The sequence below is a fragment of the Streptomyces sp. UC4497 genome (assembly GCF_054871485.1).
Window position 1 is genome coordinate 1 of sequence record NZ_JBTYHB010000043.1, and the last position, 57,671, is coordinate 57,671.

Below are 57,671 nucleotides of genomic sequence, written 5' to 3' on the forward strand. Positions count from 1 at the left end.
GGGGGGGGGGGGCGCCCCCCCCCCCCCCCCCACACACCCCCCCCCCCCCCCCCCCCGCCCCCCCCCCGGGGGGGGGGGGGGGGGGGGGCCCCCCCCCCCCCCCCCCCCCCCGACAGCCTTGAGAGCTCCTACGAAGCCGAATCCGAAGCCGCCTTCGCATGCTCGGCCACCCGCTTGCGCGTCATGAACCAGCCGATCACCAGGCCCACCACGATCAGCGGCGAGCAGTACACCGACATCGCCGAGTCGCCGCCGCCGACGACCATCAGGACCACGACCGCGACCAGGAAGACGATGGTCAGCCAGCTCGTGAAGGGCGCACCCGGCAGCCGGAACGACGGGCGCTCCAGCTCACCGCGCAGGGACTTACGGCGCAGCACCATCTGGCAGACCATGATCATGACCCAGGTGCCGATCATCGTGATCGCGGAGAAGTTGATGACGATCGAGAACGCCCGCTCGGGCACGATGTAGTTGAGGATGATGCCCGCGATGTAGCAGGTGGCGGTCAGCAGCACGCCACCGTAGGGCACGCCCTTCTTGCTCATCTTCGTGGTGAACCCGGGCGCGGAGCCCGCGAGTCCCATCGAGCGCAGCACGCGACCGGTCGAGTAGAGGCCGGAGTTGCAGCTGGACAGGGCCGCCGTGAGGATCACGAAGTTCATGATGCCGCTGATGCCGGGCACGCCCAGCTTGCCGAGCAGCGTCACGAACGGCGACTCGCCGGCCTTGTACGCGCTCCACGGCAGCAGCAGGACGAGCAGCAGCACGGACCCGACGTAGAACAGCACGATGCGCCACGACACGGAGTTGATGGCGCGCGGGATGACCTTGCGCGGGTTCTCCGTCTCGCCGGAGGCGATGCCGACCATCTCGATGGCCGCGTACGCGAAGACGACGCCCTGGATCAGGACGATGGCCGGGAGCAGGCCGTTCGGCAGCATGCCGCCGTTGTCGGTGATCAGCTGCGGGCCCGTGCTGTGGCCGTCGACGGGGTGACGGCTCGCCAGCAGCCAGCAGCCGATGGCGAGGAACGCCAGGATCGCGGCGACCTTGATGATCGAGAACCAGAACTCGAACTCGCCGAACCAGCGCACCGAGATCAGGTTCGCGCCGAGCACCACGAGCAGCGCCACCAGGGCGAGCGACCACTGGGGGATGTCGCGGAAGGCGGCCCAGTACTGCAGATACATCGCCACCGCGGTGATCTCCGCGATGCCGCTGCATATCCAGTGCAGGAAGTAGACCCAGCCGGTCGTGTACGCGGCCTTCTCGCCGAGGAACTCACGCGAGTACGACACGAACGAGCCGGACGACGGCCGGTGCATCACCAGCTCGCCCATCGCGCGCGTGATGAAGAAGGCGAACAGGCCGGTGATGGCGAAGATGATCACCAAGGACGGGCCCGCCACGTTCAGCCGCTCTCCCGCTCCGAGGAAGAGGCCGGTGCCGATGGCGCCGCCGAAAGCGATCATCTGGACCTGACGATTGCGCAGGCCGGCCGCGTAACCCCCCTCACGGATGGCTCCAGCCGTGGCCTGGCCGCCCGTGGTCACACTGCTCTCGGTCGCAGCCTCAGGGGCGTGCGCGGGCCGAGCCTCGGACTCGGCTTGTGCTGTGTGCTCCATGGTTCTCCGACGTACGTGCAAAACGGCATGCCGCACACACGCACGCACCCGCGTTTGCGAACGCGGGCAGGCGTGTGCGACGTACCTGTTGGACAGGACTGATCCGCCGGATCCGGCGAATCACGAGATCGGAACGGATCCCGGTGGGGTGTGCCGCGGGCTCACCACGCGACGACACGCCACCTTAAACCGTTCACAGGGGCAACTAATCCACGAGCCCGGCCGGGAGCCCGACGAGTGAATCGGCGTACTGGGCACCGGACTCGGCGAGCACCTCGTCGAGAGTCTGCGCGGAACGAATCGGCGCGAACACCACCTTGCCCGCTTCTGTCCCGTTCTCCGCACGGACATATCCGTACACAGCAGGACGGGGAAGGCTGTTGTAGTGGAAGTGAGTTGAGAAGTAGTACGCGCCGGTGTCGTACAGCGCGACGAGATCGCCGGCCTCCAGTTCGGGCAGCTCACGGCCGCGCGCCACGAGGTCGCCCGCGAAGCAGCAGGGCCCGGCCACGTCCTGCACCAGCGGCGCGCTCGTCCGCGGCCGGCCCTCGGCGTCGTACGCGCCGACCCGCAGCGGCCACGACTCGGGCGCGAAGACGGTACGGGTCGCCACCTGCGCGCCCGCGTGCGTCACGGCGATCCGGCGGCCGCCGGAGGTCTTGGTGTACTCGACGTGGGCGGCGATGAACCCCTGCTTGGCGAGGAGCGAGCGGCCGAACTCGGTGACGAGGGTGTACCGCCCGTCGAAGAGCCCGGGGACGGTGCGGCGCAGGATGCTCGCGTACTCCTCGAAGCCGGGCGTGATGTCGTCCGACTCGAAGTTCACCGGCAGGCCGCCGCCGATGTCGAGGGTGTCGATCTGCTGCCGTCCGACATGCGCGTTGATCTTCTCGGCCAGGTCGTACGCGGCCCGTACGCCCTCGGCCATCAGCTCCAGGGCGACGCCCTGGGAGCCGGTGTGGGTGTGCAGGCGCGTCATCCACGGCCGCGCCTTGTACGCGCCGAGGACCCACTGCTCCGCGCCCTCGTCGCGCAGTGCGACGCCGAACTTGGAGGTGGCGGTCGCGGTGCTCATCGCACCGATCGAACCGCTGCCGACCTGCGGGTTCACCCGGAGCCCCACGGACGCGCAGCCCGCTCCGAACTCCTCGACGAGCTCGTCGATGCGGGCCAGCTCCTGCGGGTTGTCGGCGTTCACGGCGATGCCGCTCGCCAGCGCGTCGCGCAGCTCGCCGACGGTCTTGGCGGGCGAGTCGAAGACGATCCGCTCGGCGGGCACCCCGGCCGCGCGCGCGAGCGCCAGCTCACCGGGGCTCGCGACCTCCGCGCCGATGCCCTCCTCGTTCAGGAGCGCGAGCACGGGGACGAGCGAGGCGGCCTTCACCGCGAAGGTGTGCCGCGCCTCGACCCCCGCGAACGCCGCCTTGAGCGCACGCGCCGCCTCCCGGACCCCGGCCACGTCGAGCAGCCCGAGCACGGGGGCGTCGGGGCCTACGAGTCCCTGCTCGACGGCGGCGCGCAGGGCGGCGTCGCGGCGGGGGGCGGAGGCGGGGGGCTGCGGCGGCATGAGCTGCGGCATCGGGGGTGTCCTGCCTTCTGCTTGGTACGTGCTTCCACTGGTACGTGGTCGGGCACTCGTCACTTTGCAGCGCGGCGGGGTGGCGTGTCTGCGTGCGGCGGCACGAAGTACGGGGTGGGGGCGCTGTGGGTCGGCACAAGGGCGGGCGGACGGGCACGCGCGCGTAGTGCGTGCGCACGACGGTGGGTGGGCGGGCGTGGTGGCGAAGCACCATGCGGGCGATCGCGCGCGGGTTCACGGCAACGGGATCAGCCCGGCCCGCCGCAGTCCCAGCTCGACCACGAGCCGTACGTCGGGATCGCCGAGGTCGAAGCCGCCCAGCTCACGGGCCCTGCGCAGCCGGTACCGCAACGTATTCGCATGGATCCCCAGATACCGGGCGGTGGCCCCCGCGTCCCCGAAGAACGCCAGATGCGCGGCCACCGTGCGCGGCAGATCCGTCCCGTGCCGCTCGTCGTGCGCGAGGAGCGCCGCCACGGCGTCCCCGACCGAGGGCACCTGCGCGGCGACGGCGTCGGACACCCGCAGCGCGTCCAGGGCGAACCGCACGTCGTCGGCGCCCGCCACCTCGGGCTCGCCGCGCTCGCACAGCACCCGGAGTACTTCGCCGGCCCCGGCGCGGGACTCCGCGGCGTCCTTCAGCCCGCCGACGACGGGGCCCACGGCGACGAGGGGCTTGACCCCGGCGCCGCGCAGCACGGCGGCGAGGTCCTTGGCGAGCCGCTGGGCGGCGTCGGACCGGGGGTCGCTGAGCAACACGTCGAACCGATCGGCATCACTTCCGGCCCCGCCGACGTTTGCATTTCCAGCCCCTCCGGCGCTTGAGGAGCGGGGCCCGGGGCGGAGCCCCGAGACCGGGCCACGGAGTGCCGCCCCGTACGCCGGGGCCAAGCCTCCCTCCACCCGATACGCAAACGCCGGCAGGCCATACGCAGCAACCCGCAACGCCACCGCCCGCAATGCCCTCTCCCGCACCTCCGGCGCCACCGCCCCCACGACCACAGCCGCCAGCACGGCACACGGCTGCCCCGGATCGACGCCGAGCGCGGCGCCCGCCGCGCCCACATCGGGCGACGGATCCTCGAACAGCGCCCGCACCGCATGCCGACGCCGCCCCTCGGCCGACCGGGACCGCAGCCGGTGATGCAGCAGATGCGGCACGGCGATGGCGGCAGCCTGCCGCAACGCGTCCCGGGCCCCGCCCGGCAACGGCTCCCCATCGGCAGCCGCCCACAACGAACCAAGCACCTCCTCCCCCGCACGCACGGCAACAGCCAGCCGCTCGGGAAACCGCCCATCCGCGGCCCGATGCACCACATCCCCCGCCCACAACGCCGCGAGGAACCCGCTCTCGGCCAGCTCCTCGACCCGCCACCGCGGCACCCGCCGCCCGAGGATGGTCAGCCGCCGCAACGGGTCGGCGGTGTCGGCGGTGGGCGAGTAGGCCAGCACATTGGACTCGGGGTCCTCGATGGTGATCGCGCCCCCGACGAGCGCGGCGAGCGCGGAGGCGAGGGCGGGCAGATCGCCGAGCCCCACGTCGACGCCCGGTTCGGGCACCCGCGCCCCACCGGCCGCGAGCGCGGCCCGCAGCAGCCCGATCAGCTCGCCCCAGTCCACCCACGGGGCACGGGCGAGCAACGCGGTGGACACACCGTCGGCCACCTCACCGAGCAGCGGCGCCACACCTTCGGCTCCCCGCCGCACCACAAGCGCGGCAGCCCCGGCCCGATCGGCGGCACGCAACACCTCAGCAGCGGCGGGATCAGAGGTATCAACGCCCACGGCGATGAGCACCCGCCCCCGCTCCTGGAGGCTCTCCCCGGAGTCGAACACCCCGACCCCGCCCACGGCCACGTCCGTCCCGCACGGCGCCCGCACGACCTGCACGACGTCCCGCCCCACAACCCCGACGACCTGCGCCAACGTGGGGCCCGCGCCCGGAGCGGGATTCTCGGGCTGCGGCCTGCCGGACGCGGAAAACTCCATGCCCCCAGTCTCACCGATCACGTGCGGACCGCCGGATGTGACGAACAAGGCACCATAAAAGGGGCACTTGTGAGCAACAGCACCCGCCACCCCCGTCCAATCGATCTCCCCCGCCCATACGTTGGACGGATGTCCCCTCTTGCCCGGGTGAGCGAGGCGTACGGTCCGCGCTTCGCCGAATTCGCCTTCGAGCCCGCCTTCCTGGCCGCGGTCGACCAGCACGTGGCGGAGCTCCGCGAGCGCCTGGAGGCCGGCTCGGCCGACCTGCACCCACCGGCTCCCGACGCCGAGGTGCTCGCCGACTACTCACTCGGCTTCCTCGACGCGCTCACCGAGACCGGCTGGCTCGAGCCCGTGGGCCACGACTACGCGGTGTGCCGCCTCACCGCCATCAGCTGGCTGGTGAGACGGCACGACCTGCTCGACCTGGTCTAGGTCACGTAGGCCACGTAGGTCACTGGTTGTCGAACCGCTCCCGCTCCTGCACGGGCTGGTTCGTCAGGGCATCCTCACGCCCCGCCTGATAAGCACCGGCACCACCGGCGCCACCGGCACTCCCCTTGGCCTTGGCGGTCTCCTCCTCGGCCATGTTCAGCCACCGCTCCCAGCGCTGCCGCATCGGCCCGATGAGCCCACCGCCGACACCGACGATCAGGATCCCGGCCCCGGCCGCGAGACCGGCGATCAGCACCGGCTGCGTGACGGACGTGGCGATGCCCGCCTGCCCGAGCGCGGCGATGGCACCGAGGACCACGATGCAGGCCCACACGATGGTGCCGATGGTCTTCCCGTACGAAACACCGGACAGGGCATTGGTGACGATGTCCCGCACCAGGTTGGCGACGGCCATGGCCACCACGATCAGGACGACCGCGACGATGCCGCGCGGCAGCCAGGCGACGATGCCGTTGATCATGTCGGACACGGGGTTGTCGCCGAAGACACCGAAGCCGAGCTGGAGCACGATCAGCATCAGGGCGACGTAGACGACCTTGCAGAGGATCGCGGTCGTGTCGTACTTCGACCCTTCGAGCATCTTTGCCGAGCCGGCCCGTTCGGCGAGCTTCTCCGACCCGACCTTCCGAAGCCCCCGGTCGAGGAGCTTGGTGATCATCTTGGCGATGATCCACCCGATGACCATGACGACGACGAAGCCGAGAAACTTCGGTACGAACTCGGCGACCTTCGACCACGCGTCGTTCAGCCCTTGAGTGAAGTCGACAGCGAGTGTGCTGGGGGCGGTGTTCTGGAGCATGAGTGGCCCTCCACTCAGTGGGGCCGGACGCCACGCACGGCATCCGACGAGACGTGTCCCCCCTCGTTTCCTTTCGTCCCTCCGGCTTAACAGCCCCAGCCGCCCCCGGCCGCCCCACGTCCCCCATTGGCGTGACGCACGGCCACCCCCACACCCCGAACCCGATCCGCTACGCTGTTCACGCGCCTTCGTAGCTCAGGGGATAGAGCACCGCTCTCCTAAAGCGGGTGTCGCAGGTTCGAATCCTGCCGGGGGCACCAGTCCAGAAGGGGCCCACCTACGGTTTTCCGTAGGTGGGCCCCTTCTGACATCCAGACCCGACATCGTCGGCCTCAGTCACCGAAGGCCACCACACCCCTCCCCGAGCAGGAGACTCGTATGTCAGCCGTGGAGTGGCCGTCGCCTCGAGTACACGACCGAGGTCGAGGCACCCGGCCCCTGGGACCGGGCAGGCCCTCGCGTACGGAGCAACAAAGGCAGGCGCCTGACACAACGCGATAGAGCTTTCCCTACTTCATCAAGGCCCGCGCACGGCGCGGGCGAAGGTAGGAAGCTCGCCTGGCTGGGATGAGTCCCTAACAGCGCGACCGCACTCGTTTGCTCCGTCGATACGCTGCCCGAATGACTGACTTGACGGGCGATGACGGGCCTCTGACCGAAGCCGAGCTCGCACAGCTTCGCCTGCTGCTCCGTCGGTACTGCAACCACCAGCTTGACCAGTGGGAGAACCTGCGAACCGAGACCCCGCACGGCGACGTCTACGTGATGTTCAGTAACGCCTTGCCGCCAGGCGCCAATCGGGAGATGTTCCAGCAGTTCTAGAAGAAGCTCTCGGTGGACAGGCAGCTCATAGCGGTCGGTTCGAGCGGCGGGAGGTAGCTTGCCCGAAAGCTGGAGTTGTTGATCCGAGGAGGCCCCCCGTGGCGCAGAGTTTTGCAGGTCCACCGTTCGACCTTGATGACCTGATACCCGAGCTGGCGGCTCTCGGCCGGCGGACGACGCTGCTGTTGCCGAAGAGCGGGTCTCCCAGTTTCCAGGAGAGCTCTCTCGGCGGCCCCATGCTCTGGCCGGCTGACGAGCCTTGGCCCTCCTGCGGACAACCGGGACACTGGGCATGGCCCAACGAGAAGAGCCCGGCCGGGACGGTACCCATGGTGCCTGTGGTCCAGCTCTTCGCACGAGACGTACCCGAGCTTCAGTTCCCGGAAGGCATGGACGTACTCCAGCTGGTCTGGTGCCCGTTGATCCACCCTGAAGACGAGGCCTGCGCCGCACTGCCGAAGCTGTACTGGCGCAGCGAGACGCACGTGCTCGCCACCGGCGCGCTCCGGGACATCCCGGCCCCGCGGGAGGGTGAGTACGAAGAAGAGTTCATGCCCAGTCCGTGCACGGTGTCCCCCACCTCGGTGAAGGAGTACCCGAACTGGGACCTGCCGCAGGAGCTTCAACAGACCCTGCAACCGCGCATTGACGAGCTCGAAGAGCGCTTCGGTATGGAATACACGCGGTTGGCGTGTGCACTGCAGAACAAGGTCGGGGGGTATCCAGCCTGGAACCAGTCGCCCGACTGGCCAGTCTGCCGGCGCGGCCACCACATGGAGCACCTGCTCAGCGTCACCCCAGAAGAAGATCTCGACATGGTCATGGGTGACCTCGGAGGCATCTACGTCTTCCTCTGCCGCCAGTGTCCCGAACTCCCCTACGCGCACCGCTACGACTGTTAGAGAGCAGCCACGGAGCCGGCCAAAGCCGTGCCAGATATTGCGGGGAACCACGGGGACCAAGAGAAAAGATGCCAGCGGCCGATCTGCCGGGAGCACTGCTCGACCTCACCGTGGAAACCGTAAGCTTCCGTCCATGGTGACTGCGACTGTCCGTGAGTGGGACGACGAGCAAGGGTGGGGCGTTCTCGACTCCTCCGAGACCCCCGGCGGCTGCTTCGGCCACTACGCCGACATCCAGGCGACCGGCTTCCGCACCCTGTCGGCTGGACAGCAGGTCGACCTCACATGGGAAGCCCCTGGCTTCAAGCAGGACGGGTACGACTACCGCGCGGTGAGCATCGTGCCTCGAACTGCCTGACATCCACAGCCGACATCAACGGCAGCGTACGTCCACGATTCCGAGCAGCCCGCAATACCAACGCACTCGTCGCCGCAACGTGCAGTAGCTGACGGTTGATCGAACTTCTAAAGCGGGTGTCGCAGGTCCGAATCCTGCCGAGGAAGCGCGCCCACTCAGCACGCAGGCGAACCTCTCTCGGTGCAACCCCCGTACAGTCCGAATCGAGGCCCACGCCCGCTACTGAATGGGCTCAGAGGGGCGTGCGGGGTCGGCGTCGTCAGCGTCACTCGCCAGCTTCGGGCGTGCACGCGAGACCCCGGTGGCCAACAGGATCCCCGTCAACACAGCGGCAGAGGCCGCCGATCCCGCCGCCGCCACCCGAACCCCCTGCGGCACGTCATCCACTGCTCTCCGCGTTCCGTCGTCCATCACGCACACGGTGCGCAAGGTGAGGAACTGGACGTCATAGTCCACCGCCCCTTTCAACTGCTCCCTGCAGGGGTGGTTGTACGGAAACGGCGCCGAATCCGCCCCACCGTCCTGCGCCACCGCCACGGTCGACATCAGCCCCATGGCTCCCCATGAGTAGGCGGCCGTGGCCGTGGCCGCGCAGGCAAAGGCGGCGGCCACGACGGGACGCCGCCAGCCATGCCCGGACCAACGCGCGTCCCCTGGCAGAGCAACCCCGAGGCCTCGCAACAGGAAGAACATGACCAATGCGACGGCAGCGAGAAACACCACCGGTATGAGGAGGATCAAGACGACCCTTTCTCCAGGGCACCGCGATCACGATGATCAGCGTCGGCACACGAGGATGCCGCCCAGACAGTAAACCTCGAACGCCCCTGCCGGCAGCACCCGTCTCCTACGACCGTGATGCACATGCTGCGCGAGCACGACGAGCAAGCCGCCGCATGCACCGCGAGGCCAGTCGCCGCCAGGCGCCAGGCGCCAGTGCACCCAATGCCACGCCGCGTCGCACCGACTCACCCAACATGGGCAAGGGCAAGTAGGCAGCAAGGAACGAGATTTGGGGCCCACCCCTCTGCATTAGGGGCGGGCCCCTTCCCCCTGCGAGAGGAACCATCTGCATGTCGCTCGCCGAGACCTGGTACCGCTTCGCCGAGGAGCGCACACCGCGCAGGGCCGGTCGACGTGGCTCAACTGGACCCAGTACAGCCGGATATGAAGTGGCCACCTGACGCGTCACTCAGTATTTTGCCCCTATGACCGACAACCGAAGGGGCAATGCCGCGTAGGCGCCCATCAGCCCTACGGGGCGATCTCCCCGTCCGCTCCCTGAGGCGGCGAAGGTACCCGTTCATCGATCGTCTCTCAGGATCTTGCACCGCTGACCTGCGCCGACTTGAGCGAACCCGCTTCTGGCCCGAAGCCACGGAAGCAGCGTTCTGGCACTGGAAGGCGCTGGCCCACGCCCCGCTCGGACAATTGACAGACTCGCTCACAGGCCCTCATTGCGGCACCCCTGAGTGCGGATGCTCCGGCGCCAACTTCCGTGACCACCTGGAAGTCGTGCTTCATGCACTGCCCAGGAAGAGCTCCCGTGAGCTGCGAGCTCTGGTGCGGGCCCTCGACAAGAAGATTCTGGCGAGAGCCAAGGTCATCCCGGCTGAAAGCTCGGACATGCCATGGTGGCGAAGGCAGGCCTAGGAACGATGCACTCCGTGACGCTCCCGTGCCACAACGATCGAGGAGCCACGGAGAACAGCAGGAACCGACAGGGCAGTTACCTCGCGTCAGTCGAAGTGCTCCTCCCGCAGAACAGCCACCGAGCTGATCATGCGCCCCCTCTGGCACGGACCGGACAGGCCGACGTCATCCGACCTGGAGCCGCCCCGGGCCCAAGGGCCCGGCGTCCAGATGCGCGACAATGCGCGCGACCGTACCTGCGTTGTCCTCGAACAGATGCCCCTGCATACCCGCCGTCCGGGCCGCCTCGACGTTGACTGCGACATCGTCGATGAACAGGCAGTCCTCCGGCCGTACGGCCAAGCCGGCGCACGCGGCATCGAATGCGCGCAAGTCGGGCTTCTCGAGGCCGATTTCGTGCGAGTAGACGATCTTCTCCACCAGGTCGTCGAAGTGGTACAGCGTCGTCTCGCGCTCGCGGGCGCCGACGAAACTGTTGCTCAGGATTCCCAGCCTGCAGGTTCCCCGCAGCCCTCGCACGTAGTCGATGAGCTCGTCGTTCGGCGTCCCCAGGTACTCCGTCCAGAGGTCCGCCATGAAGGCTTCGGCCAGGGGGCCATCGAGCCCCAAGCGGGCCGACACCTGCTCGTGCACCTCTCGCTCGCTGATGCCCCCGACGCTCCCGGCCCGCCATACGTCGTGCATCCGCGAGTGGACGGTGCCCAGCGGCAAGTCCAGCCGCTCTTCCCACCGTTGCACCCACCCGGTCTCCGGCGTGATCTCCAGAACGCCGCCGATATCGAGAATGACGCAAGAAACGGTCACGCAAGTTCTCCTCTGGCTAGAGCTGCCGGAAGTAGACAGCCGCGGCAAAGCACTCCATGGCGTCCAAGGATGCGGCATCCCTGTGACCCGGTTGTGAAGATCCGTTGGGGTTGGCATACTCCTCCAGCCGCCCCCCAACGGCCAACGCCCGCTCAAGGGTTCGGTCGTCTTCACATTCCCCTGGGGGGATCTTGAAATTGCATGCTGTGTCGCGCGCGGCCGCTCTGACCGTGGCTGTCGTCGCGGCGACGTTCGCCGTGGGGGCTCCGGCGCACGCCGTCGACGTGGAGTCCGGGACGTTCGACGTCGTCAGTGAGGTGGGGGACCCGGTCGGTGGCGGGTATCCGTACTCGTACGTGGACGGCGCGAGGTCGGGGGACTCCATGTACGCCGGGTGGAACGACGAGCAGAACTCCGTGCACGTCATCGTGATCGCCGCGAACGGTGACCGGTGGGACCTCACCATGGGGGCTCCGGCCGGGGAGCAACTCGCCGTCGGGACGTACAGCGGGGCGAGCGACACGCCCTCCCTCGGCGGGGCCAAGTTGTCCGTGGACGGGACCTTCTACGGGTGCGAGTCCGAGGGGTCCTTCACCGTCGACCGGCTCGAACTCGGGCCCCGCGGCTACGTCGAGGCCCTCGACGCCGACTTCGCGCAGAACTGCAAGGGCACCGTTCCTGGGCTCACCGGGCAGGTCCACCTCACCAATCCGCCGCCGCCCGCCGAGCTGTCCCTCGGCGCGAGCATCGACGCCACCGGAGCCGTTTCCGCGGACGGCCGGACCACCGTGCACGGCACCGTCACCTGCTCCGAGCCCGTCGACGACGTCCTGGTGAACGGTCGGATCGAGCAGGTCGTCGGCAAGGACGCCCTGGCCACCGCCACGTACTACACGCACGTCGCCTGCACCCCGGGCGCACCCGTCGCCTGGTCCGCCGTGGGCACCGCAGGCGGCAGCGTCCCCTTCGCCAAGGGCAACGCCTCCGTCGGCTACAAGGCCCAGGCGACCGACCCCGTGTACGGGCACACGGTCGTGACCGACCCGGCCGCCACCGCCACGGTGTCGCTGCGCAAGGGCTGAGCGGACACACCGCGCTGCACAACACCCTTTTCGATCAAGTCACTTGGAGTTCCGTGAGATCCAGACGTGTCCTCACCCGTCTCACCACCGTCCTCGCCTCCGCCGCCCTCCTGTCCGGAGCGCTCGCCGTCGGCACCGCCGAGGCCTATGACGTCGAGTCCGGCAGCTTCTCCTTCAGCGGGGACGCCGGTGAGTACATCAGCGGCGGCCAGTCGTACGCCTACACCGAAGGCCTGACCACGCAGGGGTACATCACCAACGGCGTCCCGACCGGCGTCGGCGTGTTCGTTAACGGTGCGGACGGCAGCAGTTGGGCCCTGCACCTCGAAACGCCCGCGGGCGCCGTCCAGCCGCTGGCGCCAGGTACCTACACCGACGCGGCGGCCAACCCGGACGCGAGCCGACCCCGGGTCGAGCTGCGCGGCAACGGCCGGGACTGCCTCGCCGAGGGGTCCTTCACCGTCCAGGACGTGGACATCACGGCCCTCGGCTACGTGAAGAAGCTCGACGCCACCTTCGAGCAGCACTGCCCCGGCGCCACGGAGTCGCTGCGCGGCGAGGTCCACGTGACCAACCCGGAGCCGCCCGCCGAGACCGTGCTGGGGCTCGACGTCGCCCCCGACGCGGTCGCCGACCGGGTCAGCGGACGCGCCCTCGTGCACGGCACCGTCACCTGCACCGAACCCGTCGCCCTGGAGACCCACGGCACGGTGAGCCAGACGCTGAACGGCGTGACCACCCGCGGCACGTACAGCACCGAGGTCGACTGCGTGCCGGGCGAGCCCACGCCGTGGACCGCCTCGGCCGCGCCCAGCGGCGGCGTGCCCTTCCAGCGCGGCGACGCCACCGTGATCGCGAGCGCCGGCGGCAAGGACCCGTTCTACGGGCACACGATCACGGCGAGCGACAGCGGTCCGGTGCGGCTGGCGAACAAGTAGCCGCCACCGCCCCGCCTACCGCCACCGCCCCCGCCTACCGCCTCAGCGACCCCACCGTCCGCAGCACACGATCCGCCCGCTCCCGCAGCTCCGGATGCGCGAGCACCGTGTTGCGCAGGCCGCGGACCGGGCGGCGCCAGAGGCGGTGGGCGGCCGCGGCGGGGTGGGGGCGGGTCGCGAAGCCCTCGGCGACGCGGAGTTCGCGGGTCTTGAGCCAGTCCTTGTACTCCTTCTCGCCCCGACCCCAGTCCATGAGCCGGATGCCGTTCCGGCCCGCGGCCTCGACCATGCGCAGGTGCATGAGCAGGCCCGGCGAGTAGTAGGCGAACTCCGGGTCGTACGCGGTGAACCAGGCCGCGAAGACCGTCTTGGATGTCGGGCCGAAGTGGGCCGCGACCGGGCGGTCGCCCGCGTAGATGACCGAGAGGACGCCCGTGAAGTGGTCCTCGCGGACCTGGAAGAGATGGTCCGTCAGGTTCACGATCCACGGGCGGGCGAAGCGGTCCATGCGGCCCGTGCGGCGGTACTGGGCCGACTTCCAGCGCATCAGCTGGCGCAGGACGGCCGGGTCGCGCTCGTCGTAGACGAAGCGCATCTCCCCCACGTTCCGGGTCAGGCGGCGCTCCTTCTTGAGCGTCGTCTTGGCCTGACCCGGATACGTCGCCTTCAGCCACTCCTCGTACGTCTCATGGCTGCCGTCCTTCAGGTCGAGGACAGGAGAGGCGAAGGTTCCGGTGACGTAGCGGCCGAAGGGTCTCTGTTCCTCGACGAGGTGGTCGAACTCGAAGACCGACAGGCCGCAGGCGCGCAGGAGTTGGCGGGTGTCCCAGGTGACTCCCGGCCGGTGCACCAGGGCCTGGCAGTCGGACAGACCCATGCCGATGGCGCGGCCGATGCCCGCGGGCCCCTTCTCGTACGGGAAGAAGCCGACGGGTTCGGACCCCTCCCGCAGCACCGCCACGTGCGCGCGGCCCTTGAACCTGGCGACCCCCTCCGCGAACTCCGGTGCCAGGAAAGGATTCTGGAAGTCCGGGGACTGCTCCATCGTTTCGTGCCAGGCCGTACGCAGGGACGCGCTGAGCTCGTCGGCTCTGTACGTCGTGATGTTCAACGTCGGTTCGACCGCCCTTCACCGCGGGTGCATGGGCCGGCGCTCGGACCGGTAACCGGACAGGTGCGTTGATACGCGAGCATGCAGCTCATGGGCCCCCCTCTTCCCCCATGGGGCTCAAAGGTCGCGAAACAGTACGCACGCTGTCAAGAGTCCATCGGGGCAAGTCGGGCACTCAACAAGGGGATTTGGTCTAGTAGTTGATCCGGGCGTGTACGTGCATGTCGTGCCAGCCGTCCGTGTGCAGCGCCGAGCTGCGGCGGGTGCCCTCCAGTGGGTAGTCGGCCTTGAGCGCGACCTTGCACGAGGGCTCGTTGCGGGTGGAGTGCTGGAGGTCGAGGCGGTGGAAGCCCAGACCGAACGCCCAGTCCGTGAGTACGTTCAGGGCCCTGGGCGCCACTCCCGCACCACGGGCCTCGGGCATCACCCAGTAGGCGACCTCGGCGACCCCGTCCAGGAAGTTCAGCTCGCGCAGCGCCATCCGGCCGAGCGGGGCCCCGTCGGCGGCCCGCGCCACGATCCACTGGGCCGCCGTCTCCTCCCGCCAGCTCGTGTGCGTCCCCGCCACCCAGTCGCGGGCCTCGTCCACGGACTCCATGCTGCGGATGTGCCAGTAGCGCAGGGCCGGGTCCTGGAAGGCGTCATGGATGGCCTGGGCGTCGTCGAACTCCGGGGTGCGGAGGATGAGTTCACCGTCGGAGGAGTGGAGGGTCGGTTGGGAGGCCGACGCCAGGGTGCCCGGCTCGATGACGTGCTTGGTGTCGAAAGGCATGATCCGCATCATGGCCGGATGCGGTCGCGGCGCGCACCTGGATTGCCCGTCACCACCCGGGCTTCGCGGCGTCAGCCCTCAGTGCGCACCGGCGCCGTCTCCGGCAGCCGCCACACGCACAGCGCACTCGCGAGCCCCGCCAGCGCCATGTACCCGGCCAGGTACCACGGGCGATCGCCACCCGCGTCGACCAGCAGCGTCGCCACGAAGGGCGAAGTCCCCGCGAAGATCACGCCGTTGATCTCCCGGACGAAGACGAGCCCGCTGTAGCGGACCTCCGTCGGAAGCGACTCCGCGTAGAACGTGCCGGTGACCGCGAAGATCGAGTTCAGCATCAGGGCGAAGGCGACCGTGATCGCCAGGTAGATCAGCCACGGCTCGCGCGTGTCCACCAGCCAGAAGAAGGGATACGCGAAGAGCGTGATCGCCACCGCGCCGCCGATCATCACCGGCTTGCGCCCGACCCGGTCGGACAGCGCGCCCGCCAGAGGGATCGTGAGGATCGAGACCGCCGAGGCGATAGTGATGCCGAGGACGGAGGTGCCGGAGGAGAGGCCCAGCTGGTTGGTGAGGTAGCTGGGCAGATAGCCCTGGATCGCGTACGAGGCGATGGCCGTGGCGCAGCCGGAGCCGATGAGCAGGGCGATCGCCTTCGGGCGGGCCTTGATCGCGGCCAGGACCGGGAGCTTCTCGCGCTTCCCGCTGTCCCGGGCCTCCTCGAACTGCTCGGTCTCGGGCGCCGCGTTGCGGATCAGCAGCGCGATCACGACCACGAAGGCGCTGGCCAGGAACGGGATGCGCCAGCCCCAGCTCAGGAAGTCGTCCTCGGGCAGCGTCGAGACGGCGGCCACCGCGCCGGAGGCGATGACGACGCCGATGAACTCGCCCGCGCCGGGCAGCGAACCGTAGAACCCGCGCTTGCCGGCCTCGGCCGCCTCCGTCGACATGACGTACGCGCCACCGAGCTCCGCGCCGACGCCGAAGCCCTGCATCATCCGGCAGAGCACGAGGAGGATCGGGGCCCAGATGCCGATCGAGTGGTACGTCGGCAGGAAGCCGATGGCGAGGGTGCCGACGCCCATCAGGATCACGGTGAGGATCAGCACCGGCCGGCGGCCGATGCGGTCGCCGAGGTGGGCCAGGACCAGGCCGCCGATGGGCCGCACGGCGAAGCCGAGCCCGAAGGTCGCGAACGAAGCGAGGGTCGCCGCGAACGGTGAGACGTCCGGGAAGAAGACCTTGTTGAAGACCAGCGCGGCCGACGCGCCGAAGAGGAAGAAGTCGTACCACTCGAGGATCGACCCGACGACGCTCGCGGCGGCCGTGCGGCGCTGGCGGGTGCGCGCGCTCATCACCTTCGCGTCTCTCGGAGCGGACGGCTCCTTGTGGGTGGATGTGCTCGTCGTCGGGCTCATCTCACTCTCTTTCCGGGCTCGGTGGGCCGACTGACGACCCGTTGTTGCAACATATGCACGCCTGTTGCGCGAAGGCTGCTAATGTTCTTCATGGCCCCAGCGGGATGTCAATGGGATGTCATTGGAGGACGGCGAATGTCCGGTACGGCGGTCTGTCTCGGCGAGACGATGGCGCAGGTCACCCCCGCCGACGGCGAGGGGCTCGAGCGGAGCCGGGAGCTGCGGCTCGCGGTCGCCGGGGCCGAGTCGACCGTGGCGCAGTACCTCGCGGACCTCGGGCACGAGGCCGCGTGGGTGAGCCGGGTCGGGGACGATCCGTTCGGGCGGCGGATCGTCGCGGCGGTCGCCTCGCGCGGCGTGCGCGTGGACGGGGTGCTCGCCGACCCGGCCGCCCCCACCGGCGTGTACTTCAAGGATCCGGGCCCCGACGGCACCCGCGTGCACTACTACCGGGCGGGCTCGGCCGCGTCCCGGATGACACCGGCCGACGCGGACCGCGTGGACCTGACGGGCGTACGGCTGCTGCACCTCACCGGGATCACACCGGCCCTGTCGGACGGCTGCGCCGAGCTCGTGGACACCCTCATGAAGCGGGCGGCGGGCAGCGGGACGTTGGTGTCGTTTGACGTGAACTACCGTCCTGCACTGTGGAGTTCCCGTGACGTGGCGGGGGACGCGCTGCGTGCGCTCGCCCGTCGCGCCGATGTCGTACTCGTCGGGCGCGACGAGGCCGAGACGCTGTGGGGCACCGCCACCGCCGAAGACGTACGGGAGTACCTCGCGCCGCGCGGCATCCTCGTGGTGAAGGACGGGGACGTGGGGGCCACCGAATTCAGCGGCGAGGGAAGCGAGTTCGTGGCGGCGCCCGTCGTCGATGTCGTCGAGGCGGTCGGTGCCGGGGACGCCTTCGCCGCCGGGTATCTGAGCGGGCTGCTGCGCGGATCCGCGCCGGCCGAGCGGCTCGCGCTCGGGCACCGGTTGGCCGGGCGGACGCTGCGCAGCATCGAGGATTACGTTCCCGCCACCACACAGGAGCACTGAACCTCATGTCACAGACCGTCCGCCGCGCCATCGACATCCTCGAGTTCGTCGCCCGCCGCCCGCGCACCCAGACCGAGGTCGGCGAGCACCTCGGCGTGCACCGCTCGACCGCGCTGCGCATCCTGGAGTCCCTGACCGAGGGCGGCCTCGCGCGCCGGCTCCCCGACGGCCGTTACGCGGTCGGGCACCGGCTCGCCGGGCTCGCCCACCTCGCACTGGAACAGTTCGGGCTGAAGGACGTCGCGGGCGAACACCTGCGGCTGCTCGGCGAGCGCTGCGGGCACACCGTGCACCTCGCCGCCCTGGAGGGCGAGCGGATCGTGTACGTCGACAAGGTCGACCCCGTCGACGGGGTGCGCCTCTACTCGCAGATCGGCCGCCCGGTCACCCTGCACACCGCCGGAGTCGCCAAGGCGATCCTGGCGTACGTACCGCGCGAACGGGCCGACGCGCTGCTCGCCGACTGCGACTTCGCGCCGCACACCAGCACGACGATCACCTCCCCCGACGCCTACCGCAAGGCCCTCACCGAGGCCAGGACCCGCGGCTGGGCCGTCGACGACGGCGAGTACGAGGACTTCGTGAACTGCGTCGCCGTACCCGTACGGGACAGCAGTGGCGAGGTCGTCGCCGCCGCCTCCGTGACCGCGCTCAAGGCCAGGGCCGACCTGGGCGCCCTCGAATCCGACGTACTGCCCGACCTCATGACCACCGCCGACACGATCTCCAAGGAGCTGGGATGGCGTCCGTAGCCACAACATTCGATGAGCTGTTCGCCGGGGTGCCGGTGATGGCGATCCTGCGCGGCATGCCCGCCGACAAGTCCGTCGAACTCGCCGTACGAGCATGGGACTTGGGCATCGAGTGCGTCGAGGTTCCCGTGCAGACCGAGGAGGCGGCGGGAGTGCTGGCCGCCGTGGTCGCCGCGGGCCGGGAGCGCGGGAAGCCGGTCGGCGCGGGCACGGTCACCACGACCGAGCGGCTCGGGTGGGCGGTGGACGCGGGCGCCGCGTTCACGGTGGCCCCTGGGTTGAACGCGGAGGTGGCGCGGGCCAGCGTCACGGCCGGGCTGCCGCATCTGCCCGGCGTGGCCACCGCCACGGATGTGCAGGCCGCGCGGGGGCTCGGGTGCACGTGGCTGAAGGCGTTCCCGGCGAGTGTGCTCGGGGTGGAGTGGTTCCGGGCGATGCGGGGGCCGTTCCCGGAGGTGCCGTTCGTTGCCACGGGCGGGATGGATGCGGGGAACGCGGCCGCTTATTTGGCGGGTGGGGCGAAGGTCGTCGCCGTTGGTTCGGCGCTGGAGGATCCGGAGCAACTGGCCTTGCTAGCGGAACTGTTGCGGCCACAGGGGTGAACGTCGCGGGGCTCTGCCCCGGACCCCGCGAGTCTCGTCCCAGAGCGGGGCTTAAGACAGCTCAATCGCCGCCGAAGCCTAATTAGTAAGGATGCGCCATGAAGATCACCTCGCTCACCACCTACCTTGTTGCTCCCCGCTGGCTGTTTTTGAAGGTTGAGACCGATGAAGGGGTCACCGGGTGGGGGGAGCCCGTTGTCGAGGGGCGGGCGCACACTGTTGCGGCTGCTGTCGACGAGCTGAGTGACTACCTCGTCGGGCAGGATCCGCTGCGGATCGAGGATCACTGGCAGGTCATGACGAAGGGCGGGTTCTACCGGGGCGGGCCCGTGCTGTCGTCCGCCGTGTCCGGGATCGACCAGGCCCTGTGGGACATCAAGGGCAAGTTCCACGGCGTCCCGGTGCACGATCTGCTGGGCGGCGCCGTCCGGGACCGGATGCGGATGTACTCGTGGATCGGCGGCGACGACCCGAGCGAGGCCGCCGAGCACGCGGCGCAGCGCCTCGAACAGGGCTACCGGGCCGTGAAGATGAACGTCGGCGGCCGGATGCGGCACCTCGAGACCTCGCGCGAGATCGACGCGGTCGTCGAGCGGGTCGCCTCCGTACGGGACGTGCTGGGGCCGGACGGCGGCGTCGCCGTCGACTTCCACGGGCGTACGTCCCCGGCGCTGGCCAAGCAGCTCGCCCGCGCCCTCGAACCGTTGCGCCCGATGTTCATCGAGGAGCCGCTGCTCCCCGAACTCACGTCGCAGTACGGCGAGTTCACCGCTTCCACGTCCATTCCGGTCGCCACCGGTGAGCGGCTCTACTCCCGGTGGGACTTCGACCCGGTGCTGCGTTCCGGCATCGCGCTCGCGCAGCCGGACCTGTCGCACGCGGGCGGCATCTCGGAGACCCGGCGGATCGCCGCGCAGGCCGAGGTTCACGGGGTGGGCCTGGCCCCGCACTGTCCGCTCGGGCCGATCGCGCTCGCGGCGTGCCTCCAGGTCGACTTCGCGTCGCCGAACGCGTTCATCCAGGAGACCAGCCTCGGCATCCACTACAACGTGGGCTCCGACCTCGGCGACTACCTCGTCGACCCGTCCGTCTTCGCCTTCGACTCCACGGACGGCCACATGGCGCGGCTCACCGCGCCCGGCCTCGGCATCGAGGTGGACGAGCAGGCCGTGATCAAGGCGGCTGCCTCCGGCCACCGCTGGCACAACCCGGTGTGGCGCCACGCGGACGGTTCTTTCGCGGAGTGGTGATCACTCCTCGGGGGTGAGCCCGATTAAGCCCCGCCGGCGATTGAGGCGCGGGGTCCGGGGCAGAGCCCCGAGGCGTCAACCGCGGGTCACCGCAACTCCTCCGGGCACGGCGTCCCCCGAGGCAACTGGTACGGCGCCGCGAGGCGATACGTGCCGGGCTTCGGGGCCAACAGCTCCGTCCACGCGTCCCCCGCCTCGTCCTCCTCCGTCTCCACCAGGCACCCGTGCACATTCGCGTACCGCTTCGCGACGGAGTCGTCCGCCTCCCGTGCCCGCTTCGACGCCTCCGTCTCCTTCGGCGCCCCCAGGCTCTTGCCCTCGGCGTCGACGACCGACAGCCACGGCGAGTACGGGACGCGGATCAGCACACGCCCCGGCCGGGTCACCTCGATGGTCAGCTCGCCCTGCTCCGCCGCGTCGACGACCGCGTGCGGCTCGGCGAGCGGCGTCGGGTCGGTGACGGCGAACAGCTGCCAGTTGGCGTCGCCCCACACCTGCTTGAGGTACGGGAGCCCGCGCCGCACCAGCTCCCGCTCGCGCTCGGCGCCCTTGCCGTCCGGCGGGTCCTTGGGCAGCACCACGTAGTGCACGGCCCAACGCCGCAGCCACTCGCGGTAGTTCGCCGAGTTGAGGGTGTCGTCGTAGAAGAGCGGGTTGCGCTCCATGTCGGCCTGCCGGTTCCAGCCGCGCGCCAGGTTCACGTACGGGGCGAGCGCGGAGGCCTCGCGGTGCGAGCGGGCGGGCACCACCTCGACGCGGCCGTGCTCGGCCCTGACCTCCTGCAACTCGTTGACGAGCGGCGCCAGTTCGCGGGCCCAGGAGGCGGCCGGGGTCGTGCGCACGACGTCGTCGACCGACTTGAAGCCGATCCACGCGTTGAAGGCGACGAACGTGACCACGAGGACGTACCACTTGCGCGAGCGCTTCCGCGTGAACGGCAGCGCGGCGAGCAGCGCGACGCCCGCGAACAGCATCGGGAGCCGGGTGATGTTGGAGCCGATCTGCGAGCTGATCAGCCACACCAGGAGGACGGACAGGGTGTAGACGGCGGCCGTGATCCGGACCGTCACCCACTCCTTGGGCACGAGGACGTACGCGAGGACGCCGTACACCATCGGCAGCAGCGCCGACCAGAACGACATCGGCTGCGTACCGGAGAACGGGAACAGCCACGCCGAGAGCACGACGACGGCCGTCGGCGCGAGCCCGAGCGCGTACGCTCCGGGCCGCCGCTTCTGGAGGAACAGCGCCACGGCGACGAGTCCGACGAAGAGCCCCGCCACCGGTGAACAGGCGGTCGCGATGCCCGCGAGCGGCGCCGCCACGGCCGCCTTCGCCCAGCGCTTGTAGCGCCAGCGGTAGGGCCAGCAGAACACCGCGGCCGTCGCCGCGAGCCCGAACATCATGCCGAGGCCGAACGTGACCCGTCCCGACGCGGCGTTGCACAGGAGCGCGAAGACGCCGGCGAGCGCGGGCCACAGGGGCTTCGCCACCACCCGCGTACGGATCAGGATCATGGTCAGCAGCGCCGCGGAGAGCGTGCCCGCGCCCATCATCGTCGTGCGCACGCCGAACACGGACATCAGATACGGCGAGACCACGCTGTACGACACCGGGTGCATGCCGCCGTACCAGGCGAGGTTGTACGCGGAGTCGGGGTGCCGGCCGACGAACTCGGCCCAGGCGTCCTGCGCCGCGAGGTCCCCTCCGCTGTTCGCGAACGTGAAGAACCAGATGAGGTGGAGGAGTGCGGCGACCGCTGTGGCGAGGGTGACGGGGTGCCGGACGAAGCGCTTCAGGCGTGCGCCGACGTTCGTCCCGTCGGCGGTCGTAGGTCCCGTGGTCTGCTCGGGGACTCGTATCCGGGGGCGGTCCTCGCCCGTCCCGGGCTTCGCGTCGTCGGCGCGCGTCGGCCTCGCTGTGGCCACTCCCTACACTCCCGTTTACCCGTGTGCCGTTGTGAATGAACGGGTGGGCGTCCCCCGCCTGCCCGGTCTCGCGACGCTAGCACGGCGGGCGCGGACGGGCGCCGTGGGAGACCGACGGGCATCGGTCTCCCACGAGCGGGCCACGAGCGGACCGGGGACGGCCCTGGGGCGGTCCTGAGGCGGCCCTGGGGCGGTCCTTGGACGGCCCCCGGGGCGGTCAGCCGACGCGGGTCAGCTTCGCGCCGAATCCGGGCTCGGTGAGGCCCTTCTGGAGGGCCACCGGCACCTCCACGGCGCCGCCCTCACCGTCGCCGACCTCGAGCACGCCGACCGTCTCGCCCGCCTTGCCGGTGTGCGGCACGGACTTGCCGTCCTGGTCGGCGAGTTGCAGGTGCACGGTCTTGCCGGCCCAGCCGACGGCCTTGACGTCCTTCGTGACCGTGACCGGGGTGTGCCCGCCGAGCTGGTCGTCGACGTAGCCGACGACGTCGCCCTTCTTCAGGACCGTCGACGAGGTGACGGCGTCCTGGGCGGCGAGCATCGCGGTCTTGCTGACCGCGTTGACCGTGTCGATGATCGGCGCCTTGTGCTGGCCGAGGATCGCTCCGACGACCGTGACGGTCGAGCCGCCGGCGTCCTTGGTGGCGGCGAAGAGCAGGTTGCCGCCGGCCTTGGTGGTGGTGCCGGTCTTGATGCCGATGGCGCCGTCGTAGGGCACCAGGCGGTTGTAGTTGGTCCACTTCTTGCCGGACGGGTCCGTCCAGGTGGGCAACTTGGTGATGTCGGTCAACGCCGGAATCTGCACCAGCTCGTTCCCCAACTTCACCTGGTCCTCGGCGGTGGAGACGGTGCTCTCCTTGAGGCCGGAGGGGTCGGTGTAGGTGGTGTTCTTCATCCCCAGCTTCTTGGCGGTGGCGTTCATCTTCTTGACGAACGCCTCCTCGGAGCCGGCGTCCCAACGGGCCAGCAGACGCGCGATGTTGTTCGCGGACGGGATCATGACCGCCGCGAGCGCGTCCTTCTGGGAGATCTTGTCGCCCTCCTTGACGGTGTTGAGCGTCGACTCGTTCTGCCCGTCGGCGTCGTAGCCGCCCTCCTTCTCGGCGGTGGCGTCGACGGTGATCGAGGGGCCGTTGGCGCCCGCCTTCAGCGGGTGGTCCTTGAGCACGATGTACGCGGTCATGGACTTGGCGACGGAGCCGATCGGCACGGGGGTCTGCTTGCCGAAGTTGTCCATCGTGCCGATGCCCTGGACGTCCATCCACCCCTGGCCCTCGCCCGGCCACGGCAGCGACGCCTTGTCGCCGTCGAAGCTGTACGTGGCGTCGCTGGTGAGCGTGAGGGACGGCGTCGGCAGCGGACGAACGGCCTGGATGACCCCGAACACGATGACCAGCAGGATGACGAGCGGCGTCCACACCTTGACCCGTCGCACCGCGGTACGGACCCGGGTCTCCGGGGGCGGCGGGGTGTTGGTCAGCTCGGCGAGCAGGTCGAGCGGCGGCTTCGGCGGCAACGGCTGCTGGGTCGTCCGCTCGGCGGGTTCGACGGTGGGCTGCTCGGCCTCGGGCGGCAACTCCTTGCCCTCATCAAGCCCCTTGAGCGGCACGAACTTACTGCTCTTCGCAGTCCCGGCCGCCTTGAGCGTGGCGGTCGGCTGATCCACGGGCTGCGGCACGGCCTTGAACACGGCGGTGGGCTGGTCGACGGGCCGGTCAACCTTGGCGCCCGCGGCGCCGTCGGCCTTGGCGCCCGGCTTCCCTTCGACCTTGCCGTCGGACTTGGCGTCCGGCTTCGCGTCGGACTTGGCGTCGGACTTCGCGTCCGCGGTGCTGCCGGCCTTGGCGTCCGGCTTCCCGTCGACCTTGCCGTCGGACTTCGCGTCCGCGGTGCTGGCGGCCTCGGCGACCGGCTTCCCGCCGGCCTTGGCGGCCGCCTTGCTGTCGGCCTTGTCGGCCGGCTGGGCGTCGACCTCGGCGTCCGGAAGGGCGCCGGATGCAGCGGCTGCGTTGCTGCCGGCCTCGTCGGCAGGCTGGACGTCGGCCTTGGCACCGGCCTCGGCGGCAGGCTTCCCGCCGCCCTTGGCGCCGGACTTGGCGTCCGGCTGCGCGTCGTCCTGGGAGCCGGACTTGGCATCCGCCTCGCCGTCGCCGTGGGCATCGCCCTTGGCGGTCGGCTGGGCGTCGGCCTTTGTGGCCGACTTCCCGTCGACGCGGGGGTCGCCCTTGCTGGCCGACACGGGGCCGGACTTGCTGCCACCCTTGGCGGCCGGCTTGGCGTCCTCCGGGGCATCGGCCTTGGTGGCCGCGACCGGCTGCGCGTCGTCCTGAGCGCCGGACTTGGTGCCCGCCTTGCTGTCACCCTTGGCGGCCGACTTCCCGTCACCGCGAGGGTCGGACTTGGCGGCCGGCATGGGGCCGGACTTGCTGTCGCCCTCAGCGGCCGGCTTCGCGTCCGCCTTGGCGCCGTCCCGGCCGTCGCCCCGCGGGTCCGCCTGGGCGACCGGCTTGGCGCCGTCCCGGGCGGCGGACTCGGCATCCGCTTGAGCGTCCGTCTTGCCGCCGCCCGCATCCGCCTTGGCGTCCGACTCGCTGTCGCCCTCAGCGGCCGGCGTGGCGCCAGCCTTGGCGGCCGCCTTGCCGTCGCCGTGGGCATCGCCCTTAGCGGTCGACTGCGCGTCCGCCTGGGCATCGGCCTTGGCGTCCGTCGTGCCGCCGCCCTTAGTGGTCGACTTGGCGCCGTCCCCGGCGGCGGACTTGCCGACACCCTTGGCGCCGGGCTCGCTGCCGCCCTTGGCGGCCGAGGTGGCCGCCGTCTTACCGTCGCCGTCAGCAACCGACTTGGCGTCGCCCTGGGGAGCCGCTTGGGCGTCGCCCCGGGGGTCCGCCTGAGCGTCAGCCTTTGCACTCGCCTGGGCGGCGCCCTCAGTAGTCGACTTGGCGCCATCCCGGGCGGCGGGCTCACTGCCGCCCTCGGCGGCCGAGGCGGCCGCCGCCTTGCCGTCGCCCGTAGCGGCCGGCTTGGCGCCGTCCCGGCCTTCGCCCCGAGGGTCCGCCTGGGCAGCGCCCTCAGCGACCGACTTGGCACCATCCCCGACGGCGGACTTGCCGTCGCCCTTGGCGTCCGGCTCACCGCTGCCCGCGGCGGCCGAGGTGGCGTCCACCGTGGCCGTCGGCTTGCCGGTGGCCTTGGTCGCGCCCTTGCCGGTCGGCTTGTTGTCGCTCGTGGCGTCCGCCTTGTCGTCGTTCTCGGGGGCCGACTTCGCGTCGGAGGCCTTCGGGGCGGCGTCCGCACCGGAGTTGGCGCCACCAGTGGCCGGATCCGCCTCCCCGTCACCACCGCCCGGATTTGCAAGTGCAGACGACTCGGCGGAGCCCTCGTCGCCTGCCACCCAGGCCGCCACGGCCGCCCGCAGGCGGTCGTCGCCGGCGTCCGGATCGGGGGCCGAGGCGCCCGTATCCGGGTCCTCGCCCGCCGCGTCCCGGACCGAGAACACCGCCGTCTCCTGGTCCACGCCCCGCGACACCGCGAGACGCGGGTCCTCCGGAGCCGGGCCTCCCGACGCCTTGTGCTCTCCCGACTTGTCGGGGGTCCCCGCCACCGATGCCTCCTCGACCGAATGAACCACTCAACCACTTGTCGCCGGACAGACCAGCCCTGTCCGAACCATGTACCAGTGTCCTGTGTGGGGGCTTAACCCACGTGGTAGACGAGAACGACATACCTATAGGTTCCCGCCCAAACCCCCCACGCACTCTCGACAGACCAATGTGAGAGGGGTCACCCTGTCATTCATCCACGCGGGGAGGCATGGATGGGCAGGAGCCGCAGAACACTTCCGGAGGAGCTTCTGCTGCTCGCTCTGGACCCGGCCACGGGTACCACAGCGCAGCCGCAGTCGCTCGACCTAGGTCTGGCCGGAGCACAGCTAGTAGAGCTGGCGCTGGCCGGACGGATAGCCCCAGACGGGGATCGTATCGCCGTGGTGGCACCACGGCCGACCGGAGATCCGACTCTGGACTGCGCGTTGGAGTTGCTGCGAAGGCGTGGCGCTCCCGTACGGGCCGTCCACTGGATAGGCGGGCCACGCCTTGGCCTGCGACAGACCTACCTCTCGCACCTGGAGCGGTGCGGCATGGTGCATGCCGTGGCCGGACAGATGTGCGGGGTGCTGCCGACGACTCGCTACCAGGCGACGGAGTCGGCGGTCAGCCGGGAGATCAGGGCCCGGCTGGACAGCGCGATCCGCACCGGGGTCCCACCGGACCCACGGACCGCGGCGCTCGCCGCCCTGGCCCATGCGGTCGGACTCGGCAAGCACCTGTATCCGGGCAACGAGGGCAGGTCCTCACGCTCCCGGCTGCGGGACCTGATCAGGCACGACCCGATGGGCGGCCTCGTGGCGCACGCCGTGATGGACGTCCAGAACGGTGTGGCGGTACAGCCACGCCGCTCTCCGGCCCCCTCGGCCGGTCGGGGCGCACCGGAGCCCGCTCGCGGCGTTCCGATGCAGCCACGCCGCGGTTCCATGGCTCGGGCCGTGGCCCACTAGGCGAACCGCAGCATCAGCACCACCCGTAGCACCACACAGCACCACCCGTAGCACCACAGCGCCGCACCGTAGTCCCCAAGAACCGGTCCGGGAGCCGCTGTACCGCGCGGGGTGATGCGCCGGGCGTGAGGACGACGCCCCGGCACGTCACCCCGCGCGGTCGCGTTTGTGCTGCGTAGGAGGCACGTGCAACCCGCATGTGCGTTCCGCGCACATCCGCCGTTTCCCAGCGCAGGGCCGCCCCGGGGTGGCAATGTGCTGACCAGTAGACACGCAACGTATGCAGAACAAAGAAATGCACGTAGCCGGAGGTGCACGTCCGTGGCGTCCAACGTCAATCCCACCGTCAGGCGACGCCGGTTGGGCCAGGAGCTGCGCCGGCTCCGCGAACTCAAGGGCATGACCGCCGAAGAGGTCGCCGAGCGCCTGCTGGTGTCGCAGTCGAAGATCAGCCGCCTGGAGAACGGGCGGCGCAGCATCAGCCAGCGCGACGTACGCGACCTGTGCGGGGTGTACGAGGTCGAGGACCACCGGGTCATCGACTCGCTGATGCAAATGGCCAAGGATTCGCGCCAGCAAGGCTGGTGGCACTCCTTCGGCGACATTCCGTACAGCGTCTACATCGGCCTGGAGACCGACGCCGCTTCCTTGCGCGTGTACGAGTCCCAGTGCATCCCCGGGCTGCTTCAGACCCGCGGCTACGCGGAGGCGCTGATCCAGGGCGCGATGCCCGAGGCCTCGCTCACGGACGTCGAGAAGCGCGTCCAGGTCCGCATCCGCCGCCAGGAGCGGATCGAGGACGAGGCCAACTCGCTGCGCCTGTGGGTGGTCCTGGACGAGGCGGCGCTGCGCCGCACCGTCGGCGGGTCCGCGGTGATGCGCGAGCAGCTGGAGCACCTCGCGGAGGTGTCCGGGCTCCCCCATGTCACCGTGCAGGTGCTGCCGTTCGAGATGGGCGCGCATCCGGGGATCACGGGGCAGTACGCGATCCTGGAGTTCCCCGACGCGGCGGACTCCAGCGTCGTCTACATCGAGGGCGTCACCAGCGACCTCTACCTGGAGAAGACGCAGGACGTGCAGAAGTACAGCGTCATGTACGAGCATCTGCGCGCCCAGGCGCTGAATGTGGAACAGTCCCGGCAGTTCATCCTGGAAGCCGCGAAGCGCCACACTCGCTGAAGCAGAAAAAGGCCAACTCGCGTAACGGACCGCAGAGTTCAGGCCTCCGATCCAGGCCCCGCCCGTGGGAAAGCCCCGCACGGTACACCTTTCCCACGGGCTCATGGAAGACCCACCTGGAATATGCCATCCGGTCGAGTGAATGGCCCCACCGCCGCCCCCGGTCGGCGAGTAGCGTCGATCACGCCAACAACCGACATGGTGTTGGCGCAAAGCCGCAGCAGGTCCGCGGCTCAGCAAGGGATCAATGGCCAGACCGGAGCAGATCATGGCAATCACCAAGGGCGCACAGCCCACCTGGATCAAGTCCTCGTACTCCGCCGGGAACGGCGCGTGCGTGGAGATCAAGTCTCCCGCCGCCCACGCGGTGGACGTCCGCGACTCCAAGGACCCGCAGGGCCCGAACCTGGCGTTCGCGCCGGCTTCATGGAGCGCCTTCGTCACGGAGATGAGCCGGGTCGACAGCTGACCCCCCAGCCAACTCCGTGAGACAACCGAACACGCAAGACAGCACTACGCAATACAGCTACATGCACCACAGCACCACGCACCATCGCACCACTGACAGAGCCCTCTCGACTGGTCCGCCGTCCTGGCCGAGGGGGCTCGGCGCTGTCCGGAGCAGGAAAGACCGGGTCAGCGCAGCTGATCCACGTACGTATTGGTGCCCGGCACCGTCGGGATGAACGGGGCCACCAGTTCCACCCGGCCGAGGCCCGACGCCGCCACCGCCTCGCCGAGACCCGTGAAGTGGTCCTGCCAGCACTCGCGCGGGTCGGCCTGGAGGAACCAGAGCAGGGTGAGCCGGGTGTCGACGCCCTCGACCTGCTTCACGTACGTCATCTTGTCCCCCGGCAGCGGTGTCGGGCGGAAGACCGTGACCATCGCGGCGGGCGATCCGGCCACCCGCTCCGGCAGATGCTCGGTGCGCAGCCAGTCCAGCAACTCCGCGCGCTGATCGGGACCTTCGGCGTCGATCACCTCGACGACGAGCCCCTGGTACGGGTGGTCGAGCGCGTGGAAATCGCGCGGACCCGCGCCCCCGTCCCGGTACACCGTCGCCTCGTGGTCCTGGAACGCAGTGAAGACGTGCGTGCGGTCCTGGTGGACGCGGTCGTCCCGGTTGAGCCGCTTGTTGATGCCGACGGTCCACTTCATGTGGTCGGCGTAGCGGCCCTCGGTGATCCAGTACGTGGAGATGTAGCAGCCCGCCGTGACCGGCTCGGCGACGGCCGACTTCTCGGGGTAGCGCAGGAGTTGGAGGTCGCGGGTGGCGACCCAGCGGCGCCCGGAGTACATCCACGGCATGGCCATGGCGCCGGCGTAGTAGTGGTCGTCCTCGTACCAGCGGTTGTACGCGTGTTCATGGCCCGGGTGCGGTTCGACCATGGTGATCAGGGCGTGCCCGGGATGCACCCCGTACGGCCCGACGGCCGCCAGTTCCGCGTACGTCTCGCTGCGTGTGTCCTCCATGCCGCTCACACCTTCCATCTCCCGTTCGACGCCCATACTCTGACGCCCCGTCAGAAAGAAAGCCAGAGCCGGGAGGCGAACCGATGGTGAATGCGGAACTGCTTGCGGGGAAGACCGTGATCGTCTCCGGCGTGGGCGCGGGGCTCGGCCGCCAGGTGGTGGAGGCCGTGCTGCGCAACGGCGGGAACGCGGTGCTCGGGGCGCGCACCGAGGCCCATCTCGCTGCATGCGCAAAGGAGTTGGACCCGGAGGGCAAACGGACCGCGTACCGCTCGACCGACATCGCCGACGAGGCGCAGTGCGAGGCGCTCGCGGATCTGGCGCGCGAGCGGTTCGGTGGCGTGGACGCGGTCGTCCATGTCGCCGCCTGGGACAGCTACTTCGGCGGCCTGGAGGATGCCGACTTCGAGACCTGGAGCAAGGTCATCGATGTGAATCTGCTCGGCGCGCTGCGGATGACCCGCGCCTGCCTGCCCGCCCTCAAGGAGCGCGGCGGCTCGGTCGTCTTCATCGGGACGCAGTCGGCGATCGCGGCGCCCTCGCAGGTCCGGCAGGCGGCGTACGCGGCGTCGAAGGGCGCCCTGACGAGTGCCATGTACTCGCTGGCGCGGGAGGTCGGGCCGCACCGGGTCCGGGTGAACACCGTGCTGCCCGGCTGGATGTGGGGCCCGCCCGTGCAGGCCTACGTACAGATCACCGCGCAGACCGAGGGCGTGCCCGAGGAGGAGGTGCTCGGGCGGCTCACCGAGCGGATGGCGCTGCCGGACCTCGCGACGGACGGGGACGTGGCGGACGCGGCGGTGTTCCTCGCCTCCGACCGGGCGCGCGCGATCACCGGCCAGCAGCTCCTGGTGAACGCCGGAGAACTCATGCGGTAACCGACCCGCTCGGGGGATCTGCCGATACCGCAGGTCAACCGGCGTGAATGCCTCCCTCCCCGAGTTTCGCTTCGTTCTGAATTCTGTCCGGGGTTCATATCCATGACTGCAGAACCCTTGACCGGCCCCATGCGCGGAGGTTCAATCCCCCACGTCCCCAACACCCTTACCGGGGGCAACCGTTGTGCAGCGGAACCCCTGGAGGGGGCACATGAACAGTCTCGACTGGGTCGTGCTCATCGCCTACTTCGGCGTGATGGTCGCGATCGGCGTCTGGTCCCACAAGCGCGTCGACAACGTTTCCGACTTCTTCACCGCGGGCGGCAAGATGCCGTGGTGGCTCTCCGGCATCTCGCACCACATGTCCGGCTACAGCGCGGTGATGTTCACCGGGTACGCCGGTATCGCGTACACCTACGGCGTGACGTCCTTCGTCACCTGGTCCTTCCCGATCGCGCTCGGCATCGCCATCGGCGCCCGACTGTTCGCGCCGCGCATCAACCGGCTGCGCTCCAAGCTCCATGTGGCCTCCCCGCTGGAGTACTTGAAGAACCGCTACAACCTGCGCACCCAGCAGGCGCTCGCCTGGTCCGGGATGCTGCTGAAGATCGTCGACGTGGCCGCGAAGTGGGCGGCCATCGCCACCCTGCTGTCCGTGTTCACGGGCATATCCCTGAACCAGGGCATCCTGATCACCGGTGTCGTCACCGCGGTCTACTGCACCATCGGCGGCCTGTGGGCCGACGCGCTCACCGAACTCGGCCAGTTCATCATCCAGTTGCTGGCCGGTGTCGCGATGCTGGTCGCGGTCCTGATGGAGCTGGCGGACAAGAACATCGGCTTCCTCGAAGCGTGGAGCCGGCCCGAACTGGACGGCCACGACAAGCCGCTGGTCGGCCCGTACGGCACGGTCTTCCTGCTCGCCTTCCTCTTCATCAAGCTCTTCGAGTACAACGGCGGCATGCTCAACCAGGCCCAGCGCTACATGGCCACGAGCAGCGGCCACGAGGCCAAGCGGTCCGCCTACCTCTCCGCGGCGCTCTGGCTGATCTGGCCGCTCGTCCTCTTCTTCCCGATGTGGATGTCGCCGCTCCTGGTGGACGCGCAGAAGCCGGACGGCTCGGACAGTTACGGCCTGATGACCGAACAGCTGCTGCCGCACGGGCTGTTGGGCCTCGTCATCGTCGGCTTCTTCTCGCACACGATGGCCATGTGCTCCTCCGACGCCAACGCGATCGCGGCCGTCTTCACGCGGGACGTGGCGCCCGTGCTGTCCTCGAAGGCACGGCAGTGGAGCCCGCGCGCGGGTCTGTTGGCGGCCCGTCTGACGACGGTGATCTTCCTGGCCCTGTCCATGGCGGTCGCCACGCAGGTCAACTCGCCGACGTTCAAGGACATCATCACCGTCGTCATCAAGTGGGTGGCCGGACTGATGGGCCCGATCGCGATCCCGATGATGCTGGGGCTGCTGCGCCAGTTCCGCAGGTCCGGGCCGACGGCCGCGCTCACCAGCTGGGGCATGGGCCTGTTCGCCTTCTGGCTGGTGAACTACCCGATCCACTGGAGCGTCGAGGGCGGGGTACCGCTCGAGTACCAGGTGTCGATCCCGCTCGCCGTCTCCCTCGTGCTCTACATCGTCATCGGCTACATCAAGCCCGAGGACACCCCGGAACGCGACGCGATCATCGCGACCATCAACTCCGACGACGACGGGGCGGCGGCAGCCGCGGTGCCGGTACCGGCGGGCGCGGGCGACGACGTACTCGGTTCGAGGGTGAAGGACTGACCGAAGGACTAACCGAAGGACTAACCAGCGCTGGGCCGCACCTCCCGCGGTGCGGTCTAAGCCCGCGGATACCGCGCCAACCACCCCGCCGAAGCCGACGCAGGCCCGTGCAGCGCAGCGCCCTGCGTCATCTCCATCGCGAAGTCGTCCGCGAGCTCCAGGATCGTGGGCCGACCCTCAATCTCCGCCACCCACGCGGGCGGCAACGCCGTCTCCCCGTGCAGCGCCCCGAGCAGCCCCCCGCACAACGCGCCGACCTGGGCGGAAGGCCCGTCGTGGTGCACGGCGAGGCCGAGCCCGTGCCGGATGTCGTCGCTGACGAGCGCGCAGTACACGGCGGCCGCGAGCACCCCGGTCGCGTCCCCTTCGCCCACCAGCTCCCCGACCCGCGCCGCGGTCGGCATCCCCTGGCGTACGGCGCCGAGCGCGTGCTTGAGCGCGTCCGCGACGGGCGGGTGCCCGGGGCGCGCAGCGAGCAGGGCGAGCGCGCGCTGCACGGCGGCGTCGAGGGAGTCGCCGCGCGCGAGGGCGTGCACGAGGACCGCGTACGCGCCCGCCGACAGGTAGGCCTCCGCGGCGCCGTGCGTGTGCACGGCGCACTCGACGGAGAGCTGGAACACGAGCTGCGGCTCCCAGCCGACGAGGAGCCCGAACGGCGCGGAGCGGGTCGCCGCCTCGGCGCCGTCCGCGTCCAGGTTCTTGGGTCGGTCGAGCGTCCCCATGACGTCGTTGCCGAGCCCCAGCAGGCACGCCTGCGCCGCGCCGCGCCGCGAGTACAGCCACTCCTCGCGGGCCAGCCAGCCGTCCTCCTTGCGGCGCAGGTCAGGACCCCAGTCGCGCTGGGTGGCCAGCCACCGCAGATAGGCGCGGTGCACATCGGTCGGCGGGTGCCAGGCGCCGGTGTCGCGGCGGACCTGGGCGCGGATGAGCCCGTCGACGGTGAACAGGGTCAGCTGGGTGGCGGCCGTGATGGCGCCGGTCCGCCCGTACACGGGCACCAGCTGCTTGAGCCCTTCGTCCCCGTGCTCGGCGTGGATCCCGTCGAGGGTGAGGCCGTCGAGCGGGGCGCCGAGGGTGTCACCGAGTGCGCCGCCGAGCAGGGTCCCGCGCACTCTGCTGCGGAAGTCCTGCTGTTCTGCGCGGCCCCAGACGGCCGCCGCGTTGGGCGCTGCGCCCATGGGGGACTCCTCCTGTCACGACCCTCGACCCTTCGGCTTGCAGCACTGTAATCGACCGACGTCGACCAGGAATGTTCACGAAGTGATGGGATCGTGGACGCCTGCGCTCACGTGGAGTGCGGGCTGTTGCTCGTGGGATCCGCCTCGCCCAGATCGATGGTCTGCTCATCGGCGATGAAGGGCTCGTCCCAGACACGGCAGGCCATCGCGATGCGATGGATTCCCTCTCTGATCAGCTCGTCCTCGGACACCCCCAGGCGTCCGGACGCTTCTTTGATCAGCGCGACGTCCGCCTCGTCCACGTGGACACGTACAAGTCTCAGCGCCATGGCAGCTCAGCCGTACCAGGTCACATTGCAGATCACGACCCGGCCTCTGCCTCAGCCGTCTCCCGGATCGCCCGGATCTCGGCCATGGAGGCGCGCAGGTCTCCCTCTCCCGCGTCGACCAGCACCTCCAGCTCCCGCAGCCGGGCTGCCCGCGCGGGGTGTCGCTCGATCGCCACGAACACGGCCCAGGAGTGAACGAACGCTCGCAGAGGTGCCAGGCTCTGGGTCTGCTGCGCATTCGTCGTCGCCTCGAAGAGGTGTTGCGTGAGCGCCGGCACCCGGCTCGGCGCGATCCTCGCGACGGCTGCCCGCAGAGCGTCCGGCGTGAGCTCGGGCATGGGGATCAGCGGTCCGTACGGGCCGTCAGCCTGGACACTCACGATGACCTCCGGTGCGGATGGTGCGGTCCTCGTACGGTACCGGCGGGCACACGCCGTGGCAGGGCTTGTCACTTGTTGTGCCGCCCTTCCCCTACGCGACCGCGGCAGCGACCGTCGCCGCGCACCCCCGGCACATCCCCGGCGTCTCCGCCCTGAACGCCCGGTCGCAGCCGTCGCAGTTCTGGAGTGGGAGGCGGCGTGGGGCGGGCGGCCCCGGGAGGGGGTCGGCCGGGGGCTTCGGTGGGAGTTCGGGTGGCAGGAACGCCGTCAGTCGGTGGGCCATGAGGGCCGCGGGGAACCGGATCGGGGCGGTGGGCAGGCCCGCCGTCAGAGTCCGTTTTACGTCGCCGGGCGTCATGCCCCGCGCCAGCCAGGCCGCTGCCGCCGGGGCGAGTCGGTGTACGTCGCGTTCGGAGAGGAACAAGCGTGGGTCGTAGGTGCGCAGGCCGATGAGGAGGTCGACGGCGGCGGTGCGGGCCGGGCCCGGGTCGGGGTCCTGGGGGTCGGGCTGCGGCGCCCGGAGCGGTCGGCGCTGCGGGCGCGGGGCGCGGGGCTTCGCCTCGATGCGGGGCACCTCCGGCGGCACGTCCACGGCAGCCGGCTCCGGCGGCACCTGACCGCGCAGGTGCGGCGGCTTGTCGTACGAGACCGTGCGCGTGACGATCCGCCCGGACGGCAGCCGTTCCTTGGTCCGCTCCAGGTAGCCGTGCGCCTCCAGCTCCCGCAGCGCGGCGGCGACCCTGACCTCCCCTTCGGGGAACTTCGCGGCGAGGTCCTTGATGCCGACCTTCGACCCCTCGGGCAGCGACTGGATGTGCGTGGCCAGGCCGATCGCGGTGAGCGAGAGGTTCTCGTGCTGCGCCAGGTGATGCCCGACGACGGTGAATTCGGACATGTGACGCTCCCGGGAGCGGTGAAGACCGCGTGACGGCGTGGCCGAACGGCCTGAATGGGCGCGCTTGGGCGCGCTAATCTGTTGCCCAGACATCGGGAAGGTCTCGCTTCCTTGGTGGTTAGGCCCTCGTCCGGGATGCCAGTCCCGGCGGGGGCCGCTTTGCATATGCGGCAGAGAGTGCACCACGAACTCGCTTGTTCGCCAGTCGAGTTGGCGATCGTCACTCTCGCGGGTGACGCCCCTCCGGTGGCTTACGTCCGGAGGTGAGGTGGGGGGGTTGGTTTTTTCCCAACCCTTTCTTTGGGGGTTGGCGTACCGGATCACCGGATCACGCCAACTCGGGTTCCGGAGAGTCGAGTCCGTCCCCTGCCACCTTGTGCGGCACCCCGCCTCCCCTCCCCCTCCGCGACGCGGGCCCGCGGGTTCCGGTCCCCCGGGCAACCATCCGGCAGCCCCGCTCGTCGTACCCGACGATCCGCCCATCGGGCCGAGGAGGCCGTGCCGTGCTTCTGCCGTTTCTGCGTGCCCGGCGGCCCCGCCGTCGCATCGTCGCCTGGCTGGCCGGGCTGGTCGCCCTGGCGCTGGTCGCCGCGGCGCTGGTCGGGGTCGGGCTCTGGGTCACGTACGACGCACGGACCGGCGGCGGCAAGCCGCATCCCAAGGGGTCCGGCGGGACCGGCGGCTCCGTGGGCGAGGCCATGACGGACTTCGACGGCAACGGTCACGCGGACCTCGTCATGCCCGCCCCCTCGGCCGACGTCGCGGGCAAGCACGGCGCGGGGGCGATCGGCATCCAGTACGGCTCCCCGGCAGGACCCGGCATCGGCCGGCAGGAAGTACTCAGCCGCGCGATGCGGACTCCGATCGGTCAACTGGCCGCCGGAGTCGAGCACTTCGGCCGGGAATCCGCCGCCGCGGACCTCGACGGCGACGGCTACACCGACCTGCTGACCCGCGACGAGGCCCACGACCTCGTCCTGTGGGGCTCGGACTCGGGCCTGTTCACCGGGTCCCGGACGGACTTCGCGCACGCCGGGGTCGGGGACTTCGACGGGGACGGGCAGGCCGACGTGCTGGTGCGGGACAAGGGGCTGAGTGTGTTGTTCGGCCCGTTCGGGCGGGGCGGGAGCCCAGAGCGGCGCGCCGTCTACAGCAAGGACCGCCGCGCCGCCCTGGACGCCGGCATCTACGTCCACCTCGTCGTCGGGGACCTGACGGCGGACGGCCGCTCCGACGTCCTCGTCACGCACAGCCCGGAGCCCGGCGACTGGCGGTGGCGCCCGATGCGCGGGTTCATGACCGGCCGCGACGGCCGGGCCGAGACCGCGTACGAGTACCGGCACCTCCAGGGCGGCACCGACGGCGTCATCGCGGACTTCGACGGCGACGGGCACAACGACTTCGCCAGCCACCTCGTACGCGAGAACGACAGCACGGGCCTGCGCGACGACTACGACGCGGGCCGCATCGAGATCGCGTACGGCAGCAAAACCGGCAACTTCCTGCGCACCCAGGTCGTCCGCCACAAGGAACTCGGCATCGTCGGCCTCACCGGCGACGACGGCAGGCGCGGCACGGGCCCCCGCGACCAGGGCGACCGCCTCGGCGGCGCGCTCGCGGCAGGCGACGTCAACGGGGACGGCCGCGCCGACCTCGTGGCCTCCGCGCCCGGCACGGACGCGGGCGCCGCGCTCGACACCGGCGCCGTCTATCTGCTGATGGGCAGCGCGAAGGGGCTGCTCGAAGGCGGTACCACCGACGCCAGGGGCACCGGCGCACGCCCCCGCGCACTCGCCTACCGGCAGGGCCTCGACGGCGTCCCCGGGGTCGCCGAGTCGTACGACGGGTTCGGTTCGGCGCTGTGGCTCGGCGACATGGACGGCGACCACCGGGCGGACCTTGCGGTCGGCGCGTCCGGCGAGGACGGGCGATACCGCGACGCGGGAGCCGTGTGGCTGCTGCCGGGTACGCAGCTCGCCCTGGAGTACAGCGCGCCGGTGACGTCGTTCGGCCCGGCCACGCTGGGCATCCCCGAGCCCAGCCTGGCCGGAACCGAATTCGGCGCCGAGTTCGGCGCCGGGGCGCCGTAAGACCTACGGCTCCAACACCGGCAGCAGCTCCGGCAGGTGGCCGTCCGAGGACTGGGCCGCGGTCACCCGCTCCTCCGGGACCTCCCCGTAAAGCGTCGTGCGCGGCTTCGACGGGCGGCCCGCCGCGTCCGCGACCGCGATCAGGTCCTTGACCGACTTGTACGAGCCGTAGGAGGAGCCGGCCATCCGGGAGATGGTCTCCTCCATGAGTGTGCCGCCGAGGTCGTTCGCGCCCGAGCGCAGCATCTCGGCCGCGCCCTCCGTCCCGAGCTTCACCCAGCTGGTCTGGATGTTGGGGATGTGCGGGTGGAGGAGGACGCGCGCCATCGCCGTGACCGCCCGGTTGTCGCGGGTCGTCGGGCCGGGGCGCGCGATGCCCGCCAGGTAGACCGGCGCGTTGGTGTGGATGAAGGGGAGCGTCACGAACTCCGTGAAGCCGCCCGTCTCCTGCTGGATCCCCGCCAGTGTCCTCAAATGCCCCAGCCAGTGCCGCGGCTGGTCCACGTGCCCGTACATCATCGTCGAGGACGAGCGGATGCCCAGCTCGTGGGCGGTCTTGATGACCTCGATCCACGTCGCCGTCGGCAGCTTGCCCTTCGTGAGGATCCAGCGGACCTCGTCGTCGAGGATCTCGGCCGCTGTACCGGGGATGGAGTCGAGGCCCGCCTCCTTGGCCGCCGTGAGCCACTCGCGGATGGACATGCCGGTGCGCGAGGCCCCGTTGACGACCTCCATCGGCGAGAAGGCGTGGACGTGCATGCCGGGCACGCGCTCCTTGACCGCCTTCGCGATGTCGAAGTACGCCGTGCCGGGCAGGTCCGGGTGGATGCCGCCCTGCATGCAGACCTCAACAGCCCCTACGTCCCAGGCCTGTTGGGCCCGGTCCGCGACCTGGTCGAGGGAGAGCGTGTACGCGTCGGCGTCCGTGCGGCGCTGAGCGAAGGCGCAGAAGCGGCAGCCGGTGTAGCAGACGTTAGTGAAGTTGATGTTCCGCGTGACGATGTACGTGACGTCGTCGCCGACCACCGACTTGCGGATGTCGTCCGCGATGCCGCAGAGGGCGTCGAGGGCCGGGCCGTCCGCGTGCAGCAGGGCGAGCGCCTCGTCGTCCGTGAGCCTCGTCGGATCGTCGGCCGCGACCTTGAGCGCCTGCCGCACGTCGCCGTCGATGCGGGACGGCTCCATGCCGGGGGCCGCCTGCTCGCGCAGCGCCTCCCAGTCGCCGTACACGACGTCGAAGTCGTCGCGGCGGTCGGACGTACGGCCCTCGGTGTCGATGGTGCGGTGCAGGTCAGTGCGGCCCGACGACGCCACGTACCCCTCGTCGGGCTCCTGCCAGGGGCGGCCGATGACGGGCGCGTCCGCCACCGCAAGGCCGTCGGCGTCGGCCAGGGCGTTGACGTGCGGAAGCAGGCGCGGGTCCAGCCACGGCTCGCCGCGCGTCACGAACTCCGGGTAGACGCACAGCCGTTCACGCAGCTCGAAGCCGACCTCCGCGGACTGCGCCGCCAGCTCCTCCAGCTTCGGCCACGGCTTCTCGGGGTTCACATGGTCGATGGTCACCGGGGAAACGCCGCCCCAGTCGTCGATCCCGGCCGCGATGAGGCGCGCGTACTCGCCGTCGACGAGGTTCGGCGGGGCCTGGATGTTGCCCGCCGGGCCCATGATGTGGCGGGCGACGGCGACCGTCGCGACGAGGTCGTCGAGTTCGGCGTCCGGCATGCCGCGCATCGCCGTGTCCGGCTTGGCGCGGAAGTTCTGGATGATCAGCTCTTGGATGCCGTGGTACGAGCGGGCGACGCGGCGCAGCGCGAACAGCGAGTCGGCGCGCTCCTCGTACGTCTCCCCGATCCCGATCAACAGCCCGCTGGTGAAGGGCACCGACGAGCGGCCCGCGTCCTCCAACACCCGCAGCCGGACGGCCGGTTCCTTGTCCGGCGAGCCGTAGTGCGGCATGCCGGGCTCGGACCAGAGCCGCTCGGCGGTCGTCTCCAGCATCATGCCCATGGAGGGAGCCACCGGCTTGAGCCGCTGGAAGTCCGTCCACGACAGCACACCCGGGTTGAGGTGCGGCAGCAGCCCGGTCTCCTCCAGGATCCGGATCGATATGGCGCGCACGTACGCGATGGTGTCGTCGTACCCGTGCGCGTCGAGCCACTCGCGGGCCTCGGGCCACCGGTCCTCCGGCTTGTCGCCGAGGGTGATGAGGGCTTCCTTGCAGCCCAGTTCGGCACCCTTGCGCGCGATGTCGAGGACCTCGTCGGGCGACATGAACATTCCGTGTCCCTCGCGGCGCAGCTTGCCGGGGACGGTCACGAACGTGCAGTAGTGGCACTTGTCACGGCACAGCCGGGTGAGCGGGATGAACACGCTCTTGCTGTACGTGATGACACCCGGCCGGCCCGCCGCCTCCAGGCCCGCGTCGCGCACGCGGGCGGCGGACGTGGTGAGGTCGGCCAGGTCGTCGCCGCGCGCCTGCAACAGCACGGCGGCCTCCGTGACATCGAGCGCCACACCGTCTCTGGCCCGTTTCAGCGCGCGGCGCATCGCGTTGGCGGTGGGACGTTCTGCCTCGGGGGGCTGCGGTACGGCGTCCTGATCACTCATGAACCGAGCATACGAGCGCCATCCGGACATCACGAGGGCGCCCGGCCCTGCCCTTTCCCGACGCCCGCGTCCTCCCCTACGCCCCCGGCATGCCCTACGCTCCCGGCATGCTTCTGCGCGCACGACCCATGACCGTACTGGTGCTGCTGGGCGGACTGCTGCTCGGCGGCGTTCCGGCGACAGCATCCGCGTCCGCTCCTACAACCGCGACGACTTCGACAGCTGCTGCCGCGAACAGTCCACTGACGAAGTCCGCCTCCAAAACGAGCACACAGGCCACCAGCAAGACAGTCAGCAAATCGATCGGCAAGAAGAGCAAGAAGAAAAAGAAGAAGAGCAAGTCGTTCGGGGTGCTCGGCCTGCTCCTGCTCGTGCTGGTCGTCATCGTCGTGCTGCTCGTCCTCGTCCGGTTCCTCCGCGGCCGGAAGTCGTAGCCGTACGCAATCTGCCGCTCCCCTTCCCTTCCAGGGGAGTTCACGGCTCAATGCCAGGGTCACCCATGTCACATCCGACACCCTGGGGAGCCGCACCATGTGCACCGACGAGACGCCCGGCGACGAACACGGCATCGGCAGACGCGCGCTGCTCGTGACGGGGGCGGCGGGGGCGCTTACCCTCACCGGCATGAGCTTCGCCAGTGCGGCCGATGCGGCCGAGGGCTCGCAGTCCACCAAGACGCTCAAGGGCACCCTGCCGCCGGGCGCGCCCGACTACGTGTACCTCCCGGTCGAGGTGCCCTCAGGGGTACGCGAGATCAAGGTCTCCTACACGTACGAGAAGGCCACCGGGCTCCCGGCCGGCACCCAGAACAACGCCCTCGACATCGGCGTCTTCGACGAGCGCGGCACGGAGCTCGGCGGCAAGGGCTTCCGCGGCTGGTCCGGCGGCGCCCGCACCGAGTTCTTCGTCCGCGCCGACGACGCGACGCCCGGCTACATCCCGGGCCCGGTCCGTCCCGGCACCTGGAACATCGCGCTCGGCCCGTACACGGTGGCGCCGGAGGGTCTGCCGTACGAGGTCACGGTGACGCTGACGCACGGTGCGTCCGGCAAGACACCCCGCCCGACGTACCCGCCGGAGCGCGCCCGCGGCCGGGGCCGCGCCTGGTACCGCGGCGACTGCCACATCCACACCTGGTACTCGGACGGCCGCCGCACGCCGCAGGAGATCGGCGAACTGGCCCGCGCGGCAGGCCTGGACTTCATCAACACGTCCGACCACAACACGCACTCCTCCCACGCCCATTGGTCGGATGTGGCGGGCGACGACCTCCTCGTACTGATCGGCGAGGAGATCACCACCCGCAACGGCCACGTGGTCGCCCTCGGCACCGACCCCGGCACGTTCATCGACTGGCGCTACCGGGCCCGCGACAACCGCTGGGCGAAGTACGCGCAGCAGGTCCGCCGCGCGGGCGGCCTGGTCGTCCCCGCCCACCCGCACGCGACGTGCATCGGCTGCGGCTGGAAGTTCGGCTTCGGCGAGGCGGACGCGGTGGAGGTGTGGAACGGCCCGTACACGCCGGACGACGAGGTGTCCCTGGCGGACTGGGACAACACCCTTGTCTCCTACGCCCGTTCAAAGGGCCGCACGGGCTGGATCCCCGCGATGGGCAACAGCGACGCCCACCGCGACCCGGACCGCGTCGGCGGCCCCCAGACCGTGGTCCTGGCGGACGACCTGACCCGCGAGGCGATCCAGGCGGGCATCAAGGCGGGCCACTCGTACGTGGCGGAGTCCTCGTCGGTCGAACTCACCTTCACGGCAACCGGCGGCAAGGGCGAGGTGGCAGGCATCGGCGAACGCCTGCCCGTCGCCCCCGACACCCCGGTCACCATCACCCTGAAGGCCAAGGCCCCCACCGACTGCACCCTCCACCTCGTCACGGACCAGGGCACCCTGTTCACATCAGCACCCGGCGCCCCGTCGGCAACCTGGACGACAACCGCGTCCTACGCGTCATACGCCCGAGCAGAAATCCGCCACACCCCCACAACCCAGGGCCTCCCGGGCCCCCTGGCGGCCTTCACGAACCCGATCTTCCTGGGAGCGAACGCCTAACCTGGCGGCCGACACCCCCGGAACGAGCCGGAACGCGCCAGCACGCAAAGGACGAGGCATGACGACGCAGGGCCCCGCCGGTGACACCACCACCGGTTACGTACGCTTCCAGTCGCCGCACCGGAACCGGCGGGGCCACTTCACCGGCCTGTTCGGCCTCGTCAACAACCTGGCCCGGGACGGCCGGCTGACCGCCGAGCAGGAGTCCTTCCGCCGCGCCAACAACGACTGGTACGACGCCGCGTACCCGGATCCCTCCACCGTCGACCCCACGGTCTACGACCAGGAGGTCAACCCGGGCGCGGCGGCCTGGTTCAAGCCGTCGGCCACGCATCTGCTCGACCGGGTCCCCGGCTACCTGGAGATCCTGGCCGCGCACGGCGTCGACTGCCACCTGGTGCGCTCGGCCGATCCGGGCCGGGTGCTCTACGAGGACGACGTGCAGATCGTCGTGGTGCCGCACACCCGCGATGCGTCCTAAGGCCCTACGGCTCCTCCACCACCAGCACCGGCGTCTGACGGTTCAGGACCTCGCCGCGGAAGAACGCCGGGCTGCGGCGGCCCATCAGCAGCATGATGACCACGCCGACGAGCAGCAGGCCGACGCCGATCACGAAGACCGAGCCGACGCCGAGGACCGAGGAGCCGCTGCCGTACGCGGGGTTCCACATGTCGATGAGGGTCTTGATGAAGACCGCCGACAGGAGGACGCCGCCGAGCAGGGGGAAGAGGCCCTTGAAGGTGAAGTCGCGGGCCGAGCGGCGCAGTTCCGCCTTGAAGTACCAGGCGCAGGCGAAGGCCGTCAGGGCGTAGTAGAAGCAGATCATGAGGCCGAGCGCGTAGATCGTGTCGACGAGGACGTGCTCGGAGACCAGCGTCATGACCGTGTAGAAGACGGCCGTGGCGACGCCCGCCGTGATCGTCGCGCGGCCCGGCGTGCGGAACTTCGGGTGCACGCGCGCGTACGACGCCGGCAGCGCCTCGTACGTCGACATGGCGAGGACCGTGCGGGCGACCGGGATGAACGTCGTCTGGAGGCTCGCCGCGGCCGAGGCGAGGACGGCGAGGAACAGGAGGATGCCGAGCGTCGGGCCCATCACCGGGCCCGCGAGCGCCGCGAAGACGTTGTCGGACGTTTCCGGGTTGGCGAGGCCGAGGCCCTTGTCGCCCGAGCCGACGATCATCTGCGCCGCCACACCCGTCGCCAGGTACGAGCCGACCAGGACGACCATCGCGATGAGCGCGGCGCGCCCCGGCGTCTTGTCGCTGCCGATCGTCTCCTCGTTGGCGGTGAGGCAGGTGTCCCAGCCCCAGTACATGAAGATCGAGAGGGACAGGCCCGCCGTGAACGCGCCGAAGGACTGCACCGAGAACGGGTTCAGCCACGACCAGGAGAAGTCCACCGAGGTCCCCGCGAAGTCCGCGGACCCCGCCTTGGCCACCGCCATCACCACGAAGAGGGCGAGCACCACCAGCTGGAGTCCGACCAGCGTGTACTGCACGCCCTTCGTCGCGGTCATGCCGCGATAGCTGATCGCCGTCGCCGCCGCGATCAGGGCCAGGCACGTGAGGATGTGGACGGCCTTGTTGTCGTCGAGCGCCGCGATCGAGGCGTTGTTCGTGATCTCGCCCGCGAGCAGCCAGAAGTACGAGGTCGCGACCCCGGCGAGATTCGACAGGACGATGATCGTCGCGATCACCAGGCCCCAGCCGCACATCCACCCCACACGCGGCCCGAACGCCTTCACGGTCCAGGTGAAGGACGTGCCGCAGTCCGGCATGACCTTGTTGAGCTCCCGGTACGCGAAGGCCACGAGCAGCATCGGCAGGAATCCCGCGAGGAACACCGCGGGCATCTGGAGGCCGACCTCGCCGGCCGTGGAGCCGAGCGTGGAGGTCAGGCAGTAGACCGGCGCGACCGTGGAGACGCCGATGACGGCGCTGCCGAGCAGCCCGACGGAGTTCCCGCCGAGGCCCTTGCCCCCGCCGCCCCCGGTGGTGTCTGCGGCCCGCCCCGTCGAGGGCCCTGCGTCCAACTGAGTCATGAACAGGACGTTAAGTCCTGCGGTTTCCACATCTAGTTGGATCTGGTGGGGATTGTCACAGCCGCGGCGGCTGGTTATCCATGGGCAATTCGGGCGTGCAGCCCATCGTTCCCAGGGGCACGACTCAGCCTACCGGCAGATTGCAAGGCGTCGCGCCCGGCGTTCGATATTCGGTAATCGAAGCCGGGTCCGATTTCGCCCGATTCAAAATTTTCCCGTGCCGATTGCGTCACGCGCGTCCGGCCGGGCGGCCCCCGCCACGGAAACGGCCGACGGCGGTGGGCACCGCGTAGATCAGGGCGAGCGTCAGGAGCGCGAGGATCGCCATCAGCGCGGGCGTCCCGGGCGAGATGCAGAGGGCGAGCACGACCGCGGCCCCCAGGCCGACCCAGTACGCCAAGTACTCGCGGTCGTTGCCACCCCGCCGGTACAAAAGGACCGCCCTGGAGATCAGCACGACGACGGCGGCGCCGTCGATCAGCGCCGACACGTTGGGGAACTTCACCAGCGCGGCGAGCCCCGCGGGCACCAGCCACAGGAGACCGAGCAACGGACGCCCCGGCAGCCCGGGACCCCCGTCGTGCCGCGCGGCGGCGCCTCGCGGGGGCGGCCCCGACACCGGCCGCACCCCGTGGACCGCGGGCTGCCGCTGCCCGTACGAAGAGGACCAGGCATCGACCGTCGACTGCTGAGCGCTGCCGTGGAACCCGGCGTGGCCCCCGTGGGGCGCACCACCCGGCGGGGTCGAGTACGGCGTCGAGGGCGGAGCCGGGAACGGTGCCGGGGGCGGCGTCGAAGGCGGCGGCGGGGTCGCGGGGCCGTCTCCCGGCCCCCGCGTGGCCGCGTCGTGGAAGTCCCCGCCGCTCGGCCCGAACACGCCGCCCGCGTCCGGCTGCGTGGACCCGGGACCGGCCCCGGCCCCGTGCATCACCGTGTCGGCCCGCGCCTCCAGGTTCAGGAGCTGCCCCGACGTACGGGCGATCAGCGAGACGACCTGCGCGGGCAGCCACGTGTCGCTCGTGGCGTCGCGGGTGCGTGCCTGGGCGACGAGCTGCCCCGCGTCCGGCCGCCGCTCCGGCTCCGGGTCGAGGCAGTGCCGGATGAGGTCGCGCAGCTCCTCGACCACGCCCGGGAGCTGCGGGTCAAGGCTGCCCCGGTGCGGCTGGACGCCGGTGGCGGCGAAGGCGAGCGTGAGCCCGTAGCTGTAGACATCGGTCGCGGCGGTCACCTTCTCGCCGTACGCCTGCTCAGGCGACATGTACGCCGGGGTGCCGATCCGCGCCCCCGTCGAGGTGAGCCCCGCCGTGGTGAGACCCGCATCGAGCGCGGCGTGCACGATCCCGAAGTCGATGAGGCGCGGCCCGTCGGCCGACAGCAGCACGTTGGACGGCTTGAGGTCGCGGTGCACGAGCCGGTCGCGGTGCACATGCTCCAGGGTCTGCGCGAGATCGGCCGCGAGCCGCCACAACGATTCGGCGGGCAGCGGCCCGAACCGGTCCACCGACTCCTGGAGGGAGGGCCCCGACACGTACTCCGACGCGTACCAGGGGTGCCGCTCCTCCAGGCCGGTGTCGACGACCGGCACCGTCCCCGGCGCCCCGACCCGCCGCACGACGTCCGCCTCGCGCCGGAAGCGCTCACGGAAGCCCGGCTGCGCCGCCATGTCGGCGTGGATGAACTTCAGCGCGACGGAGCGGCCTCCCGCGTTGCGGGCCAGGTAGACCCGCCCCATGCCGCCCTCACCGATCCGCCCGAGCACCCGGTACGCACCGACCGTGCGCGGATCCTGCGCCTCCAGCGCCTGCATGGAACCCCCGGTTCCGCCGTAGTGACCATCCACAATTGCGCATCTTCACATGCACAGTTGTAGACACGCAGCAGAGCGGCCCGAGGGTTCCGTGGGGCTGGTGGTGCTGTCGTGGCCGACGGTGATCTCCCGGCCGAGCGCGCGCTATCCCGGCCAGACGATCGACTGCCACTCGCTGTACGCGTGCAGGGCGTACGAGCCGACGTCCCGGCCCACCCCGCTCTTCTTGAAGCCGCCGAACGGCGCCTCCATGTTCCGGCCGATGGTGTTCACGCCGACCCCGCCGGCCCGCAGCCGCCGCGCGACCCGGAAGGCGCGCGCGACATCGCCCGACCACACGTAGTCGATGAGGCCGTAGTCGGAGTCGTTCGCGAGCGCGATCGCCTCGTCCTCGTCGCCGTCGAAGGGGACCACGGCGACGACGGGCCCGAAGATCTCCTCGCGCACCACCCGCATGTCGTTGGTGCAGTCGGCGAGCAGGGTGGGGGCGACGTAGAACCCCTGGTCGAGACCGGCCGGACGCTCGCCACCGGCGACGACCGTCGCGCCCTCCTTCCGCCCCAACTCGACGTAGGACTCGACCCGTTCCCGATGTGCCGCCGAGATGACGGGCCCGACGACGGTCCCCTTCTCGCGCGGGTCGCCGACCTTCATGTAGCCGATGTACGCGGTGAGCCTGGCGACGAACTCGTCGTACACGGACCGGTGCACGATCGCCCGCGTCGGGGCCGTGCAGATCTGCCCGCTGTAGAAGGCGTACGTCGTCCCGATCCCGGCGACGGCCGAGTCCAGGTCGGCGTCGTCGAGGACGACCGCCGCGCCCTTGCCGCCCAGCTCCATCAACTGCCGCTTCATGGAACGGCCGCAGACCTCGCCGATGCGCTGACCGACGGCGGTGGAGCCGGTGAAGGACACCATGTCGACGTCCGGGGAGTCGACGGCGGCCTCTCCGACGCCGACCTCGGTCCCGCTGACGACGTTCACGACACCCGCCGGGACGCCCGCCTCCTCCAGGGCCGCCGCCATCCGGAACACGGACAGCGGATCCTGCGGCGCGGGCTTCACGACGACCGTGTTGCCCATGGCGAGCGCGGGAGCCACCTTGCCCGCCGGGTTGGCCCACGGGTTGTTGTAGGAGGTGATGCAGGTGACGACGCCGACCGGCTGGCGCACGGCGAGCGCGCCCGTCACGCCCGCCTTCCCCATCGGCCCGGCCTCGTTGATCTGCGGCGTCATCGCCTCCTCGACCGGTTCCAGGGCCCCTTTCGCGTACCGCCGGAACCGCGAGACGCCCACGGCGACCTGCATGCCGCGCGCGGTCCCGGTCGTCGCCCCGCTCTCCGCCTGCGCCAGCTCGGCGTTGGCGGCGAAGTCCCGCTGCATGAGGTCGGCGGCCCGGCCGAGGATCGCGGCCCGCTCCTCCGGCTTCGTACGCGACCAGGGCTCGAAGGCGTCGCGGGCCGCGCGCGCCGCGTCGTACACCTGCAGCCGCGAGGCCTCGGGGGCATGCCCGACGACGGACTCGCGCGCCGGATCGACGACGTCGTAGTGCCCGCCCGCGGGCTCGACCCACTCGCCCCCGATGAACAGCCTCTGCGCTTCGGTCACTTGGTACTCACCGTCCGGGTGTCGGCACCCGACCGCAGCACCTTCCCGGGCACGGCACCACTCACGACATCCCCACGCATGGCCTCAACACCATTGACCCACACGGCAGTTACTCCAATGGCCTTGGAGTCGAGCCGCGGACTGTCGCCGGGCAGATCGTGCACGAGAGTCGCCTTCCCGGCATCGATGGTCTCGGGATCGAACAGCACCAGGTCGGCGTGCCACCCCTCCTGGATCCGCCCCCGCTCCCGCAACCCGAACAGCTGCGCCGGATCATCGGTGAGCATCTTGACGGCCTCCTCCAACCCCAGCAGCTTCCGCCCCCGCAGACAGTCCCCGATGAACCGGGTCGTGTACGGCGCCCCGCACATCCGGTCCAGGTGCGCGCCCGCGTCGGACCCGCCGAGCATGACGTCCTCGTGGTTCCAGGTCTCGGCCCGCAGCGCCCAGGAGTCGGGGTCGTTGTCGGTCGGCATCGGCCACAGCACGGTCCGCAGCCCGTCATTGGCGCAGATCTCGACGAGACACTCGAAGGGCTCCTGCCCCCGCTCGGCGGCGATGTCGTTGACGACCCGCCCGGTCAGGCCCTCGTTGGCCTCCGAGTACGTGTCCCCGATGACGTAACGCCCAAAGTTCGCGAGCCGCCGGAAGACACCGGCCTCCTTGCTGTCCGCGCGCCGCAGCATCTCGCCACGCACGTCGGGATCCCGCAGCTTGGCGATACGTTCATCGACGGGCAGCGCGAGAATCTCCCCCCACCCGGGTATCAGATTGAGCGCGCAGAACGTCCCGAGGGACATGTTCATCGGCGTCAGGATCGGCATGGTCAGCGCGACGATCCGCCCACCCGACTTCCGGGCCCGCTCGCTCGCCTCCAGTTGCCGCGGCACGCGCTCGGGCACGGCGGCGTCGATGGTGAGGACGTTCCAGTTGAGCGGCCGCCCGGCGGCCGCGGTCATGTCGACGAACAACTCGATCTCGTCGTCACTGAACTGGTCGAGACACCCGGCCACGATGGCCTCGATCTGCGTCCCCTCGTGCTCACCGACCGCCTTGCTGAGCGCGATCATCTCGGCGGGCTTCGCGTGCCGGGAGGCGACGGGCTCGCCGTCCCCGTCGGAGTGCGAGGACGACTGGGTGGTGGAGAGCCCCCAGGCCCCGGCGTCCATGGCGTCCTTCAACAGCGCGACCATCCGGTCGAGTTGCTCAGGAGTCGGCTGCCCACCGACGGCATCGGCCCCCATCACATACCGCCGCAGGGCGCAGTGCCCCACCATGAACCCGGCATTGACGGCGATCCGCCCGTCGAGCGCCCCCAGATAATCCCCGAACGAATTCCACGTCCACGGCGCCCCCTCCTCCAGGGCGACCAGCGACATCCCCTCCACGCGGGACATCATCCGCCGGGTGTAGTCGGCGTCCCCGGGCTGCTCGGGATTCAACGGGGCAAGCGTGAAACCACAGTTGCCGCCGGCGACCGTCGTCACGCCATGGTTCAACGAGGGCGTGGCATACGGATCCCAGAACAACTGGGCGTCGTAATGCGTGTGCGGATCGACGAACCCGGGCGCGAGCACGAGCCCCGAGGCGTCCTCGGCACTCCGCGCCTCCTCGGCGACCTTTCCGGACTCGGCAACAACGGCGATCCGCCCGTCCCGAATCCCGACATCAGCAACAAACCCGGGCGCCCCGGTCCCGTCGACAACGGTGGCGCCCTTGATGAGGTGGTCGAGCATACGACGACGTCTCCCTTCGGATGGCGGTCATTTCGTTAGGAGGGCGGAGCGTTCCGCACAATCAATCCCGGCAAATCCAGCCCCGCCGGCGATTGAGGCGCGGGGTCCGGGGCAGAGCCCCGCGACGTCAACCACGGCAAGGCCGAGGGCCCCGACCTCCGTCCGGGAGGGGAAGCCGGGGCCGGTCCGAGAGGCCTACGCGGCCGACCTGAACCTGGTCGTCCGGTGCACCGGATCCGTATCGATCTTCGGAATCACGTGCTCCCCGATCAGCTTGATCGAATTGAGCGTGTCCTCATGCGACACCCCGATCGGCAACCCGAACGACAACTGGTCCGCCCCCGCCTGCTCCCACCTCTTGCACTGCTGCAACACCTCGTCCGGGTCACCGCAGATCATCAGCTCCTCGGCGATGAGCAGCTCGATGATCTCCTCGGAGTAGTCCGGAAGCAGCTCAGGCCACTCCGGTATCCCCTCCGGCCGAGGAAACGTGTCGTGGTACCGGAACAGCAGCGACTGCAGGTAGTTGAGCCCGCCGCCCACGGCGATCTGCACCGCCTTCTCGTGCGTCTCGGCACAGATCGCCGTGGACGTCACCATGACGTTGTCGTTGACGAAGTCACCGATGGGGTCCGGGTCCTGGATGGCGGTCTTGTACTGCTCGAGCACCCACTCCATGTCGGAGACCTTCTGCACGCTGAAACCCAGCACGCCGAGCCCCTTCTTGGCCGCCATGGCGTACGACGGCGGGGACCCGGCGGCGTACCACATGGCGGGGTGCGACTTCCCGTACGGCTTGGGCAGGATCTTGCGGGGCGGCAGCTCCCAGTGCTTGCCCTTGAACCCGACGTACTCGTCCTGGAGCCACATCTTCGGGAACTCGCGGATGGTCTCTTCCCAGATCTCCTTGGTGTAGTTCATGTCGGTGACCCCCGGCATGAACCCAAGAATCTCGTGGGAGCCGGCGCCGCGCCCGCTGCCGAACTCGAAGCGCCCCTCGCTGAGGTGGTCGAGCATGGCGACCTTCTCGGCGACCTTCACCGGGTGGTTGACCGGCGCCAGCGGATTGAAGATGCCGGAGCCCAGGTGAATGCGCTCGGTCGCATGAGCCAGGTACCCGAGAAACACATCGTTCGCGGAAAGGTGCGAGTACTCCTCCAGGAAGTGGTGCTCGGACGCCCAGGCGTACTTGAAGCCGGACTTGTCCGCCTGGATGACGTACTCGGTCTCGTTCATGAGCGCGCGGTGCTCGGCCGTCGGGTCGGTCAGCGCCTTCTTGCCCAAGTATCCCTGTACAAAGAGCCCGAATTCCAAGGAGGTTCACCGTCCTCGTCAGTTTCTGACGCATCGTCAGATTGGTTGGATCGACTGTTCCACCGGACCCGCCCACCGTCAATACCTGACGCATCGTCAGCTACCGACGGGCTGGGGGCTCACAGCACACTGACACCCGCCAACCACCCGCCGTCCACGACGAACGGCTGCCCGGTGATGTACGCCGAGTCCTCCTCGGCGGTGAGGAAGAGCGCGAGCCGCGCGACCTCCTCCGGCTTCCCGACCCGGCCGAGCGGCACGAGCTTGCGGTACAGGTCGTCGAGCGCCTGGGCCGCCTCCTCGGTGTTGGCCTCGGGGTCGAGCTGGGACGGATTGCTCATGGCGGTGTCGATGGCGCCGGGGCAGACGGCGTTGACGCGGATCCTCTGCGCGGCCAGCTCCAGCGCGGCGACCCGTGTGAGCCCCACGATGGCGTGCTTGGTGGCGGTGTACGCGCCGACGTACGCCATGCCCGTCACGCCCGTGTACGAGGAGGTGTTGACGATGGACCCGCCGCCCGCCGCGCCGATCTCGGGCGCGACGGTCTTGATCCCGAGAAAGGCCCCCACCTGATTGACCTGAATGATCTGCTGAAACTCATCGAGCGGCGTCGAGACCAGCTCGTTGAACCGCAGGATCCCCGCGTTGTTGACGAGCCCGTCGATCTTTCCGAAGGCGGCCTTCGCCGAGCCGACGGCGGCGACCCAGTCCTCCTCCTTGCTCACGTCCAGGTGCACGTAGACGGCATTGCCGTTGCCGAGGTCCTTGGCGACGGCCTCGCCCTGATCGTCGAGGACGTCGGCGACGACGATCTTCGCCCCTTCCGAGGCGAAGAGCCGTGCCTCCTGCTCCCCCTGTCCGCGCGCCGCACCGGTGATGAGGACCACGCGTCCGTCGAGCTTGCCCATGCGTCAAACCCCTTACGTTGTCGGTCAGTTGACGTAGTTCAGGTGACGTCGTTCAGGTGCGGAGCGGTATCGGCGGCGAAGGCCGCCATCTGGTCGGTGAGTTCCTCGCGCGTCCGGCTGCGGAAGCGGATCTGGATCTGCCGCACGCCCATCGCGGCGTAGGCGCGCAGCGACTCGGCGATCGCCTCGCCCGAGCCGGTCAGGGTGCGCCGCCCGACGTCCCACGTCGGCTCGCCCATGTACAGCGGCTCGGTGATCGCGCCCACGGTGATCGGCGCCTCGATCCCGGCATCGGCGCGCAGCCGCCGCAGCTTCTCGATCTGCTGCGGGAGCCGGTCCCTCGGGTCGCCCTGCGGCAGCCACCCGTCGCCCTTGAGCGCGGCGCGGCGCACGGCGGGGGCGGAGGAGCCGCCGACCCAGATCGGCACGTGCCGCTGGGCGGGCCTGGGCCGCTGCCCGAGCCCCTCGAACTTCCACAACTCCCCCTCGTGCACGGGGAATTCCTCCGGCCCCAGAGCAGCCCTCAACGCGTCCACACTCTCGTCGAGCACAGCCCCACGCCGGGCGAAGTCGACACCGAGCGCCTCGAACTCCTCCTGTACGTGCCCGGCCCCGACGCCCAGGACGAGCCGCCCGCCGCTGAGGTGGTCGAGGGTCGCGTACTGCTTGGCCGAGACGAGCGGATGCCGCAGGCCGACGACGGCGACGTGGCTGAGCAGCCGCACGCGCTCGGTGACGCCGGCCAGGAAGGCGAGCGTGGCGACGGGGTCGTACCAGGTCGTCGACATGGCGTCGGCGAGCCGGCGCGGGATGGCGACGTGGTCGCAGCTCGCGATGTAGTCGAACCCGCTCCGGTCGGCGACGCGGGCGACCTCGGCGAGATCCTCCGCCCCCGCGCCGGCCTCCCAGGGTTCGGCGTAAATGGCGCTCTGGGACTGAATCGGGAGCTGCATCCCGTAGGCAAGCGAAGCCATGAGAACCCCTGCCACTAGGTTTCCTGACGGTCCGTCATATTTTCGGACGCCACACATCCTCACGCCTGACGCCCCGTCAGACAAGACCCCGACACCACCCGCCCACAGTCCCCCACGCCACGGGGCTCCGCCCCGGCCCCCGCTGCTCAATCGCCGCAGGGGCTCAATAGACCAACCCCCGCCAGCACCTGAGCCGCAGGCAAATCAAGCCCCTCCGGCGATTGAGGCGCGGGGTCCGGGCAGAGCCCCGATCTTTTCCAGCCCACCAGCGATCGAGACACAGACCCCGAAGCAGAGCCCCAAATCAACCCCTGCCGGCGATCGAGACGCAGACCCCGGAACAGAGCCCCAAATCAAGCCCCGCCGGCGATTGAGGCGCGGGGTCCTGGCAGAGCCCCGATCTTTTCCAGCCCACCGACGATCGAGACGCAGACCCCGGAACAGAGCCCCAAATCAAGCCCCGCCGGCGATTGAGGCGCGGGGCCCGGGGCGGAGCCCCGCGACCGCAACCCCGCCTCCGGGCACCGACCACCCGGCCCCGGCCCCCGGCCCCCGCCACCCCACACCCGCCCCGCCCGATCAGGGCCTCCAGCACCCATCCCGCCCCAGACCGAGCAGGTCAATCGCATTGCCCCGCACCAGCCGGTCCACCACATCCGGCGCCAGATGCCCCATCTGCGCCTCACCGACCTCCTTCGACTTGGGCCACGTCGAGTCCGAGTGCGGGTAGTCCGTCTCGTACAGCACGTTCCCGACCCCGATGGAATCGAGGTTCTTCAGCCCGAACGCGTCGTCGAAGAAGCAGCCGAAGACGTGGTCGGCGAAGTACTCCGACGGCGGCTTGCGCACCTTGTCGGCGACGCCGCCCCAGCCCCGGTTCTCCTCCCAGACCACATCCGCCCGCTCGAGGATGTACGGGATCCACCCGATCTGCCCCTCGGCGTACATGATCTTCAACTCCGGGAACCGCTCGAACTTGCCGCTCATCAGCCAGTCCACCATCGAGAAACAGCAGTTGGCGAAGGTGATCGTCGACCCCACGGCCGGCGGCGCGTCCGGCGACGTCGACGGCATCTTGCTGCTGGACCCGATGTGCATGGCGATGACGGTCCCGGTCTCGGCGCACGCCGCGAGGAACGGATCCCACTCGTCCGTGTGGATGGACGGCAGCCCGAGATGCGGCGGAATCTCCGAGAACGCCACCGCCCGCACCCCACGCGCCGCATTGCGCCGCACCTCCGCCGCCGCCAACTCGGCGTCCCACAGCGGCACAAGGGTCAGCGGTATGAGCCGCCCCTGCGCCTCGGGCCCGCACCACTCCTCCACCATCCAGTCGTTGTACGCCCGGACGCCGAGCAGCCCGAGCTCCCGGTCCTTGGCCTCGGTGAACGTCTGCCCGCAAAAGCGCGGGAACGTGGGGAAGCACAGCGCGGACTGGACGTGGTTGACGTCCATGTCGGCGAGCCGCTCCGGCACGCTGAACGACCCGGGCCGCATCTGCTCGTACGTGATGACTTCCAGCTTGATCTCGTCCCGGTCGTACCCGACGGCGGTGTCGAGCCTGGTCAGCGGCCGGTGCAGGTCCTCGTACACCCACCAGTCGCCGATCGGCCCCTCGTCGCCGGGCTCGCCCATGACCGGCGCGAACTTCCCGCCCAGGAAGGTCATTTCCTTCAGAGGGGCGCGGACGATACGGGGCCCGGTGTCGCGGAACTTCTTCGGCAGCCGGTCGGACCAGACGTTCGGCGGCTCCACCGTGTGGTCGTCGACGGAGATGATGCGCGGGAAGTCGGCTGATTCCAGGGGGTTTTGAGCGTTTCGAGTGCTTTCTGTCTCCGTGGTCTCCATGCGCTCACGGTAGCGCTGATCTGACGACCCGTCAGCTAGTGGGGACGCAGTGCTTGCCGACAGCCCACGCGTGAGGTCTCTGTGATGGGTGCCCTCCATGGCTGACGTTTCCGCCAGGAACAAGGCAAACTGACGAGAGTTGTCTTTGATGTGCGCGCGACACGGCGCGCCGGTTGGACGGCGCGGCAGAATGATGTGCGGACGTGGCAGCAGGGAGCAGTGAAGATGGCCGGTGGACCGCGGGTACCGGAGCAGCGGCGTGCCGCCCCGCCCGAGGACCCCTCGGACGCGGCCCCGGCCGCCGGCGCCGACCTGCGCTTCAGCGTGCTCGGTCCAGTGCGGGCCTGGCGCGGCGGAGACTCCCTGGCCACCGGCTCCCCGCAGCAGCGCGCGCTCCTCGCCGCCCTCCTGCTGCGCCAGGGGCGCACGGCGACGGCGGCCGAACTCATCGACTCCGTATGGGGTGATGAGCCCCCGTCGCAGGCGCTGGCCGCGATCCGCACGTACGCCTCGCGGCTGCGCAAGATCCTCGGCCCCGGCGTCCTGGAGACCGAGGCGGGCGGCTACGCGCTGCGGATGGCGCGGCCCGACGCCCTCGACCTGGCGGCGGCCGAGGATCTTGCGGCGCAGGCCGACCGGGCGCGGCAGTCCGCGGACCTGTGCCGGGCGCGGACGCTGATGAACGAGGCACTCGACCTCTGGGACGGCGAGCCGCTGGCCCACGTACCGGGTCCGCACGCGGAGACGGAGCGCGCCCGCCTCGACGAATGGCGCCTCCAACTCCTCGAAACACGCCTGGACATGGACCTGGAGCAGGGCTGCCACGCGGAGGCGATCTCGGCCCTCACCGCCCTCACGGCAGACCACCCCCTGCGCGAGCGCCTGCGCGAACTGCTGATGCTCGCGCTCTACCGCTCGGGCCGCCAGGCGGAGGCCCTCGCCGTCTACACGGACACCCGCCGCCTCCTCGCCGACGAGCTGGGGGTGGATCCGCGCCCCGGCCTCTCGGAGCTCCAGCAGCGCATCCTCCAGGCGGACCCGTCCCTTTCGGAGCCCTCGGCGCAGCCGCCGGAGCCCGCCCAGACACCGCAGCGCCCGGCCCAACTTCCGGCCACAGTGCCGGACTTCACAGGCCGAGCCTCCTTCGTGACGGAACTCAGCGAGACGCTCGCCGCCGCGTCATCCGAATCGGGCACCGGCTCCGTCATGGCGGTCTCCGCGGTGGCGGGCATCGGCGGCGTCGGCAAGACCACCCTCGCCGTGCACGTGGCACACGCGGCGCGGGCCGCGTTCCCCGACGGCCAGCTCTACGTGGACCTCCAGGGCACGAGCCCGCGCTGCGCCGAACCCGAGACGGTCCTCGGCTCCTTCCTCCGCGCGCTCGGCGTCCCGGAGTCGGCAGTCCCGGAGTCCCTGGAGGAGCGCTCGGCCCTGTTCCGCTCGACCCTCGACGGCCGCCGGACCCTGGTCCTCCTCGACAACGCGCGGGACGCGGCGCAGGTCAGACCGCTGCTGCCCGGCACGGCGGGCTGCGCGGCGCTGATCACAGGCCGCGTCCGGATGGTCGACCTGGTCGGCGCGCACCTGGTGGACCTGGACGTCATGTCCCCCGACGAGGCGCTGCTCCTCTTCACCCGCATCGTCGGCGAGGAACGCGTGACGTCGGAGCGCAAGGCGGCCCTGGACGTCGTCGCGGCCTGCGGCTTCCTCCCCCTGGCGATCCGCATCGCGGCCTCCCGCCTCGCGGCCCGCCGCACGTGGACGGTCTCGGTCCTCGCCGCGAAGCTCGCGGACGAGCGCCGCCGCCTCGACGAACTCCAGGCCGGCGACCTCGCGGTCAAGGCCACCTTCGAACTCGGCTACGGGCAACTGGAGTCGGCCCAGTCCCGCGCCTTCCGCCTCCTCGGCCTCGCCGACGGCCCCGACATCTCCCTCGCGGCGGCGTCCGCGGTCCTCGACCTCGACATCGAGTCGACGGAGGACGTCCTGGAGTCCCTGGTCGACACCTCCCTCCTGGAATCCGCCGCCCCCGGCCGCTACCGCTACCACGACCTCGTACGCCTCTACGCGCGTGCGTGCGCGGAACGGGACGAGACGAGCACGGACCGGGACGCGGCACTCTCCCGCCTGCTGGACTTCTACCTGGCGACGGCGGCAGGGGTGTACTCGATCGAGCGCCCCGGGGACCGGCTGGTGGACCACCTGGCGCCGACCGTCCACGCGGGGCTCTCCTTCGACGACCGGCAGACGGGCCGGGACTGGCTCTACAACGAGGCGGTTCCGCTCCTCGCCTGCGCCCGGCAGGCGACCGGGAAGAGCACCCTGCGCCGAGGCATCGACCTCTTGTGGGCGGCGGTCGATCTGGCCGAGTCGGGGGCCAACGCGAAGGAGTACGAGGCGACGGCCGCCCTGCTGCACGAGGCCTCCCGGGAGATGGCCGACGTCCGCGGCGAGGGCAGGGCCTGCGTGGTGCTGAGCAACGCACGGCTGTTCTCCGGCGCCTTCGACCGTTCCGAACAGGAGGCGCACCAGGCGCTCGCCCTCGCCGAGACCCACGACGATCCGCTGGCCCGCTGCTGGGCGGCGAACATCCTGGGGAACATCGCCTTCTACCAAAGCCGCCACAACGACGCCGAGGTCTACTTCAACCGGGCCATAGAGGAGTTCACGGCGTGCGGGGACCTGGCCGGCTCGGCCAGCCCCCTGTGCAATCTGTCCCGGATCCATCTGGCCACCGGCCGCGCGGACTCCGCGGTCACCCTCGCCCGGCAGGGCACGGAGATCTACGAGCGCCTCGGCCACTCCCTCCGGGTCGCGAACGGCCGCTACGCACTCGGGCTCGCGCTCGGCAGCACGGGCCAACACGCGGACGCCACCGAGCAGTTGGAGCAGGCGCTCGCCATCTTCCGGGACAGCCGCCAGCGGCTCTGGGAGGGCATGTCACTGTGCCGGCTGGCCGAGGTGGACCTGAACGCCCGCCGGCCGACGCGCGCCGCGAGCAACGCCGAATCGGCGCTGACGATGCTGCGCGGCATCGGCGGAGCGTGGCGCCGGGGCAACGTACTCACCGTCCTCGGCAAGGCCCTCAGGGACCTCGGCCAATCGGGCCGCGCCGAGGTCTGCTGGCGCGAGGCCCTCGACATCTACGAGGAACTGGGCTCGCCGGAGGCCGTTGACGTACGGTCACTGCTGGCGCCGGCCACGGCGCCGTAGCGAGCCTTCGGAACGGCCCCTCGGGACGTTCATCGTTCGTTTATCGCGAGGGTGCAGTCTCAATGTTGCCGGGCCGTCGCGTCGGGGGGCAGACGGACCGCCGGACGGGCCGCTTCACCTGAAGTCCGGGTGAGCGCCCGCGGTCCAACCGGCCGCCCACGGGGGAGCGGCCGGTTGGGCTCGTCCCAGTCCAGCACGCCCACAGGGGAGGCATCACCATGAGCACAGAACAGGACCCGGTCGTCGAACCGACCAACACCCACGTCACAGGTGGTGAGGACGGCGAGGACATCCAGCCGCTGAACACCCACGTGACCAGCAAGCCGGCCGCCCTCGCGACGGACGACGGCGAGCTCAAGCCGGACAACACCCACGTGACGTCCGAGCCCAACTAGACCACCATCCCGACGGGGATCGGCCGCGGCGGACCGGAGGGGGAACCGCCGCGGCCGAGGTGTGCGTTCCAGCTCCGCTGGCAAATCCAGCCCCGCCGGCGTTTGAGGCGCGGGGCCCGGGGCAGAGCCCCGCGACCGCAACCACCTCGCGCCGAAACCCTCAGTCGAGCTTGCGCGCCACTTCCGTCGCCCAGTACGTAAGAATCGCACTCGCACCGGCCCGCTTGATCCCCAGCAGCGACTCCATGATCGACTTGTCCCGCTCGATCCACCCCCGCTGCGCCGCCGCCTCGATCATCGCGTACTCACCACTGATCTGGTACGCGGCCACCGGCACGTCCGACGCCTCCGCGACCTTCGCCAGGATGTCGAGGTACGGCCCCGCCGGCTTCACCATCACCATGTCGGCGCCCTCTTCGAGGTCGAGCGCCAACTCCCGCAGGGACTCCCGGACGTTGGCCGAGTCCTGCTGGTACGTCTTGCGGTCACCCTTGAGCGAGGAGCCGACGGCCTCACGGAAGGGGCCGTAGAAGG

Annotated in this window: 47 protein-coding genes and 1 tRNA gene (1 of these 48 running past the window's edge); 22 read left to right on the plus strand and 26 right to left on the minus strand. The window is 70.3% G+C overall.

The window, feature by feature from the left end; all coding sequences use genetic code 11:
- Positions 1-128: 128 nt before the first annotated feature.
- The 3 genes from ACYSUO_RS36590 to ACYSUO_RS36600 all read right to left on the minus strand — a co-directional run bounded on the left by ACYSUO_RS36590 (position 129) and on the right by ACYSUO_RS36600 (position 5,196).
- Positions 129-1,628, minus strand: a complete 1,500-nt coding sequence (locus tag ACYSUO_RS36590) for an amino acid permease (protein ID WP_461780516.1) — start codon at positions 1,626-1,628, stop codon at positions 129-131.
- A gap of 205 nt (positions 1,629-1,833) precedes the next feature.
- Positions 1,834-3,207 (minus strand): type III PLP-dependent enzyme domain-containing protein, encoded by a 1,374-nt coding sequence (locus ACYSUO_RS36595; RefSeq protein WP_461780517.1) that lies wholly within the window; start codon positions 3,205-3,207, stop codon positions 1,834-1,836.
- Between the two features lie 234 nt (positions 3,208-3,441).
- Positions 3,442-5,196 carry a PucR family transcriptional regulator gene (locus ACYSUO_RS36600; protein ID WP_461780518.1) on the minus strand — a complete coding sequence of 585 codons (1,755 nt, stop codon included), beginning with the start codon at positions 5,194-5,196 and terminating at the stop codon, positions 3,442-3,444.
- 129 nt (positions 5,197-5,325) lie between these two features.
- Between ACYSUO_RS36600 and ACYSUO_RS36605 the strand changes: the two genes are divergently transcribed.
- Positions 5,326-5,631 carry a DUF6401 family natural product biosynthesis protein gene (locus tag ACYSUO_RS36605; RefSeq protein ID WP_461780519.1) on the plus strand — a complete coding sequence of 102 codons (306 nt, stop codon included), beginning with the start codon at positions 5,326-5,328 and terminating at the stop codon, positions 5,629-5,631.
- 19 nt (positions 5,632-5,650) lie between these two features.
- Here ACYSUO_RS36605 and ACYSUO_RS36610 read toward each other — a convergent pair whose 3' ends face one another.
- Positions 5,651-6,451 carry a mechanosensitive ion channel family protein gene (locus ACYSUO_RS36610; RefSeq protein WP_461780520.1) on the minus strand — a complete coding sequence of 267 codons (801 nt, stop codon included), beginning with the start codon at positions 6,449-6,451 and terminating at the stop codon, positions 5,651-5,653.
- 184 nt (positions 6,452-6,635) lie between these two features.
- Between ACYSUO_RS36610 and ACYSUO_RS36615 the strand changes: the two genes are divergently transcribed.
- The 4 genes from ACYSUO_RS36615 (at position 6,636) to ACYSUO_RS36630 (ending at position 8,533) form a co-directional block, all read left to right on the plus strand.
- Positions 6,636-6,711 (plus strand) — tRNA-Arg (locus tag ACYSUO_RS36615).
- A gap of 361 nt (positions 6,712-7,072) precedes the next feature.
- Entirely contained in the window at positions 7,073-7,273 is a 201-nt protein-coding gene (locus ACYSUO_RS36620; RefSeq protein ID WP_461780521.1) for a hypothetical protein, read from the plus strand.
- A 98-nt stretch (positions 7,274-7,371) separates the two neighbouring features.
- The gene (locus ACYSUO_RS36625) at positions 7,372-8,175 is read left to right on the plus strand and encodes a DUF1963 domain-containing protein (RefSeq protein WP_461780522.1); all 804 of its coding nucleotides are present in this window, start codon (positions 7,372-7,374) and stop codon (positions 8,173-8,175) included.
- Between the two features lie 133 nt (positions 8,176-8,308).
- Complete coding sequence (locus ACYSUO_RS36630) at positions 8,309-8,533, plus strand: cold shock domain-containing protein (protein ID WP_461780523.1); 225 nt, start codon at positions 8,309-8,311, stop codon at positions 8,531-8,533.
- Between the two features lie 219 nt (positions 8,534-8,752).
- Here the strand turns inward: ACYSUO_RS36630 and ACYSUO_RS36635 are convergent, their stop codons facing one another.
- Together ACYSUO_RS36635 and ACYSUO_RS36640 are read right to left on the minus strand one after the other, a co-directional pair.
- Positions 8,753-9,274: a hypothetical protein gene (locus ACYSUO_RS36635; RefSeq protein ID WP_461780524.1), complete on the minus strand. Its 522-nt coding sequence runs from the start codon at positions 9,272-9,274 to the stop codon at positions 8,753-8,755.
- 1,077 nt (positions 9,275-10,351) lie between these two features.
- Positions 10,352-10,990 carry an HAD family hydrolase gene (locus ACYSUO_RS36640; protein ID WP_461780525.1) on the minus strand — a complete coding sequence of 213 codons (639 nt, stop codon included), beginning with the start codon at positions 10,988-10,990 and terminating at the stop codon, positions 10,352-10,354.
- Positions 10,991-11,196: 206 nt separating this feature from the next.
- Between ACYSUO_RS36640 and ACYSUO_RS36645 the strand changes: the two genes are divergently transcribed.
- Together ACYSUO_RS36645 and ACYSUO_RS36650 are read left to right on the plus strand one after the other, a co-directional pair.
- Positions 11,197-12,072, plus strand: a complete 876-nt coding sequence (locus ACYSUO_RS36645) for a hypothetical protein (RefSeq protein WP_461780526.1) — start codon at positions 11,197-11,199, stop codon at positions 12,070-12,072.
- Positions 12,073-12,125: 53 nt separating this feature from the next.
- On the plus strand, positions 12,126-13,010 hold the full coding sequence (locus ACYSUO_RS36650) for a hypothetical protein (protein WP_461780527.1): 885 nt from the start codon (positions 12,126-12,128) through the stop codon (positions 13,008-13,010).
- A gap of 34 nt (positions 13,011-13,044) precedes the next feature.
- On the opposite strand, the gene ACYSUO_RS36655 is transcribed toward ACYSUO_RS36650, so the two are convergent.
- The 3 genes from ACYSUO_RS36655 to ACYSUO_RS36665 all read right to left on the minus strand — a co-directional run bounded on the left by ACYSUO_RS36655 (position 13,045) and on the right by ACYSUO_RS36665 (position 16,308).
- The gene (locus tag ACYSUO_RS36655; protein ID WP_461780528.1) at positions 13,045-14,121 is read right to left on the minus strand and encodes a GNAT family N-acetyltransferase; all 1,077 of its coding nucleotides are present in this window, start codon (positions 14,119-14,121) and stop codon (positions 13,045-13,047) included.
- A 193-nt stretch (positions 14,122-14,314) separates the two neighbouring features.
- Positions 14,315-14,893: a GNAT family N-acetyltransferase gene (locus ACYSUO_RS36660; RefSeq protein ID WP_461780529.1), complete on the minus strand. Its 579-nt coding sequence runs from the start codon at positions 14,891-14,893 to the stop codon at positions 14,315-14,317.
- Positions 14,894-14,964: 71 nt separating this feature from the next.
- The gene (locus ACYSUO_RS36665) at positions 14,965-16,308 is read right to left on the minus strand and encodes an MFS transporter (protein WP_461780530.1); all 1,344 of its coding nucleotides are present in this window, start codon (positions 16,306-16,308) and stop codon (positions 14,965-14,967) included.
- Between the two features lie 135 nt (positions 16,309-16,443).
- Between ACYSUO_RS36665 and ACYSUO_RS36670 the strand changes: the two genes are divergently transcribed.
- From ACYSUO_RS36670 to dgoD, 4 genes are all read left to right on the plus strand, one after another.
- Complete coding sequence (locus ACYSUO_RS36670; RefSeq protein ID WP_461780531.1) at positions 16,444-17,349, plus strand: sugar kinase; 906 nt, start codon at positions 16,444-16,446, stop codon at positions 17,347-17,349.
- Positions 17,350-17,354: 5 nt separating this feature from the next.
- Positions 17,355-18,101, plus strand: a complete 747-nt coding sequence (locus tag ACYSUO_RS36675) for an IclR family transcriptional regulator (RefSeq protein WP_461780532.1) — start codon at positions 17,355-17,357, stop codon at positions 18,099-18,101.
- A complete protein-coding gene (locus ACYSUO_RS36680; RefSeq protein ID WP_461780533.1) occupies positions 18,089-18,703 on the plus strand; it encodes a bifunctional 4-hydroxy-2-oxoglutarate aldolase/2-dehydro-3-deoxy-phosphogluconate aldolase in 615 nt (204 codons plus the stop codon). Before ACYSUO_RS36675 ends, ACYSUO_RS36680 begins: the two co-directional genes overlap by 13 nt.
- Before the next feature lie 98 nt (positions 18,704-18,801).
- Positions 18,802-19,953 carry a galactonate dehydratase gene (gene dgoD, locus ACYSUO_RS36685; protein WP_461780534.1) on the plus strand — a complete coding sequence of 384 codons (1,152 nt, stop codon included), beginning with the start codon at positions 18,802-18,804 and terminating at the stop codon, positions 19,951-19,953.
- Positions 19,954-20,039: 86 nt separating this feature from the next.
- Here the strand turns inward: dgoD and ACYSUO_RS36690 are convergent, their stop codons facing one another.
- Positions 20,040-21,881 (minus strand): MFS transporter, encoded by a 1,842-nt coding sequence (locus tag ACYSUO_RS36690; protein ID WP_461780535.1) that lies wholly within the window; start codon positions 21,879-21,881, stop codon positions 20,040-20,042.
- Positions 21,882-22,098: 217 nt separating this feature from the next.
- On the minus strand, positions 22,099-25,482 hold the full coding sequence (locus tag ACYSUO_RS36695; RefSeq protein ID WP_461780536.1) for a D-alanyl-D-alanine carboxypeptidase: 3,384 nt from the start codon (positions 25,480-25,482) through the stop codon (positions 22,099-22,101).
- Between the two features lie 213 nt (positions 25,483-25,695).
- On the opposite strand from ACYSUO_RS36695, the gene ACYSUO_RS36700 reads away from it, so the two are divergent.
- From ACYSUO_RS36700 to ACYSUO_RS36710, 3 genes are all read left to right on the plus strand, one after another.
- Complete coding sequence (locus tag ACYSUO_RS36700) at positions 25,696-26,433, plus strand: GOLPH3/VPS74 family protein (RefSeq protein ID WP_266711240.1); 738 nt, start codon at positions 25,696-25,698, stop codon at positions 26,431-26,433.
- A 321-nt stretch (positions 26,434-26,754) separates the two neighbouring features.
- The gene (locus ACYSUO_RS36705) at positions 26,755-27,612 is read left to right on the plus strand and encodes a helix-turn-helix domain-containing protein (protein ID WP_461780537.1); all 858 of its coding nucleotides are present in this window, start codon (positions 26,755-26,757) and stop codon (positions 27,610-27,612) included.
- 268 nt (positions 27,613-27,880) lie between these two features.
- Complete coding sequence (locus tag ACYSUO_RS36710; protein ID WP_327662890.1) at positions 27,881-28,081, plus strand: DUF397 domain-containing protein; 201 nt, start codon at positions 27,881-27,883, stop codon at positions 28,079-28,081.
- Between the two features lie 167 nt (positions 28,082-28,248).
- Here the strand turns inward: ACYSUO_RS36710 and ACYSUO_RS36715 are convergent, their stop codons facing one another.
- Entirely contained in the window at positions 28,249-29,085 is an 837-nt protein-coding gene (locus ACYSUO_RS36715) for a hypothetical protein (RefSeq protein WP_461780538.1), read from the minus strand.
- Positions 29,086-29,168: 83 nt separating this feature from the next.
- Here ACYSUO_RS36715 and ACYSUO_RS36720 point away from each other — a divergent pair, with 83 nt between their 5' ends.
- Positions 29,169-29,963 carry an SDR family oxidoreductase gene (locus ACYSUO_RS36720; RefSeq protein ID WP_461780539.1) on the plus strand — a complete coding sequence of 265 codons (795 nt, stop codon included), beginning with the start codon at positions 29,169-29,171 and terminating at the stop codon, positions 29,961-29,963.
- Positions 29,964-30,174: 211 nt separating this feature from the next.
- Entirely contained in the window at positions 30,175-31,749 is a 1,575-nt protein-coding gene (locus ACYSUO_RS36725; RefSeq protein WP_461780540.1) for a sodium:solute symporter family protein, read from the plus strand.
- Between the two features lie 56 nt (positions 31,750-31,805).
- On the opposite strand, the gene ACYSUO_RS36730 is transcribed toward ACYSUO_RS36725, so the two are convergent.
- From ACYSUO_RS36730 to ACYSUO_RS36745, 4 genes are all read right to left on the minus strand, one after another.
- Positions 31,806-32,927, minus strand: coding sequence for an ADP-ribosylglycohydrolase family protein (locus ACYSUO_RS36730; RefSeq protein WP_461780541.1), 1,122 nt, complete (start codon positions 32,925-32,927; stop codon positions 31,806-31,808).
- Positions 32,928-33,034: 107 nt separating this feature from the next.
- Positions 33,035-33,256 (minus strand): hypothetical protein, encoded by a 222-nt coding sequence (locus ACYSUO_RS36735; RefSeq protein ID WP_461780542.1) that lies wholly within the window; start codon positions 33,254-33,256, stop codon positions 33,035-33,037.
- A 32-nt stretch (positions 33,257-33,288) separates the two neighbouring features.
- Entirely contained in the window at positions 33,289-33,636 is a 348-nt protein-coding gene (locus ACYSUO_RS36740) for a hypothetical protein (RefSeq protein WP_461780543.1), read from the minus strand.
- Positions 33,637-33,727: 91 nt separating this feature from the next.
- Positions 33,728-34,531 carry a helix-turn-helix domain-containing protein gene (locus ACYSUO_RS36745; protein WP_461780544.1) on the minus strand — a complete coding sequence of 268 codons (804 nt, stop codon included), beginning with the start codon at positions 34,529-34,531 and terminating at the stop codon, positions 33,728-33,730.
- Between the two features lie 503 nt (positions 34,532-35,034).
- On the opposite strand from ACYSUO_RS36745, the gene ACYSUO_RS36750 reads away from it, so the two are divergent.
- Entirely contained in the window at positions 35,035-36,621 is a 1,587-nt protein-coding gene (locus ACYSUO_RS36750; RefSeq protein WP_461780545.1) for an FG-GAP-like repeat-containing protein, read from the plus strand.
- Positions 36,622-36,624: 3 nt separating this feature from the next.
- Here ACYSUO_RS36750 and ACYSUO_RS36755 read toward each other — a convergent pair whose 3' ends face one another.
- On the minus strand, positions 36,625-39,228 hold the full coding sequence (locus tag ACYSUO_RS36755; protein WP_461780546.1) for a bifunctional FO biosynthesis protein CofGH: 2,604 nt from the start codon (positions 39,226-39,228) through the stop codon (positions 36,625-36,627).
- A 107-nt stretch (positions 39,229-39,335) separates the two neighbouring features.
- Between ACYSUO_RS36755 and ACYSUO_RS36760 the strand changes: the two genes are divergently transcribed.
- The 3 genes from ACYSUO_RS36760 to ACYSUO_RS36770 all read left to right on the plus strand — a co-directional run bounded on the left by ACYSUO_RS36760 (position 39,336) and on the right by ACYSUO_RS36770 (position 41,770).
- A complete protein-coding gene (locus tag ACYSUO_RS36760) occupies positions 39,336-39,662 on the plus strand; it encodes a hypothetical protein (RefSeq protein ID WP_461780547.1) in 327 nt (108 codons plus the stop codon).
- Between the two features lie 97 nt (positions 39,663-39,759).
- A complete protein-coding gene (locus ACYSUO_RS36765) occupies positions 39,760-41,289 on the plus strand; it encodes a CehA/McbA family metallohydrolase (RefSeq protein ID WP_461780548.1) in 1,530 nt (509 codons plus the stop codon).
- A 58-nt stretch (positions 41,290-41,347) separates the two neighbouring features.
- On the plus strand, positions 41,348-41,770 hold the full coding sequence (locus ACYSUO_RS36770; protein ID WP_461780549.1) for a hypothetical protein: 423 nt from the start codon (positions 41,348-41,350) through the stop codon (positions 41,768-41,770).
- Between the two features lie 4 nt (positions 41,771-41,774).
- Here ACYSUO_RS36770 and ACYSUO_RS36775 read toward each other — a convergent pair whose 3' ends face one another.
- From ACYSUO_RS36775 to ACYSUO_RS36810, 8 genes are all read right to left on the minus strand, one after another.
- The gene (locus ACYSUO_RS36775; protein ID WP_461780550.1) at positions 41,775-43,334 is read right to left on the minus strand and encodes an APC family permease; all 1,560 of its coding nucleotides are present in this window, start codon (positions 43,332-43,334) and stop codon (positions 41,775-41,777) included.
- Between the two features lie 229 nt (positions 43,335-43,563).
- Positions 43,564-45,141 carry a serine/threonine-protein kinase gene (locus ACYSUO_RS36780; protein WP_461780551.1) on the minus strand — a complete coding sequence of 526 codons (1,578 nt, stop codon included), beginning with the start codon at positions 45,139-45,141 and terminating at the stop codon, positions 43,564-43,566.
- Between the two features lie 144 nt (positions 45,142-45,285).
- Complete coding sequence (locus ACYSUO_RS36785; RefSeq protein ID WP_461780552.1) at positions 45,286-46,749, minus strand: aldehyde dehydrogenase family protein; 1,464 nt, start codon at positions 46,747-46,749, stop codon at positions 45,286-45,288.
- A complete protein-coding gene (locus ACYSUO_RS36790) occupies positions 46,746-48,485 on the minus strand; it encodes an N-acyl-D-amino-acid deacylase family protein (RefSeq protein ID WP_461780553.1) in 1,740 nt (579 codons plus the stop codon). The genes ACYSUO_RS36785 and ACYSUO_RS36790 overlap by 4 nt, the downstream gene beginning before the upstream one ends.
- 195 nt (positions 48,486-48,680) lie before the next feature.
- On the minus strand, positions 48,681-49,799 hold the full coding sequence (locus ACYSUO_RS36795) for an LLM class flavin-dependent oxidoreductase (RefSeq protein WP_461780554.1): 1,119 nt from the start codon (positions 49,797-49,799) through the stop codon (positions 48,681-48,683).
- 119 nt (positions 49,800-49,918) lie between these two features.
- The gene (locus ACYSUO_RS36800; protein ID WP_461780555.1) at positions 49,919-50,707 is read right to left on the minus strand and encodes an SDR family NAD(P)-dependent oxidoreductase; all 789 of its coding nucleotides are present in this window, start codon (positions 50,705-50,707) and stop codon (positions 49,919-49,921) included.
- Positions 50,708-50,745: 38 nt separating this feature from the next.
- A complete protein-coding gene (locus tag ACYSUO_RS36805) occupies positions 50,746-51,681 on the minus strand; it encodes an LLM class F420-dependent oxidoreductase (protein ID WP_461780556.1) in 936 nt (311 codons plus the stop codon).
- Between the two features lie 579 nt (positions 51,682-52,260).
- Entirely contained in the window at positions 52,261-53,529 is a 1,269-nt protein-coding gene (locus ACYSUO_RS36810) for an amidohydrolase family protein (RefSeq protein ID WP_461780557.1), read from the minus strand.
- A gap of 225 nt (positions 53,530-53,754) precedes the next feature.
- On the opposite strand from ACYSUO_RS36810, the gene ACYSUO_RS36815 reads away from it, so the two are divergent.
- Positions 53,755-56,742, plus strand: a complete 2,988-nt coding sequence (locus ACYSUO_RS36815; protein ID WP_461780558.1) for an AfsR/SARP family transcriptional regulator — start codon at positions 53,755-53,757, stop codon at positions 56,740-56,742.
- 218 nt (positions 56,743-56,960) lie between these two features.
- On the plus strand, positions 56,961-57,137 hold the full coding sequence (locus ACYSUO_RS36820) for a hypothetical protein (protein ID WP_461780559.1): 177 nt from the start codon (positions 56,961-56,963) through the stop codon (positions 57,135-57,137).
- Positions 57,138-57,297: 160 nt separating this feature from the next.
- On the opposite strand, the gene hemB is transcribed toward ACYSUO_RS36820, so the two are convergent.
- On the minus strand, positions 57,298-57,671 hold the 3' end of the coding sequence (gene hemB / locus ACYSUO_RS36825; protein ID WP_461780560.1) for a porphobilinogen synthase. It continues 619 nt past the right edge of the window; the window shows 374 of its 993 coding nt (coding positions 620-993); its start codon lies off the right edge, out of view — the gene reads right to left on this strand; its stop codon occupies positions 57,298-57,300.

Bases quoted from the DNA above. Each gene is read 5' to 3' on its own strand.
- ACYSUO_RS36780 (WP_461780551.1), bottom strand. From the start codon at position 45,141: ATGCAGGCGCTGGAGGCGCAGGATCCGCGCACGGTCGGTGCGTACCGG.
- ACYSUO_RS36725 (WP_461780540.1), top strand. From the start codon at position 30,175: ATGAACAGTCTCGACTGGGTCGTGCTCATCGCCTACTTCGGCGTGATG.
- ACYSUO_RS36670 (WP_461780531.1), top strand. From the start codon at position 16,444: ATGTCCGGTACGGCGGTCTGTCTCGGCGAGACGATGGCGCAGGTCACC.
- ACYSUO_RS36775 (WP_461780550.1), bottom strand. From the start codon at position 43,334: ATGACTCAGTTGGACGCAGGGCCCTCGACGGGGCGGGCCGCAGACACC.
- ACYSUO_RS36755 (WP_461780546.1), bottom strand. From the start codon at position 39,228: ATGAGTGATCAGGACGCCGTACCGCAGCCCCCCGAGGCAGAACGTCCC.
- ACYSUO_RS36630 (WP_461780523.1), top strand. From the start codon at position 8,309: ATGGTGACTGCGACTGTCCGTGAGTGGGACGACGAGCAAGGGTGGGGC.
- ACYSUO_RS36730 (WP_461780541.1), bottom strand. From the start codon at position 32,927: ATGGGCGCAGCGCCCAACGCGGCGGCCGTCTGGGGCCGCGCAGAACAG.
- ACYSUO_RS36800 (WP_461780555.1), bottom strand. From the start codon at position 50,707: ATGGGCAAGCTCGACGGACGCGTGGTCCTCATCACCGGTGCGGCGCGC.
- ACYSUO_RS36595 (WP_461780517.1), bottom strand. From the start codon at position 3,207: ATGCCGCAGCTCATGCCGCCGCAGCCCCCCGCCTCCGCCCCCCGCCGC.
- ACYSUO_RS36815 (WP_461780558.1), top strand. From the start codon at position 53,755: ATGGCCGGTGGACCGCGGGTACCGGAGCAGCGGCGTGCCGCCCCGCCC.
- ACYSUO_RS36665 (WP_461780530.1), bottom strand. From the start codon at position 16,308: ATGAGCCCGACGACGAGCACATCCACCCACAAGGAGCCGTCCGCTCCG.
- ACYSUO_RS36600 (WP_461780518.1), bottom strand. From the start codon at position 5,196: ATGGAGTTTTCCGCGTCCGGCAGGCCGCAGCCCGAGAATCCCGCTCCG.
- ACYSUO_RS36675 (WP_461780532.1), top strand. From the start codon at position 17,355: ATGTCACAGACCGTCCGCCGCGCCATCGACATCCTCGAGTTCGTCGCC.
- ACYSUO_RS36735 (WP_461780542.1), bottom strand. From the start codon at position 33,256: ATGGCGCTGAGACTTGTACGTGTCCACGTGGACGAGGCGGACGTCGCG.
- ACYSUO_RS36770 (WP_461780549.1), top strand. From the start codon at position 41,348: ATGACGACGCAGGGCCCCGCCGGTGACACCACCACCGGTTACGTACGC.
- ACYSUO_RS36605 (WP_461780519.1), top strand. From the start codon at position 5,326: ATGTCCCCTCTTGCCCGGGTGAGCGAGGCGTACGGTCCGCGCTTCGCC.
- ACYSUO_RS36710 (WP_327662890.1), top strand. From the start codon at position 27,881: ATGGCAATCACCAAGGGCGCACAGCCCACCTGGATCAAGTCCTCGTAC.
- ACYSUO_RS36610 (WP_461780520.1), bottom strand. From the start codon at position 6,451: ATGCTCCAGAACACCGCCCCCAGCACACTCGCTGTCGACTTCACTCAA.
- ACYSUO_RS36720 (WP_461780539.1), top strand. From the start codon at position 29,169: ATGGTGAATGCGGAACTGCTTGCGGGGAAGACCGTGATCGTCTCCGGC.
- ACYSUO_RS36790 (WP_461780553.1), bottom strand. From the start codon at position 48,485: ATGCTCGACCACCTCATCAAGGGCGCCACCGTTGTCGACGGGACCGGG.
- ACYSUO_RS36590 (WP_461780516.1), bottom strand. From the start codon at position 1,628: ATGGAGCACACAGCACAAGCCGAGTCCGAGGCTCGGCCCGCGCACGCC.
- ACYSUO_RS36820 (WP_461780559.1), top strand. From the start codon at position 56,961: ATGAGCACAGAACAGGACCCGGTCGTCGAACCGACCAACACCCACGTC.
- ACYSUO_RS36810 (WP_461780557.1), bottom strand. From the start codon at position 53,529: ATGGAGACCACGGAGACAGAAAGCACTCGAAACGCTCAAAACCCCCTG.
- ACYSUO_RS36660 (WP_461780529.1), bottom strand. From the start codon at position 14,893: ATGCCTTTCGACACCAAGCACGTCATCGAGCCGGGCACCCTGGCGTCG.
- dgoD (WP_461780534.1), top strand. From the start codon at position 18,802: ATGAAGATCACCTCGCTCACCACCTACCTTGTTGCTCCCCGCTGGCTG.
- ACYSUO_RS36715 (WP_461780538.1), bottom strand. From the start codon at position 29,085: ATGGAGGACACACGCAGCGAGACGTACGCGGAACTGGCGGCCGTCGGG.
- ACYSUO_RS36765 (WP_461780548.1), top strand. From the start codon at position 39,760: ATGTGCACCGACGAGACGCCCGGCGACGAACACGGCATCGGCAGACGC.
- ACYSUO_RS36700 (WP_266711240.1), top strand. From the start codon at position 25,696: ATGGGCAGGAGCCGCAGAACACTTCCGGAGGAGCTTCTGCTGCTCGCT.
- ACYSUO_RS36680 (WP_461780533.1), top strand. From the start codon at position 18,089: ATGGCGTCCGTAGCCACAACATTCGATGAGCTGTTCGCCGGGGTGCCG.
- ACYSUO_RS36805 (WP_461780556.1), bottom strand. From the start codon at position 51,681: ATGGCTTCGCTTGCCTACGGGATGCAGCTCCCGATTCAGTCCCAGAGC.
- ACYSUO_RS36620 (WP_461780521.1), top strand. From the start codon at position 7,073: ATGACTGACTTGACGGGCGATGACGGGCCTCTGACCGAAGCCGAGCTC.
- ACYSUO_RS36745 (WP_461780544.1), bottom strand. From the start codon at position 34,531: ATGTCCGAATTCACCGTCGTCGGGCATCACCTGGCGCAGCACGAGAAC.
- ACYSUO_RS36760 (WP_461780547.1), top strand. From the start codon at position 39,336: ATGCTTCTGCGCGCACGACCCATGACCGTACTGGTGCTGCTGGGCGGA.